The organism is Polaromonas sp. P1_E1_2 (genome assembly GCF_056406035.1).
This window is the reverse complement of record NZ_JBFUAZ010000003.1, coordinates 1-43160: the sequence shown is the minus strand read 5'-3', so window position 1 is coordinate 43160 and position 43160 is coordinate 1. Positions and strand designations below refer to the sequence as shown.

Genomic DNA, 43160 nt, shown 5'->3' with positions numbered 1-43160 from the left:
CGCGCAACCACCGCGCCAGGTCCGTCACGACCCGCAGGCCGATGGGCGACACCGCCGTGAAATGTATACAGGCATGAATGGCACTGGGGTAGTGGCGGTGCGTCACCTCTACCCCGGCAGAGTCCATGCGCCGGGCGAGGGCGTGGCCCTCGTCGCGCAGCGGGTCGTGGCCCATGGTGGCGACCCATGTGGCGGGAAGGTTCGCCAGGCCCCCTGAGTCCAGCAAAGCAAAGTCAGGATGCTTGTCCGCATCGGTCTGCTTGCCGAGATAGCTGGCCATAAACCACTGCATCACGCCCATGCTGAGAAATTTGCCTTCGTTCTCCGGGTAGGAGGCGCTGGGCTGGCTGGGGTGCTGTGCCACCGGATAGATCAGGCCGAGCGCGCGAACGGCTTTTGCGTTCACGCGCCGTGATGCCACCAGTGCCAGCTGCGCGCCGGCGCTGTCGCCGGCCACCGCGATACGGTTTGCGTCGCCGCCCAACGCAGAGGCATTTGCGAGTACCCAGCGCAAGGCGGCCTCGACGTCGTCCGGTGCGGCGGGGAAGGGGTGCTCCGGCGCCAGCCGGTAGTCCACCGCCACGACCAGCATGCCGCTGTGGTGGCACAGCGTGCGGCAAACCTTGTCGTGGGTCTCCAGATCGCCGATCACAAAACCACCGCCATGCGCATACAGCAGCACGGGCCAGGGGCCTGCAGCTTCGGGCCGGTATACACGAAGGCGCAGCGGACCGCTGGGGCCGGGGAAGCTGGTGTCGTTCACTTCCCCGATGGCTGGGGCCGGCAAGCCCAAGGTGCCGGCCAGCTCGCGGTAAACCTGCCGCGCGATGGCGGGGGGCAGGCTTTCCAGGGGCGGGTTGCCCTGCGCGGCCGCCTGCGCCAGAAAGCCGGCCAAGGCGGGGTCCAGCGGAGCCGTCTCGAGCACGGTGGGGATGGTAGATATGGTCATTGCAGTCCTTGGCAGTTCACAGTTGCAGTACAAGGGTCAGCGCGGAACCGGCTTTGCCGGGCCGCAGGCGCCTAGGGGGTGTCACCGAATTAGTTTTCCATCGCGCGCCCGCATGCCGATCTCGACATGGTCCGAAGCGTGGTGCCGCTCCCGACCGAACGAGAGCCTGAAGCCGCCCAGGTCCAGTGCTCCAAGGCTTTCAATCGCCTCGCCGAGGCGCTGGCTGTCGGTGCGCGGGCCGGCACGGCGCAAGGCTTCCGTGCAGACACGCAGGTTCAGGTAGGACTCCAGGCCTTCGAAGGTCATAGCCTCGGGGCCGATGAAATCGTCTGCATCGCGCTCGAGCTCACGCACGATGGGCAGGCGGGCCACCTCGGGATTCGGCACCACGCTGGTGTAGCCCACCAGCCGGTTGCGAAACAGCCGTGTCAGCTGCGTCAGCCCCGCCGTCGACAAAGTGGCGATGGTGGACGGCACACTGTCATAGGCTGCGGCCGGAAGCCGCCCCAGCGCATCCAGCACCTCGTTGCCCAGGTTGAGTACCAGGGCCTGCGGCGCGGCCTTGGCCACGTCGCGGAATGCCGCTTCGATGGACGACAGCCGCGCGTCGGCGGTGATGCGTGTGACCTGCCGGCCGTCGCGTTGCAAGGCTGCCACCAGCGCCTCGGTGCGCGCCGGTTCGGAACCGTCGGCCAGCACCGCCACCCGGGTGACGCCGATGGATGCCAGCTGGCGCGCCAGTGCATCGGCCTCTCGCGCATCATCCGGCCGCAGGCTGAAAACATGGCGGACATCGGGAGAACGCAAAGCCGACGCGCCCGACATCGGGCCGACCAGCGGCACGCGAAGTTCACGCGTGGCCTGGGCGGCCTCAAGGCAGGCCCGTTCACCGAGGCAATTGGCGATGAGCACTGCCTTGTGCTGGCCCACCAGGATGCGCAGGTTGGCCGCCACGCGCCGTGGGTCGCCGCCGTCATCCAGCGTCACCAGCTCGATGCGGCGCCCGGCGATTCCGCCTGACACGTTGACGCGCTCCACATGCGCGCGGGCGCCGGCCAGCACACGGTTGGCGACCGGAAAGCCCGCGCCGGTGAGCGGCAGAGACTGGCCGACGACCAGGGCGTCGGGCGCGGCATGGCTTGCCGCGGCCGCGCCCAGCAGCATCGCCGTGGCAAGAAGCCTGCGCGTGCGGCGGGTCAGTGTGTCGCCACGCCGGCTCATACCGGCACTCGTACATTGACCGGCGTGGGCAGGGCCACTGCCGGCCGCAGCAGGAAGTAGCCAAGCGCGGGCAGCAGGACCAGCGCCCCCACCATGTTCCAGACAAACATGAAGGCCAGCAAAATGCCCATGTCGGCCTGGAACTTGATCGGTGAAAAAGCCCAGGTGCCGATGGCCAGCGCCAGCGTGATGCCGGTGAGCAGAACCACGCGGCCGGTGAACTGCAGCGCATGGTGGTAGGCCTCGGACAGGCTGGCACCTTCGCGCATGCGGGCCAGCGTGATGCTGAGCACATAGAGGGCATAGTCCACGCCGATGCCCACGCCAAGCGCAATCACCGGCAGCGTGGCGACCTTGACCCCCATGCCCAGGCCCACCATCAGAGCCTCGCACAGGATCGAGGTCAACACCAGCGGCAGCACCGCCACCACCACTGCGCGCCAGGAGCGGAAGGTGATCCAGCACAAAATCACCACCGCTGCATACACCCACAGCAGCATCTCGCGCATGGCCTTGCCCACCACGATATTGGTCGCCGCATCAATGCCGGCGCTGCCCGCGGCCAGCTTGAAGGTGACGTCCTGCGTGTTGTTGACCGCAGCGAAGCGGTCCACATCTGCCACCACGCGTGCCAGGGTTTCGGCTTTGTGGTCCTTCAGGTAGACGTACAGCGCGAGGAAAGAGCAGCTCTGGTTGAAAAGCTCGCGGGGTGCGCGCGTCTGCACGCCGCCCAAAGCGCCTTCGTTGGGGAGCAGCTCAAACCACTTGAAGTTGCCTTCGTTGTAGCCCACCATGGCCAGCTTGGACAGCGCGGCCATCGAGTTGGTGGATTCCACACCCGGCACTTGCTCAAGCTGCCAGGCCAGGGCGTCCACCTTGGCCAGCGTGCCATAGGCCGTGCATTTATCCGCGGGCGTGGTCACCATCACGGTCAGGATGTCGGCACTCGCTGCGTAGTGGGCAATCTGGTAGGCGTTGTCCTGGTTGTAGCGTGAACTGGGCCGTAGTTCGGATGCGCCGGGGTCGAGGTCGCCGATTTTCAAATGCAGGCTGATGGCATAGCCGCCTGCGGCCATGAGCGCCGCAACGACCACTGCTGCCGTGGCCCAGCGCTTTTGCGTGAAGTGATCCAGCAAGGCCCACAGCCATGAACGTTGTGCCCCTTGCGATGCTTCCTGGCGCAGGCTGCGTGCCGCCGCCGTGGGGGCCACGCCCACGTAAGACAACAGGATGGGCAGCAGCACGAGGTTGGTGAAGATGAGAACCGCCACGCCGATGCTGGCAATCAGGGCCAGGTCCTGGATAACCTTGATCTGGATGATGACCAGCACTGCGAAGCCCACGGCATCGCAGAGCAGCGCGGTCAGGCCCGCGACGAACAGGCGCCGAAAGGTGTAGCGCGCTGCGACCACCCGGTGTGTGCCGCGGCCGATGTCCTGCATGATGCCGTTCATCTTTTGCGCGCCGTGGCTCATGCCGATGGCGAACACCAGGAAGGGCACCAGAACTGAATAAGGGTCGAGCTCATAACCCAGCAATGCCAGCAGGCCGAACTGCCAGACTACCGCCACCACCGAACACGCCACCACAAGCGCTGTGCTGCGGGCGCAGCGGGTGTAGGCAAACAGCACCGCGGTGGTGATGGCGAGAGCCAGCAGGAAGAACAGCAGCACCTGATGCAGGCCCTCGATCAGATCACCAGCCACCTTGGCGAAGCCGGTCACACGAATCTGCAGCGCATCGTTGCCGTGCTTGGCGCGCAGGACTTCGATCTGGCGTGACAAATCGCCATAGTCCAGCGCCTTACCGGTTTCCGGATTACGGTCCAGCAAGGGAACAAACACGATGCTGGACTTGAAGTCGCCCGCCACCAGCTGGCCGATTTCGCCCGAGCGCTCGACGTTGGCGCGCAGCCCGGCAAGGCTGGCGGGTGAGCCGTCGTAGGCATCAGGGATCACTGGCCCGCCGTCCAGGCCTTCCTCGGTCACGGCCACCCAGCGGGTGTTGGAGGTCCACAGCGACTTCATGAAGGGCCGGTCCACACCGGGCAGCAGAAAGATTTCGTCGTTGATCTTCTGCAGCGCATCGAGGTAGGCCTTGTCGAAGATCGTGCCCTGCCGGGCCTCCACCACCAGCCGCAAGGCATTGGCCTGGCCGCCGAGGTCGGCCTTGTGGGCCAGGTAGTTGACGATGTAGGGGTGGCCCGTCGGGATGGTTTTTTCAAAACTGGCGTTGAGCTGCAGCTTGGTGGCCTGCCAGCCCAGCACGAGGGTCAGCAGCAGGCACACCGCCATGACCCAGAGCCGGTGATTGAAAAAAGCGCGCTCAAGCAGCGTGCCCGAACGCGTGTCAAAGTCTTCAAGCCGTGCGACGACGGGCTGGAGATCGGAAGAGGAGGAATCGGCGTGCATAAAGTTTCGCCATTGGCGGCGCATGTCTCTTCGTTGTTTTCAATTTGCCGGCAGTGCGGGCAAGTGCCGCATGCCACGCAGGCTTGCCAGCACCAGGCTGCCGTCGGCCGCCAGGGCAACGCCGGAAACCGGGACCGGCTCGCGTGCCGGGATGCGCCGCAGGCCGGGCCCGCCTGCGGTGCCCATCAGGGCGTCACCCGCCTGGCTCATCAGAACAAAACCGCCGTCCGGCAAAGCCATGCCGGCTCCCACCGCCATGGGCACGCCGGTGTCGAGCTTGTCCCAGTGCACGCCCTCGTCTGTCGAGCGGTAGGCCGAGCCGCGCAGGCCGTAGGCCACCAGCGCGCCGCCTCGGGTGCGCAGCAGGCCGAAAAAGCTGCCCTTGTACGGTGACTGCAACGCGGTAAAGCTGGCCCCGCCGTCACTTGAGCGCAGCAGCAAGCCCTGCTCACCGGCGATCACCAGCGTGCGGCCGTGGGCGCGCACGCCGTACAGATGAAGGGCTTTCGGGTTGGGCAGCCGTAGTCCCCATGCGGCCCACGTCTTGCCGCCGTCTTCGGTGGCAAACATCAGGCTGTAAGCACCGACGGCAAAGCCGCGCCGGGCATCCACGAATTCCAGGTCAAAGAACGGTTTGTCCGCACCTTCTTCCACCAGGCGCTCCGCCTGTGCCATGGCCTGGCTGTCGCCGCTGCGCTGCGCTACCTGCTTCACCAGCTCGGCCGCCTGCATGCCGTCAAGCTGTTTTTCCCAGGTGGCTCCGCCGTCAACGCTGCGCAAAATCACGCCCAGATGTCCTGCGGCCCAGCCGGTGCGTTCATCGGCGAAACACACGGCCGTCAAGGTGGCTTGCACAGGCACCTGCGCCTGTCGCCAGGTGGCGCCATGGTCATCCGACAGCAACACCGTGCCACGCTCTCCCACCGCCACGAGCCGGGTGCCGGCCCGTGTCACGGCCAATGTGGCCGCGCCTGACGCCTTGGGCGTGACCAGCGCCGGCTGTGACAATACGGCGGGCCCGTTGGCAGCCCATGCGGGGAGTGCAGCGGAGGCCACCCAGCCGAGCAGCCCCATCAGGGCTGTCCGCCGCGCAACGCGAGGCTGGGCACTTCCGGTCATCAGCGAGCGCCTTCGCTGGCGAGCGATTCAGCGCTGAAGAAGGAGCGCGGGATCGGCGGCTGCACTTCATACTGTTTGGGCAGCTCGTTGGAGGCCATGTTCAGGTAGTAGGCGCCGGTCTGCATGTCATAGCCGCCCCACAGCACGACGTTGGTCACGGCGGGGACGTCCGGTGCCGTCAGCATCAGTGCGTAGTTGGTGCGCCAGAGCTGACCTTTGGCGTCCCAGCCGTCGAACAGTGCGATCTGCCAGGAGTCTTCGTCGATGTAGTACTTGCGTTTGGGCACCACATGGCGCTTGCCGGCAGCCAGTGTGGCCTCGACTTCCCACACGCGGTGCAACTCCCAGCGCACCTGGGTCGGGTTCAGCGTGTTGGGCGTCACCAGGTCTTCGATCTTGGCGGAAGCTGCGCGGTTGTTGTTATAGGGGATGTAGATTTCCTTCTTGCCCAGCAGCTTGAATTCGTGTTTGTCGATCGGGCCAAACAGCGTGAAGGCCTCGTCGAACAGACCGATGCCGGAGGTCACCGAGTCGGGTGTGTCATACGCCACGGAAGGCGCTTTGCGCACGCGGCGCTGGCCCACCAGGTACTGCCACAGGCCGCGCGGCGCGGCATCCGAAACACCGTCGAGCGCCAGGATGGCTTCGCCCGCTTTGGAGCCCGGTGCGTTGACCACCAGCTTGCCGTACTGGTAGTAGCCGTCGAACTTTTCGGCGCTCCCGTCCTTGTCGTAGAAGGCCTGGCGTATGGTTTGCGTGCCGCCGGAGGCCATGGTGCGCTTGCCATCGGACGTCACCACCCACACGCGCATCGGCATGGAAAAGTTGCCGCCGCGCCAGGCTGTGCGCTGGTTCCACATGGCTTCATAGCCGTCTTTGGGAATCGGAAATGGTGTACCGCCAAAAGCACCTTCCATGCCGTAGCCGCCTTCAATGGTCTTGGCCCGGGTGGCGTTCCTGAAGGTGTTGTCGTACACCGACTGCGGCGCCGCCGCGGTGCGGTGCGTGGGGTAGACGTCGATGCGGAAGTCGGGGTACTTCTTCATCAGCGCCTGCACGCCGTCGGTCAGCTTGTCGGCGTGCTGCGCCATGTTTTTGGCGTTGATCGACAGGATGGGTTTTTCGTTGGGATACAGGTCGGGCCGGGCATCGCCGTTCTTGTAGCCCGGGGTGGCCTTGGCGAGGCCCCCTTCCCACGGCGGAATGGTGCCTTCCTTGTTGCCGGCTTTTTCGGCGCCCATCGGGGTCAGCGAGGATCTGAGTTTGGCGGCCTCTTCGGCGGTGACGGCGGCCTGGGCGGACATGGCGCCGGCCAGCAGGGCGGCCACGAGCAATGAGTGTTTTGCGGTCTGCATCATGATGGTTGTCTCTGTAATGTTTTTCAGAAAGTGCGGGAAGCGGTGAAGGAAACGAAGTTGCGGTCTTTCAGGGTCTGTCCGTAGGACAGCATGCGGGTGGGGGTGCTGGGGTCCGTGACGGTCAGGGTGTTTTCCTTGCCGACGAAGGCGGTGTAGTTCAAGGCGAAATTCCAGACGTTCTGGTATTTGCCCTTGATGCCTATGCTCACGTCGCCCGCCTTGCTGGCCCCGCCGGCAAAGTTGATAACGGCTGCGGAACGGCCGCCGAAGTTGTAGCCCAGACCCAGCGGGAATGACAGGTCCAGGCCGGGCAAAACCTGGAAGTACTGCGGCTCAAAGATCATGCGGAACGCCGCGGCGTTCCGCGTTGCGTTGGGATCCAGCCCGCCAAAGCCGACGGCGCTGGGGTTTTTGGTCACGCTCATGAGCCGGTTCCAGGCCAGTTCGGCCACCAGGGCGCCGCCGTCCCACAGGCTGGACTTGTTGAGCACGTAAATGCCCGACAGATTCAGGTGCGCCGTCTTGCCGGTTGCATAGCACGGGTTGGAGGGAGAGCCGTCGCAGTTGGCCGGTGGCATGAAGGGTGCACCGCCCAGCACGGCGGGGTCGCTGGCCAGTGGCGCGTCGGTGCGCACCGAGCCCTCCAGTGCCCAGTTGAGCTGTCCTATCGATGACGTGACGCTGGCACCAAAAGTCTTGATGCCCTTGGCATAGACGTTGTGCACATTGCCGTTGATCAGGTCAAACACCGGAACAGCCGGGGTCTTGTCGTTGTAGCGTGCCGCGTACACGCCGAACTCATAGTTGCCTCCGGCCGGCGCCCAACGCAACTGGGCACCGAACTGGCCGCTGTCGCCCGGCTTCTGGTCGCGGCTGGTGTCGGTGGGCAGCACCGGCCCGCCGAGGTAGACCCGGCCGCCGCCTATGTAGTCCTGGTTGGAGAAATAACTGCCGACGCCGGGGATTTTGCTGGGCCGCCACTTGAGCTGGTAGTAGCCGCCCAGTGTCACGCCCTCGGCCACCTGCAGCGTGCCGGAGATCTGCTCCACCGGCAGCAGCACTTCCTTGAACTGCCAGTTCGGCACCGAGACGATTTTGGCGATGTCCACCGGGCCCTGCGCGTTGGCGATGCCGTTCTGGCCGAAGAACACACTCTCCCCGTACTGCAGCGCGTGCTTGCCGACGCGTATCGAGGCCGGCATGCTGCCGATGGATCCCTTGCCCCAGACAAAGGCGTCGAGGAATTCGTCACCGCGGCCGTGCTGGTCCCGCGTTGCCGGGACGAACTGGTTGGCGGCCTGGCCGGCGAAGTTGCTGACGCCTGCCGTGCCGTCATTGGCATTGGCGCGCAGGTACTGCGAGTCGTACCAGGCGGAGTGGCTGATGCGCAGGCCCCAGTTGCTGCGGCTGTAGTCAAATTCGGTCAACAGGTCGGCGCGGTTGGAGATCAGGCCCTTCTTGAAGTTGAGGTCGCCATCGTTTTCATTGGTCACACCGCCATCGCCGCGGGCGGCCGGCGAGGTGAGCAGTGCGGACGGGTCCTTCAGCCGCCAGGCCAGGCTGTACTTGGGTGTGAAGTCCAGCCGGATTTTGGTGTCGGGGTCGCCGTTGTCCAGTTCCAGGGCGTGAGCCGGCAGTGCGCAAGCCAGGCCGCAGGCCAAGGCCAGCGTGGCTGGCCTGAAGGGTGTGAATACCTTGTTCATCGAATGTCTCCTCGTTATGTCGTCGTTGTTACGTGAATGGGGGATGGGTGCCCTCGCACCCGCGGCGTGTCAGCGTTAGATATAGTTAGATATAGGTGGAGGCCAGGCCGCCGTCGACAGGAATGTTGGCGCCGCTGACCCAGCGCGCGGCGTCGCCGCACAGCCATGCGATGACGGGTGCGATTTCGTCGGCAAAGCCGGGGCGCAGCATGCGGTGGGCATCGGCCTGAACGCGCTCCTGGCCCAGCATCGCCACGAAGTCGCCCAGGATGGGCGTGAACACCGGGCCGGGCGCCACGCAGTTCATGCGCACACCTTTGCCCAGGAACCACTCCTGCGACTGCGTGGCGTTCCAGACGATCAAGGCTTCCTTGAAGTACTGGTAGCAGGTGGCTTGCGGCACAGGGTGGCTGCGCAGCCAGGCGGCACCGGCCTCGAAACCCTTCGCTGCCGCCAGCTCTTTGTGCAGGGCCAGCCGCTGCGGCCATTCGGCGCCCAGGATGGACGCCACGTTGACGATGCTGCCGCCGCGCGGCATGCGCGCCAGCACCTTTTCCGTCAGATGCCGCAGGCCCAGGTAATTCACGCGGGCCACCAGCTCGCCGTCTGCCGTGCCGGGTACGCCGGCGATGTTGCACAGCGCGTCAACCTGCGCCGGCAACTGGGCCACGGCGGCATCGATGGCCGCGGCGGTGCCGAGGTCGGCCTTGATGAAGCCGTCCAGCGTCAGGCTGGGATCGTTGCGGTCCATGCCGATGACCGTGGCGCCCTGAAAGCGCGCCAGCCTGGCCACCTCGGCGCCTATGCCGGACGAGGTGCCGGTGATGACAATGGTTTTGCCTTGCAGGCTCATAAAGCCTCCCGGGTGTGCGGATTCATGAAGGTCTCCTTGATGTGGTGAGCCAAAAAAATCGAAAAAGCTGAAGCGGTCCGTTCAGAACGGGAACATGGGCGCGGTGTCCTTGACGGTCATCCATTGCCATTGCGTGTATTCCTCCCAGTCGGACGGGCCGCCCACGCTGGTGCCGTTGCCCGCGATGCCAGGGCCGCCGAAGGGGTTGACGCAGTCGTCGTTGACGGTCTGGTCGTTGATGTGAACCATGCCGGCCTTGAGCTGCTGCCCCACCGCCATGGCGCGGCCCACCGAGCGCGAAATCACGGCGCAGGCCAGGCTGCCGGTGTTGTTGTTGGCCAGCGCGACCGCTTCCTCGTCGTTGCCGAAAGTGACGATGTTGGCCACCGGGCCGAAGGTCTCTTCATCGAACACGCGCATGCCGGGCTTGACGCCGGACAGCACCGTCGGCTTGTAGAACAGGCCGTCGTAGCTTCCGCCGGCTTCCAGCTTGGCGCCGGCCTTGATGCTGTCCTGCACGATGGCATGCACGCGATCACGCTGGCGCGCATCGATCAGCGGCCCGAGCGCGACCTGGCCGGTGGCACCGTCGCCGACCGGCAGGTGCGTGGCCTTGGCGACCAGGCGCTGCAGCAGCGGGGCCGCGATGCTCTGGTGAACGAGGATGCGGTTGGCGGCCATGCAGATCTGGCCCTGGTGCAGGTAGGCGGCCCAGGCGGCGTTGCTCGCGGCAATGTCCAGGTCGGCATCGTCCAGGATGATCAGCGAGTTCGCGCCGCCGAGTTCCAGCGACACCTTCTTGAGGTGCTTGCCCGCGAGCTCGCCGATGCGCCTGCCCACCGCGGGCGAGCCGGTGAAGGCGATCATCGGCACCAGCGGGTCGGTGACCAAGGCTTCGCCGGCTTCGGCGTCGCCGGGCAACACATGCAGCAAATCCTTGGGCAGGCCCGCCTCCGCAAAAATGCGTGCGATCATGAGGCCTCCGGTCACCGGCGTGCGGGTGTCGGGCTTGATCACCACCGCATTGCCCGCGGCCAGCGCCGGCGCCACCGCGCGCAGCGTCAGGATCAGTGGAAAGTTGAAGGGCGAGATGACACCCACCACGCCGTGCGGCACGCGGCGGGCGATGCTGGTGCGCCCCGGCACGCTGGGCAGCACATGGCCCTGGGGCTGCAGCGGCATGGCGGCGGCCAGGTGGCAGATGGTGATGGCTTCGCGTATCTCATGCTGCCCCTTGGGCAATATGCCGCCGGTCTCCCGCGTGGCATACAGCGCGAGTTCGTCGAAGTGCTGCTGGAACAGCGCGCCGGCGCGGCGGAAGACGTCGGCCCTCTCGCGCGGGGGCAGGGCGGCCCAGGGCTTTTGTGCATTGGCCGCCGCCCGCGTGGCCGCGGCCACATCCGCCGCGTTGGCGATGCCCACCGTGCACATCACATTGCCGGTCGCGGGCTCGACAACGTCGCGCTTCCCGCCGCCCAGCGGCGCTTGCGCCAGCGCGGAGAAATCCAGAAATGCCATCGCGTCGGATACACCCATTTGCTTTTGTCCTTACGGTTGTTTGATCAGCTCGCCACATCGGCGCGTCGTGCTTCTGTATCGCAATGCATGTACCAGCGCCGCGTGCCAGGGCCCGCTTGCTGCGCTGCACCCAAAGCTTTTTCACTGGGAGAACGGGGACATACCCTAGGTATGTTTGCTGCGGTGCAGCACATGGAAACCACCCATGTTTTCTTCATCAAATAGTTATAAAGTTGAATCAAATTTCACCAATTGATCAAATCAAATCAATCAAATCGAGGAGCAAAGCCATGCGCGCATCCGATCGCATTTCCCTGGCCGAGGTGGCTCGGGCCACCGGGGTCGCGCTGGGCAGCTTCGACAGCGCGTCGGTGGCCAAGGCCATGGGCGGGTTTGCCAGCACGCACATCGGCGGCGACACGCACCCGACGATCGCGGACATCAGCGAATGCCTGTTCTTCTCACCGGGTGACGGGCGCATCTGGCTGCAGGACCAGCGCATGGTGTTGCTGCACACCGAGGCACTCGGTTCCATGCGCCGCGAAATGATCGACAGCCTGGGCATCGAAAAAGCCCGCGGCCTGTTCACCCGCGCCGGTTATGTCAGCGGCGCCCGTGATGCCCAGCTGGTGCGCAAGCACTGGCCCGACGCCGACCCGCCGGCTGCCGCCATGGCCGGCACGCGCCTGCATGCGCTCGAGGGCGTGGTGAAGGTCGAACTGGTCAGCGTGACCTACGACCCGGACACCAGCGGCTATGAAGGCGAATTCATCTGGCACAACTCCAGCGAGGACGATGAACACATTGCCGCCTACGGCATAGGTGGCTCCCCGGCCTGCTGGATGCAGGTGGGCTACGCCACGGGCTACGTCAGCACGCTGTTCGGCCGCCTCATCGTTTTCCGGGAAACCATGTGCCGGTCCATGGGCCAGGCGCAATGCCGGGTGGTCGGCAAGTCCGCCGACAAATGGGACAACATTGAAGAGGACATGCGCTACCTGAATGCCCGGGAGTTTGTCGACACCGCGGCCTACGCGCGCAGCGAATCGGTCCCGGCCGACCTTGCGACCAGCGACGTGCCGGCCGGCGACGCGATGGTGGGCGCCTCATCCGCCTTCAACGCGGCCTGCCATCAATTGAGCCGGGTGGCGCGCACGACCGCCACCGTGCTGTTCACGGGCGAGTCGGGCGTGGGCAAAGAAAAGTTTGCCAGCATGCTGCACAGGATCAGCCCGCGCAAAGACCAGCCGTTTATCGCGGTGAACTGCGCGGCCATCCCGGAAACCCTGATCGAGTCCGAGTTGTTCGGCGTGGAGCGCGGCGCCTACACCGGGGCCAGCCATTCGCGGCCAGGCCGCTTTGAGCGGGCCAGCGGCGGTACCCTGTTCCTGGACGAAATCGGCATGCTGAGTTTTGTGGCCCAGGGCAAGCTGCTGCGCGCCCTGCAGGAGGGCGAGGTCGAGCGTGTGGGCGGCACGCGCGGCATTGCGGTTGACGTGCGTGTGGTGGCCGCCACCAATGAGGACTTGCGCCAGGCCGTGCGCGAAGGCCGGTTCCGCGAAGACCTGTTTTTCCGGCTCAATGTGTTTCCCATTCACCTGCCGCCGCTGCGCGAGCGACGCGACGACATTCCCCTGCTGATGAACCACTTCCTCAACCACTACCGGCGCAAGCACGGCTGCAACACCGGCGGCTTCACGCAGGCCTCGGTGCGCACGCTGCTGAACTACGACTTTCCCGGCAACATCCGCGAACTGCAAAACCTGATCGAGCGCGCCGTGATCATGGCCGATGCCGACGGCTTGATCGACGTGCACCACCTGTTCACCGGCGGCGAGACCTTGAGCACCGAGGTCATGACCTTGCGGATGCAGGGCAGCTCAGGCACCTTGAACTTCGACGGGGCGCCGGCTGGTGCGCATTCCATGCCGGCTGGCACCGCCGCTTCGCAGCAGTCCCTGGAGCAAACCGAGCGCGACATGCTGGAACGCGCCATCTCCGCCTGCCAGGGGAATCTCTCGGCAGCGGCGCGGCGGCTCAACACCACGCGGGCGAAGCTGGCTTACCGCGCCAGAAAACACAGCCTGATTTGAACCGCGCGCGGCGCCGTGGATCAAGCTGCCGGCGCCAGCGCCCCCAGGTAGGCCCTGACCTTCTCGTCGCGCGCCAGCGTGTCGAAGTCAGGCGCTTCGCTGACCGCACCTTTTTGTACAAAGATGAAACGCTCGCAGCATTGCCGCAGGATGTCGACGTGGTAGGGCTCGTTGGGATGCAGGCATAAAAACACCAGGCGGCCGTTGGCCCTGAGTTTGGCGAAGAAGTCCAGCATGAAGCCGATGTAGCCATCCTGCGTGTTGAACTGCGGTTCGTCGAACAGGTGCACCAGCGGCGAATCGCTCTGCGCATGCGCCAGCATGAAGTCGGGTTTGGTCTTTTGAAATGACCGCACCTGGTATGACTGGTGGTAGTGGATCGCCAGCCGGTCGCGTTCGCGTGTGCGCACCTGGTGGATGTCCTGGCCGTTGACCAGCACGCGGCCCGCGCTCGGCAGGTTGCTACCGGTGATCAGTTCGAACAGCGTGGTCTTCCCGGAACCGTTGGGGCCCATGACACCAACCACGCAGGGCTTGTGCACCTCGAAATCGGCGTTCAGTGAAAAGGTGGTCGTCTTGCGGAAGACGCCACGCTGGTATTGCTTGGCGACGTTCTCGACGCGTAACAGTGGATGGCTCATGCTGGCTCAGACTCCCAAAAGCTGCCGGCACAAGGCGGCGTCGTTGCGCAGATCGGCCGCAGGGCCCTCGTGGACGATCACGCCCTGGTTCATCACATAGGCGCGGTCGGCCACCTGTAGTGCGCTCTGCACGTTTTGCTCGACCACCAGCACCGCGATGCCTTCGGCCTTGAGCCGGCTGATGGTTTTCATCACGTCCTGCACCACCTTGGGCGCCAGGCCCTGGCTGGGTTCGTCGAACAGCACCAGGCCGGGCGAGCCCAGCAGCGCGCGCGAGATTGCGACCATCTGCATTTCGCCGCCCGAGAGGTTTTCGCACTCGCGGTGCATCAGGTATTCGAGCGCGCTGAAGATTTCAAAACATTCCTTCTCCTGCCAGGGGCGAAAGCGCGTGGTCTTGCGGGCGATAGCCAGGTTGCGCGCTACCGTCAGCGTCGGGAAGATGCGGCGGTCGTCCGGCACCCAGCCCATGCCGGCCTTGGCGATCTCGTGCGTGGGCATACGGGTGATGTCGCACGCGTCGAAGGCAATGCTGCCCTTGCGTGGCGGCGTGAGGCCGAGCACGGAGCGAAGCAGCGTGGTCTTGCCCGCGCCGTTGGGGCCCAGCAGTGCCACCACTTCGCCGGCGCCGACTTTCAGCGATATGTCGAACAGCACCTGCGTTTCGCCGTAGTAGGTGTCTATGCGGTTCACCGCCAGCATGTCGGCCTGCGGCGACACGGTTTTGATGACGGACTTCAGGACCGCGCTCATGCCAGCGCCCCCAGGTTGGACCGCCGCACCCATTCGTTTTCACGCAACTGGTCAGGCGTGCCATGGCTGATGACCTGGCCCCAGTGGATGACGGAGATCTGGTCGGCGAGCTTGAAGAGGAAATTCATGTCGTGTTCGATGATCACAATCGTGAGCTGGCGCTTGAGTTCTTTCACCAGCTCCATCAGGCGCGCCGTGCCTTCGGCACCCAGGCCGGCGGTGGGTTCGTCGAGGAAGAGCATGCGTGGCTCGGCTGCGAGTGCTACACCGATCTCCAGCGCGCGGCGCTCGCCGTAAGACAGGCTGCTGGCCAGCACGTGCTCCTTGCCCTTGAGGCCGACGCGCTCGAGGATGGCCGCGGCCAGTTGCTGGGCCGTGCTGTCGGCGCCCAGATCGCGCCAGGGGTTGAAGCCCTGCCTGCGCACATGCGGCGTGGCCACCAGCACGTTGTCGAGCGCGGTGTAGCTGTCGAACAAATTCATGATCTGGAAGGAACGCGACACGCCCTTGCGGGCAATCTCCCGCGGCGAGAGGCCGGTGATGTCCTCGCCGGCAAAGGTCACACGGCCGCGGTCGGGCTTGTAGCGGCCCGTCAGCACATTGAAGCAGGTGGTTTTGCCCGCGCCGTTGGGGCCCATGATGCCGTTGAGCTCACCTTCCCTGAAGCTGAGCGTGATGTCTTGCAGCACCACCTGGGCACCAAAGCGTTTGGACAGGCCGCTGGCCTCGAAGAGCTTCACAGTGCACCTCCGGCGGGGGTTGTCACGGGTTTGGCCACCACAGTGCGCCGCGGCCGTGCCTTCCAGGCTTGCCACGCGCCGGCAATGCCTTCGGGCTTGAACAGCACCATCGCCATGAAGACGAGGCCATACCAGAGCAGCCAGGTCTCGGTGTAGGCGCCCAGCAGGTCACGCGCCAGAATAAAGAAAGTGGCGCCGATGATGGGGCCCCAAAAACTTACGAGGCCGCCGCCTATCAGCACCATCATCACGACGAATCCCGAGTTGTGCAGGCTCATGACGTTGGGGTAGGCCGACTGCTGCGCCATGGCGAACAGCGCACCGGCCAGGCCCGCCACCGCGGTGGAGATCGTGAAGGCCAGCCACTTGTAAAGCCACACGTTGTAGCCCACAAAGGCGGCGCGGGTCTCGTTCTGCTTGATGGCACTGAAGATGCGACCCAATGGCGAATGGATCAGCCGCCACAGCACCAGCAGCACCAACCCGAACAGCACGAGGCAAAAGAAGAAGAGGGCGTTGTTGCCGGAGAGATTGAAAGACACAAAACCAAAATCGGCCGGCAGGCGCTTGATGTTCAGCAGCCCGTCTTCACCGCCCGTGACGGTATGCCATTTGTTGGCGATGAACCAGAACACCTGGCCGAATGCGATGGTGAGCAAGGCGTAATAAATGCCGCGCCTGTGTGAGATGAACAGCGCCACCAGCGCGCCGAGCGCCGCTGTGACCAGCACCGCGCCGGCCAGGTCGAACCACAGGTTGGGCCAGACCTTGAGTTGCAGCAGGCCGAAGGCGTAGGCGCCCGCGCCAAAGAATGCACCGTGCCCGAAGGAGGGCAGGCCGGTGAAACCCAGGAGCAGGTTGTAGCCCATCGCAAACAACACCCAGATCATGATTTCCAGGGCCAGGTATTGGTACAGCCCGACGCGGCCCACCCACAGCGGCGTGGACAGCAGCACCAGCAATGTGGCGAGCATCGGCAGAGGGATCAGCGGCGCGCGGCCGGAAGCGAGTTGCATGGGGACCTTGTCTCTTCGGTTTTTCTGGGTGAATGAGTGGAGCTAGAAAAACAAGTGCTGAAAATGGGCTGGACACAACAGAATATACGTTCTATTATTTAAATAAGCAAGAATATCTATTCTAATTTGATGCGACGCAGGCCCGGCCCGTCCATCGCATTCCCGAGGCGGCAACGACATATGGACTCTGCAACGACTTACGAAGAACTCAAGGCGCTGATTGGCCGGATTTACCCGGACATGTCCAAGCAGCTGCAGCGCATCGCGCGCTTCGCGCTCGAGCAGCCCAACGACCTGGCGCTGGGCACGGTGGCGACGGTGGCCGAGGCCACCGAGGTGCAGCCTTCGGCCATGATCCGCTTCGCCAACGCGCTGGGCTATGGCGGCTTCTCCGAAATGCAGCAGGTGTTCCGCGGCCACCTGCTGGAGCGTTCCGACAGCTACCGCGAACGCATAGACCAGATGCGGCGCAAGCAGCTCAACGGCGAGCGCGCACCGGCCGGTGTACTGCACCAGTTGGTGGGCGAATCGGTGGCCGAACTCGGCCACCTCGAGGAAAGCATCGCCCAGGCCGACCTGAAAGCGGCTGTCAAGCTCATGGCCTCGGCGCCGCGCATCCATGTGCTGGCCCAGCGCCGCGCTTTTCCGGTGGCGGGCTACCTCGCTTATGCGTTGAGCCAGCTCGAACTGCGCACCCACCTGCTCGACGGAACGGGCGGCATGCTGCGCGAAAGCCTGCGCTCCGTTGCGCCCGGCGATGTGTTGATCGCCGCCAGCTTTCGCAACTATTCGCCCGAAGTCATCGCGGCTGCAGCAGAGGCCGCCAAACTGGGAGCGCTGGTAATTGCCATTACCGACGGTCCCCTCTCGCCGCTCAAGGCGCATGCCAAGGTTTGCCTGGAGCTGGCCGACGATTCCTCCAAGCCGTTCCGCTCGCTGGTCGCACCGCTGTGTCTGGCACAGGCGCTGGTGGTCAGCACCGGTCATCAACTGGCTGAGCAGAGCGCAGCGAAAGCCAAAACCAGGAACAGCAAGACCGCAGCCAAGCCAACTCGCAAGGGGGCCGTATGAGCCGCCCGCTGGATCTGATCTGTGTCGGCCGCGCCGCGGTGGATCTGTATGGCGAGCAAATCGGGGGCCGTCTTGAAGACATGCAGAGCTTCACCAAATATTTGGGTGGCTCGCCGGCCAACACCGCGGTGGGCGTGGCGCGCCTGGGTCTGAAGCCCGCCATGCTGACCCGTGTGGGTGACGAGCACAATGGCCGTTTTGTGCGCGAAACCCTGGCGGCCGAAGGCGTGGACGTGAGCCATGTCGCCACCGATCCCAAGCGCCTGACGGCACTGGTGTTTCTGGGAATCCAGGACCGCGACACTTTTCCGCTGGTGTTCTACCGCGACAACTGCGCCGACATGGCGATCAGTCCAGACGACTTCGATGCGGCCTTCATTGCTTCGGCCAAGGCGCTCCTGATTTCGGGCACGCACCTGTCGCAGCCGCTCACCTATGAAAGCTGCAAGCGCGCCATGATGATGGCCAAAGCCGCGGGCACGCGCGTGGTGCTCGATATCGATTATCGACCCGTGCTATGGGGCCTGACCAGCCCGGGCATGGGCGAGCAGCGCTTTGTACCTTCCGGCGAGGTCAGCGCGCATCTGCAAACCGTCGTCGGTCACTGCGATCTGGTGGTCGGTACTGAAGAAGAAGTTCACATCGCCGGGGGCAGCACCGACACGCTCGCAGCCCTGCGCCGCTTGCGCGAGTTGACGCAGGCCACGCTGGTGGTCAAACGCGGGCCCATGGGCTGCGTGGTGTTCGACGGTGCGATTCCCGATTCACTGGAAAAAGGTTTGCAAGGCCCCGGCTTTCCGGTGGACGTCTACAACGTATTGGGCGCCGGCGATGCGTTCATGTCGGGGTTTCTGCGCGGCTGGATCCCGGGGGAGCCGCTCACACGCTGCTGCGCCTATGCCAACGCCTGCGGCGCGCTGGTGGTGTCGCGCCATGGCTGCGCGCCGGCCATGGCGAGCTGGGAAGAGTTGCAGTTTTTCTTGATGCATGGCTCGGCCACTCGGCGCCTGCGCGAAGACGCGCAGCTCGAACACCTGCACCGTGTCAGCACGCGCACACGCCGCTGGGAAGAACTGGTCATCCTGGCGTTCGACCACCGCATGCAGCTGGAAGAGGTAGCGGCACGCCATGGCGCGCCTAGCGAACGCATCCCCCTTTTCAAATCCCTGATCGCCGAAGGTGCGCGGCTTGGAGCCGGCCAGCGCAGTGGCGTCGGCGTGATCGTTGACGGACGCTTTGGTGAAGAGGTGCTTCCAACGGTGACCGGCAAAGGCTGGTGGGTCGCAAGGCCGGTCGAGCTGCCGGGTTCACGACCGCTGCAGTTCGAAGCCGGCGCCGGCCTGGGTGCGGTCATGCGAACCTGGCCCGGCGAGCACGTCGCCAAATGCCTGGTGTATTACCACCCGCATGACAAGCCGGCCTTGCGCGACAGCCAGCTGGCCAAATTGGCCGACCTGCAGCGAGCCAGCGTGGACAGCTTTCACGAGTTCCTCATCGAGGTGATCCCACCCAAGGACATGCCCGCGGATGGCGACACCGTACCGATGGCGCTCGAACAAATCTACCAGGCTGGCATCTTCCCCGACTGGTGGAAGCTGCCGCCAGCCGTTAGTGCGGCTGCCTGGGAAAAGATCGCGGCCGTGGTGGCGCAGCACGACCCGCATTGCCGCGGTGTGCTGGTGCTGGGCCTGGAGGCCAGCGAGGAAAAACTGGATCAGAGCTTTCGAATCGCAGCGCCGCACGCCATCTGCCGCGGCTTTGCCGTGGGGCGCTCGATCTTTGCCGATGCCGCAACTGGCTGGTTCTCAGGCGCCATGGACGACGCGGCGGTGGTCAAGGCCATTGCCGAGCGCTATGCGCGGCTGATCTCGCTGTGGGACCAGGCGAGGGCGGGCGCAGGGGCCACTGTTTCAGTAGCCGCCACTGAGGCCGTGAACTAAGCCGCCAAACGCAACAGACAGAACAGACAAGCCACAACGGGAAAGAAAACGGAGACAAACATGACAATACCCAAAATCGGATTCATCGGCATCGGCATGATGGGCCACGGCATGGCCAGGAATCTGCTGGCCAAGGGCTTCGCCCTCACCTTCAAGGTCAACCGCAACAGGGACAACCTGGCCGACCTGATTGCCGCCGGCGCGAAAGAGGCCAGGACCAACGCCGAATGCGCGCAGGCCAGCGATATCGTGTTCATCTGCGTCACGGGCTCGCCCCAGGTCGAAGAGATTGTCTACGGCAAGGACGGCTTGCTGGACGGCGGCCGCAAAGGCCTGATCGTGGTCGACACCTCCACCGCCGAGCCCGCTTCCAGCACCCGCATCCGCAACGACCTCGCGGCCAAAGGCATCAAGCTGGTCGATGCGCCGCTGGCGCGCACGCCCAAGGAAGCCGAGGAAGGCAGGCTCAACACCATGGTCGGCGCCGAGCCTGAGGACTTCAAGGCGCTGGAGCCGGTGCTCAAGGCCTTTTGCGAAAACATCTTCCACGTCGGCCCGCCCGGCCACGGCCACGTGCTCAAGCTGGTCAACAACATGATGGCCATGAGCTTTGCGGCCTCGATTGCCGAGGCCTTTGCGGTGGCGGCCAAAAGCGGACTGGACCTCAACCGCCTCTATGACGTGATCTCGGCCGGGGGCGTGAACTGCGGCATCTTTCAGATGATGGCAACGAAAACGCTCAAGGAAGGCGATGTCACCGGCTTCAAGTTCGGCATCGCCAATGCGCAAAAAGATTTGCGCTACTACACCCATCTGGCCGAGATGCTGCCCGTCACCAGCTTCATGGGTGAGGCCACGCACCAAAGCCTGATCCAGGCCAGCAACGCTGGTTACGGCGACAAGCTGATCGCCTCCCTTTTCGAAGCACAGGAAAAACTCAACGACGTCAAGATCGTTCCCCGTTAAGCCAACCCGTTTGACCCATTTACACGCAGGAGACAAAACCATGAGCGACATCAAGAACAACCACGCAACACCTGAATCCCAATCCGACAGCAAGGCCACCTCGCGCCGCGCGCTGCTCAAGCACTCAAGCCTGGCGCTGGTGGGGGCGGGCCTGTACGGCGCGGCGCCCTTCATGGGGCCGTGGAAGCACAACCACGCCTGGGCGCAGACCGGCCAGAAGAAACCGCTGACCATTGGCCTGACCATGGACGCTTCGGGCCTGTATGCAGCCTCGGGCGCCGAAGAGCGCCTGGGCGCCATGATGGCGATCAAGGAATTTAACGACAAGGGCGGTGTGCTGGGCCGGCGCATTGAGGCCATCCATATTGACACGGAAACGACACCGGCCACCGGCTCGCGCGTGGCCGAACGCATGATCACGCGCAATGAGGCCTCCTTTCTGATCGGTGCAGTGCACTCAGGCGTCTCCAATGCCATCTCGCAGGTTGCGCAGAAATACGGCACGGTATTTTTTAACACCAACTCCAGCAGCCCGACCGAGGCCGGCAAGGACTGCCACCGCACCAAGTTCGTCTGGGACGGCAACGGCACCAACTTTTCCAACGCGATCGTCAAGAACGCCATCAAGGCCAGCGGCAAGAACTGGGTGCTGCTGACCAACGACTATGTGTGGGGCCACACCACCTCCAAGGCGACACGCGCGATCGTGGAAGCCAACGGCGGGCGCATCGTTGAGGAGCTGCTGGTGCCGCAAAACACCCGCGACTTCTCGTCCTACCTGCTCAAGCTGCAACAGCTCAAGCCCAATGTGGTGGCCACGGCGGTGGGCGGTGACGACATCAAGGCGCTGCGCCAGCAAGTTGTGCAGCTCAAGATGAACCAGTCCATGGCGTGGATCAACAACCAGCAGGACTGGCCCGATGTCTACGGTCTGGGCCCCGAGGCCATCTTCGGCGTCTTCGGCACCACGTGGTACTGGCGCCTGGGCCTGCCGGGCGTCAAAGAGTTTGTGGCGGCATACCAGAAGCAGTTCCCTGGCATGGCGATTCGCGTGCCGGGCAATGTGTATCACAACGGTTATATGGCCACGCGCGAGCTGCTGCGCTGTGTGGAAGAGGCCGGCACCACCAACAACATTGCCGTGATCAAAAAGCTCGAAGGCCGCAAGATGAGCGCGGCCGACCGCCTGCAGCACTACGACGCGTGGATGGATCCCGTCACCCACCAGTGCCAGCAGACGATTTACATGGCGACCTACAACGACCAGCCCGCCGAGAAAGACGACATCTTCAAGATCCTCACACAGGCCGATCCCAAGGATGTGGCGGACAAGGATGCCGGCGGCGCCTGCAAGCTTGAGAGCTACGACGCGACCCCCAGCTACGAAGTCTGACTGGCCCTCCATCTTCAAAGACCGACATGGATTTTCTGCTCCAGCTTATTCCGCACCTCGTCAACGGCATCTCGCTGGGCCTGTTGTTCGCACTCATCGCGTTGGGCTTCATGCTCATCGTGGGGGTGATGGAAACCATCAACCTGGCGCACGGCTCGCTGTTTGCGCTGGGCATGTACTTCGCGCTTTTCCTGATCGCACCGCAGCTGGGCATGTTCCCGAACCTGCAGGCCTGGTACATGAGTTTGCCGCTGGGAACGCGTTACCTGGCGGCACTCATTCTTGCGCCCATCCTGGTGGGTATTTTCGGCTTGTTGCTGGAGCTGTGCATGCGGCGCACTTATGGCCGTGACCCGCTCTATGGCCTGCTGCTGACCTTCGGTGCGGCGCTGGTCATTGAGGAAACCATACGCCTGGTGTGGGGCTCCTCGGAAAAGCAGTTGATGCTGCCTGAAGTCATCTCTGGCGCTTTCCTGATGGGTGACCTGGTCTATTCGAAGTATCGCTTCTTCGCCAGTGGATTCGCCATCCTGATGATCATGCTGCTCTGGGTGTTTTTGCAGAAGACGCCTTACGGCGCGATCATCAAGGCCGGCGCGCACGACAGTGAAATGGTGCGCGCCCTGGGCATCAACCTTTCTCGCCTGCGCCTTTTCGTATTTGGTCTGGGCGTGGCGTTGGCCGCCATCGCCGGCGTGGTCATGGCGCCGATCTGGGGTATCCGCCCGCATGTGGGCGTAGACGCAGTGGTGCCGGCATTCCTGATCATTGTGCTGGGCGGCGTCGGTTCGCTCTGGGGTGCAGTGATCGCCGGGCTGATGGTCGGCATGGTTGTTGGGCTCACGGGTTCGTATGCGTCCGAATGGTCGTTGATGTCCATGTACCTCTTGTTCATTGCCGTCGTGACATTCCGCTCACGTGGATTGTTTGGCAAGAAGAGCGTCCTGGACGCTTGAAGTCGGCACACCCCCGTCTCGGCTCACTTTGTGTAGCCGGATCCCCCCTTGCAGGGGGCAACACTAGCGGCCCGGCAAAGCCGGTTCCGCGGTGTTCTGGTAAAGAGTTTTTTGACGACTATGAAAGTTGAGTAATGAAACCGCTTGAAAACAAAGTCGCGCTCGTCACGGGCGCGGCGGGCACCATGGGCCTGGCCGTCGTCAAGGTGTTGCTGGAGGACGGCTGCAAGGTCGCGATGGTGGATGTCAGCCATGAACGCAACCGTGCGCTCGCACATGAGTTGGGCTCGCGTGTCCTGCCGTTCTCGTTTGACATCAGCGATGCGGCCGCCGTGAGCGACGGTCATGCGCTCATCGTCAAGGCCTTCGGGCCAGTCGACATCCTGATCAACAACGCGGGCATCCTGTCCAACAACAAGATCGAGGCCACCGAAGCGGGTGAATGGCGGCGCGTGATGGGCGCCAACCTCGACGGCGCTTTTTACCTTGCGCAGCAGGTGGTGCCGGCAATGAAGGTGCGGCGCTTCGGCCGCATCATCAACACCAGCTCCCTGGCGGCCAAGACAGGTGGATTGACAGCAGGCACGGCCTATTCGGTGTCCAAGGGCGCGATGAGTTCGCTGACCTTTTCACTGGCGCGCGAACTCGCGCCCTTTGGCGTCACGGCCAATGCCGTCGCGCCCGCTTACGTCAAAACGCCCATGATCACCGAACAGCTCAATGAAGAGCAGCGCCAGAAGCTGCTCAAGGACATCCCGGTCGGCCGCTTCTGCGAGCCCGAGGAGTTCGCTCACGTGGTGCGCTTCCTGGCCTCGCCGCTGTCGGGTTTTATCACGGGCGAGATCATCGACCTGAACGGCGGGCTATTGATGGACTGAGGGAAAGCCCTTTCGTCGCTAGCCGGCTTTGCGCCCACAATTTCGCCATCCATGAGCATCACACCCCGGATTGATTTCAGTACCGCGCTTTCAGGCCTTTTTGACCTGCGCGGCAAAACCGCTTACGTGCCCGGTGGCTATGGTGGTATTGGCGAGGCCGTTGCCTGGGGCCTGGCGATGGCCGGCGCACGGGTGGCAGTTTCGGGGCGCGACGAAGCCAAGGCCGAGGCCGTTGCCTCCGCGCTGCGTGCGGCAGGGCACGAGGCCATGGGTCTGGCCATGGACGCGCATTCGGTGCCGCAGATGCAGGCTTCCGTTGATGCGGTTGCGGCGCAATGGGGAGCCCTCGACATCTTGATGAACTGCGTCGGCATGCAGCGTGAGCAGGCCTTGCTGGAGGTGACGGAAGAAGCCTTTGACGAGGTGTTGCAGGTCAACCTCAAGGCCGCCATGTTTCTTGCGCAGGCTGCGGCTAAAAAACAGATTGAAGGCGGCAGGGGCGGCGCTCAGGTGCATCTGCTGTCGGTGCGCGCGCAGCTCGGTTTGCGCGGCCGGGGTTATTCGGCCTACAGCAGCAGCAAGGGCGGCCTGGTCATGCTGATTCGCCAGCATGCGAGTGAACTGGCGCCGTACGGCATCACTGTCAACGGCATCGCACCTACGGTGGTGCAGACGGAGATGGCGCGCCACTGGCTCGAAAATCCTGAGACGCGCAAGCAGGTGTTGGAACGCATTCCGCTGGGTCGCGTGGCCGACCCGCAGGACGTGGCGGGTGCGGCCGTTTTTTTTGCGGCGCCCGCATCCCGCTTTGTGACCGGGCAGGTGCTTTACCTCGACGGCGGCATCACTGCCTCGCAGTAGGTACTAGCGTTTACCTGCCAAGGCTGCAACGGCATGCTGCACGCCGCCGCCGATGGGAATGCCCTGCACCTGCATGGCCGCTTCCAGGCCGGCCAGGCAACCCAGGATCATGGCCGGGTTCATGTCACCCAGGTGGCCGATGCGAAAGGTTCTTCCCGCCAGCGGGCCCAAACCGCCTGCAATCGCCACCTGAAACCGTTCGCGCGCAACAGTGCGCAAGGCTTCGGGATCAATGCCCGCAGTGACAGACACCGTCGTGACGGAGACCGAGCGCGCCGCAGGCTCGCGCACAAAAAGGCCCAGAGCACCGCCTTCACTCCAGGCATCGACAGCGGCGTGCACCGCACTGGCGATCAGCTGGTGGCGGGCGATGACCTCTTCGACGCCCTCATGAAAGATCAGCCCCAGTGCAGCCTCCAGGCCGAACAGCAGGCTTTGCGGCGGCGTGCCGCAGAACTTGCGGTAGCTGAGCGGGCTTTGCCGCCGCGCCCAGTCCCAGTAAAAGCGCGGCGAGGGATTGGCAGCGGCTACCTTCATCGCTGCGGCATCCGCAGCCACAAAGGCCAGACCGGGCGGCACCATCAAGCCTTTTTGCGAGGCGCCCAGCACGACGTTGGCGCCCAGCGCATCCATGGCAAAGGGCGACGCGCCCAGCGACGCGACCACATCTACCACCAGTAGCGCGGGGTGGGCCGTGGCTTCCAGCACCCGCCGGACTTTGCCCGGGTCACTGGTCATGCCGCTCGCAGTGTCGGTATGAACCACAAACACCGCCACGATGGCATGCGCAGTGTCGGCGCGCAGCGCGGCTTCTATGGCCGGCACGTCAATCGGGTAACCCTCGCGCCAGGGCGTGCGGATGACTGCTGCGCCCATGGCCTCGGCCTGTATGGCCCAGGATTCGGAGAAGTGCCCCGTCCCGGCGATCAGCACCTGCTGCCCGGGCGCCAGCAGGTTGGCGATCACGGCCTCCCAGGCGCCGTGGCCGTTGCAGGCATACAGGAAGACGTCGGCCGCGGTGGTTTGCAGCAGCGCCTTGAGCCCGGTCTCGCAGGCCTGGATCACACGATCAAGCCGCGGGTCGGCCAGGTCCATGGGCTGGCGCCGCATCGCATCCATGACCTCGTCAGGTACCCGCGTGGGGCCAGGTGAATGGAGGAAGCGATGGCCGGGGATGCGTTTATGAGGCGTCATGCTGAAAAATTATGCGCCTGCCGGCTTGCGATTGACCAGCACAATGCCCGCCGCGACCATGGCCAGCGCCACCAGCAGACCGGTGGTGATACTTTCTTTCAGCCACAGCGCGCCGAACAGCAGCGCGAACAGCGGCGTGAAAAACACGAACACCGAAATCTTGGTTGCCGGGTAGCGCCCCAGCATCCACATCCAGGCCAGGTAGCTGGCGAATGCGCCTATGACGGTCTGCAGCAGCAGGGAAGTAATGGCAAACGGGCTGAAATGCCACGACCATTGCTCGCCCAGGTAGAGCGACAGGGCCGGAAACACTGCGGCGCTAACGGCCAATTGGTAGAACAGGAGTTTTTCAGCGGAGATGCTGACCAGTTTGGTGGCACGTATCACCACCGTGGTCAGGCCCCACAGCATGCCGGCGGCCAGTGCCAGCAGATCGCCCCGCGCCGTCGACGCATGATCACCGGTGAAACCTTCACGCAGCGCGAACACCACGGAGGCGAAGGCGCACAACAGGCCCAGCCATTGCACGCCGCGCAGGCGTTCGGACTTCACCCACAGCGGTACCAGCAGGGCGACCCAGAAAGGCGAGGTGTACAGAAACACCGTGAGGCGGGAAGCGCTGGTGTATTGCAAGCCTACATAAATGCAGGCGAACTCTGCGCCGAACAGCGCGCCCGCCAGCAGGCCGGCCTTCAGCGAATCGTCGCGGCTGAAGAGCGGGACCTTGCGCCACAGGCACCAGAGCCAGAGCAACGCCGTGGCGCCAACCAGCCGCAGCGAGGCCTGGAACATCGGCGGTATTTCGCTGATCGTGGCCTTGATCAAGACCTGCTGCAGGCCCCAGAACAGGCAGCATCCCAGCAAGAGGGACATGGCGAGGAGATCGAGATTGGCTTTGCGGGCTGTCTTCATGCCTTGATGGTAGCCCGACCCCTGGCAGCTCGCTGGCCGGGGTAACAAGGAATACCATTGCATTAAATCCCTGGACAAGGTGCTGCCGTGGACCATAAATGGCTGGAAGACTTCATCGCGCTGGCACGTGAGCGCAGCTTTTCGCGTGCGGCGGAGCTTCGCCATGTGACGCAGCCGCAATTTTCGCGCCGTATCCGCGCTCTGGAGCTGTGGGTGGGCGCCGACCTGATCAATCGCGCGGTGATGCCTCTGGCCCTGACGGCCGCCGGTGAAGAGCTGCTGCCGGTGGCGCGCCGCGCGGCGGCGAGCCTTAACGATGCGCGCTCCCGCATCCGCCATGCACGGGGCGGGCTGGACTGGGTCACGTTGGCAACAGGCCGCACGCTCTCACGCAGCGCCGTGCCTGACTGGCTCGCGCGCGCCAAGCGCGGAGCCGGGGAGTTTCGCTTGCGCATTCTCACAGGCTCCATCCATGAAGGCGCCACCGCCCTGGAGCAGGGGGCTGCTGACTTCCTGCTGTCGTTCACGCATCCGCGGCTGCCGCTGTTGCTGGACGAACAGACGTTCGAAGGACTCGCGCTGGGCACCGACGAACTCGTGGCCGTCAGCGCACCGCGCGCCGATGGCCAGCCGCAGCACGCCTTGCCCGGCACGGCCCGCAAGCCGGTGCCGGTGCTGGGTTATGCGCCCACGCTCGCGCTGGGCCAGATCCTTCAGGACGGGCTCAGCCGCAGTGCGCGCGAGCTGCATCTGCATACCGTGACCGAGTCTGACTTCGCCGAGTCGCTGCATGAGCAGGCCTTGCAGGGCGTGGGCCTGGCCTGGCTGCCGCGCGGACTGGTCGAAGGTGACCTGCGCAGCGGAAGGCTGGTGGAGGCCGACGGCAAGGGCCTGACGGTCCGGTTTGAGATTCGCCTGTACCGGCCGCGCAGCCCGCGCAATGAATTGGTGCAGCGCATCTGGTCCGCCAGCACGCCGGCTGCTTCCTGAATCCAGGTCGCATGCGCCCATGCGTGATACGCATGGGCCGCGCAGGGGCGGCTCCTAGACTGGCGCCATCAACAAGGAGCGCGCCATGCCAGGAATGTTTACCCTCAATCGCCGCGGCGTGAGCCGCACACTTTGCCTTGCCGCCGCAGGGCTGTTGGGTTTGCCGGCTGCCTGGGGCCAGGCCTGGCCTGCCGGCAAGCCCATTTCGCTGGTGGTGGGCTACCCTGCCGGCGGAAGCGTGGACCTGGTGGCGCGCATCATCGCCGAACCGCTGGCCAAGCGCCTGGGCACACCCGTGGTGATCGAGAATATCGGCGGCGCCGGTGGAACCATAGGCGCCCAAAAAGTGGTCAGTGCCGCGCCCGACGGCTATACGCTGCTGCTGGGTTCGGGCAGCGAAATCTCGATTGCCAAACTGTTCAACGCTGCGGTCAAGTACAACGGTGAAACCGACTTGAGCCCGGTCGGGCTGATAGGCGTCACGCCCATGGTCTTTGTGACCAACACCAAGACCGGCGTCAAAACCATGGAGGAAGCGATTGCCAAATCCAAACGCGAACGCAACCAGCTGAGCTTTGCCTCTTCGGGCATAGGCACGCCGCTGCATGTGTCGGGAGAGCTGATCAACCTGATGGCTGGCACCACCTTCCGCCATGTGCCGTATCGCGGCGCAGGACAGCAGCTGCAGGACTTGCTGGGCGGCAATATCGAGTTCAGTGTCTCTGTGCTTTCCTCCGCGCTGCCACACATCGAGTCCGGCAAGATGATCCCCTTGGGCGTCACCACGCCGACGCGTTCGCGGGCTGCACCACAAATCCCTGCACTCGGCGAGAACCCCAAGCTCAAGGGTTACGACATGAACGTCTGGTTCGGCCTCTTCGGGCCCGCCAAGCTGCCGGCGCCCATGGTGGCGCGCCTGAACAGGGAGCTCAACGAAATCCTGCGCGAAGAAGCCGTTTGGCAAAAGCTCCAGAAAGCCGGCATCTCCAATGACGGCGGCACGCCACAGGCGCTCACGGCCTTTATCCGGGCTGAAACCCAGCGCGTGCGCAACGTGGTCAACAAGGCAGTGGCGACCGGCGCTACCTCGTAAGTCGTCAGCGGGAATTCACCCAAACCCATGCGGTGCCGTTGAAGCTGAAGACGCGGGGGCCGGGCCGGGACAACGGCGGCAGGCCCACAGAAGACCCTGGCTCGCCATGATCTGTATTTGTTAATCGCGAAGCGTGCTGGCCAGGCCCCTCCGGAGCACTGGCGGGGCTCTGCACGCCGAGCAATATTTTTAGCCCGACACGGAGGGAATTGTCATGCACTTATCTGTCATATCAATGTTGCGCGGGCTCGCCTGCGGTCTGCTATTGCCGCTTGCTGTTTCGGCTTCGGCGCTGGCCCAGGAAGTGAAGAAACCTAACGTGGTGCTCATCGCCACCGGCGGCACGATTGCCGGCGTCGGAGCATCGAGCACCAACATCGGCGCCTATCAGGCCGCTGTGGTTGCTGTCGACAAGATCATGGCCGCCGTGCCGGAAATCCAGACTATTGCCAACGTCAAGGGCGAGCAGATCTTTCAGGTCGGCTCACACAACCTCACCAACGACCGCCTGCTCCAACTGGCCCGGCGGGTGTCTGAACTCCTTCGGTCGGACGAGGTTGATGGCATCGTGATCACCCACGGCACCGATACCCTGGAAGAGACCTCGTACTTTCTCAACCTCACCGTCAAAAGCAGCAAGCCGGTCGTGATGCTCGGGTCAATGCGGCCCGGCACGGCACTCAGCGCAGATGGGCCGCTTAACCTCTACAACGCGGTGGCGGTCGCCGGGAGTAAAGAAGCGGTGGGAAAAGGGACTTTGGTGGTCATGAATGACGAGATTCACAGCGCCCGGGATGTCACTAAAACCAATGCGACCCGGGTTGACACCTTTAAATCTCCCTACGGTCCCCTCGGTCTCGTGATCGAAGGTCAGGCCAGGTTCTACCGTGCGTTGATTCGCCCGCATACGGTGCAGAGTGAGTTCGACATTGACAAGATACAGACTCTGCCGCAGGTCGACATTGCTTATGGCTATCAGAACATGAACCGTGCGGCATACGACGCGCTGGTCGCATCCGGGGCCAAGGGCATCATTCATGCGGGTGTCGGCGCGGGAAGCGTTCCTGAGTACATAGCTGGCCCGCTTAACGAGATTCGCGCCAAGGGGGTGTTTGTCGTTCGGGCAACCCGTACCGGCAGCGGTGTGGTGATTCGGAACAATTCGGTGAAGGATGACGTCAATGACTGGCTCGTTGTTGACGACCAGAATCCCCAGAAGGCCCGAATTCTTCTGGCCTTGGCCTTGACGAAAACAAGGGACACCAAAGAGTTGCAGAAAATCTTCTGGCGGTACTGACACATGAAACGATCAGGAAGCGATCAAGCGAAGTCTGGCGAAGTGATCAGGAAAGCCCATGCGGTGCAGCTTCAGCCGCCAGGGTTGTCATTCTGGGCGGCCTCCTCCACAGGGGTGGCGCATGTGCAGGAGCGCACTTCAACCGAAGCCGGCCCGGAAGTGCTGGTGTCGGCGCTGGTGCATGGCAACGAATATTCGGGCGCCTGGGCGCTGGACGCGTTTCTTCTCAGCGGGCTGCAACCGCGGCGGGGGCGCATCACGGCCGTGTTCTGCAACACCGAGGCCTTCATGCGGTTTGACACTCGCAAGCCCGACGCCTCCCGTTTTGTTGACGAGGATTTCAACCGCGTATGGTCCCCTGAGCTGCTGGACGGCCCCAGGCGCAGCGCCGAGCTGCTGCGCGCCCGCGAAATCAGGCCGTTTGTTGACCGCGCCACCCATCTGCTGGACCTGCATTCCATGCATGAACCCGGTGGCGCTTTGCTGGTGACGGGCATGCTGCCGCGCAATATTGCTTTTGCACAAAGCCTGGCTACGACGGGCCAGGTGGTCGTCGATGCCGGCCACGCCGACGGGGTCCGCATGCGGGACTACGGGCCGTTTGGCGACGAAAACGGCGACCGCATTGCCCTGCTGCTGGAGGCCGGCCAGCACTGGGAACTGGCGTCGCTGCAGGCGGCGCGCAACGTGCTCATGCGGTTTCTGGTGGGCTCCGGGGTGATTGACCGCGGCGATGTGCCGCCTGGCTGGTTGCTGCCCGATGCGCCGCCGCCGCCGCCCGTGACGGTGACACACCGCGTGGTTGCGCGGTCAATGGACTTTGCGTTTGTGCAGGACTTTTGCGGCGGCGAAACCATACGTCACGCCGGCACGCCGATTGCGCATGATGCGGGCGAACCGGTGGTGACACCCTACGACGACTGTGTGCTGGTCATGCCGTCGGTGCGGCAGTTGCGGCCCGGTGTGACGACCGTGCGGCTGGGCAGGCTGGGCTGAACACGGCTTGCGCAGGTGCGGTTTACAGCGGATGCTCGGTATAAAACTTGCCGCCGTGAAACAGCAGCGGCGCGGCCCCCGCGCGGTGGGTGCAGCGCTCCACTTCGCCCACGAAGATCACATGGTCCCCTTCTTCGTACCGGCTGCGGTTGAAGCACTCGAAAGTGGCGGCTGCGCCTGTCAGCAACGGTGCGCCGCCGACGCCCTCCGTAAACAGCACGCCTTTCCAGCGGTCTTCGCGCCGGCTGGCAAAGCGCTCGGCCAGCTCTTTCTGGTCAGCCGCGAGGATGTTGATGACGTAGTGTGATCCGGTGCTGAGCGCGGCCATCGATCCGGCCGCCTGCGCCAGGCTCCAGAGCACCAGCGGCGGCTGCAGCGATACCGAGTTGAAGGAGTTGGCGGTCAGCCCGACCAAGGCGCCTTGCGGCGTCCGTGCGGTGACGATGGTGACCCCGGTGGCAAACATGGCCAGCGAAGCCCGGAACTCCCGCTGGGAGAAGCTGGGGCTGCTCGCTTTGCGGGGGATGGCAGGGGTCAGCATAGAAGGGTAATTTAACCGAAGCGGTACAGGCGTACCCGCGTCAGGGTTTAGGCCGCGTCTTGCGAGGGACTGGCGGCCCGGCAGTTAAACTGGGTGCCATGCCATTTTTTCGTTCTGCCGCCTGTTTTTTTGCTATCTATTTAATAGCTGCTGGCGCTCGTGCAGATTCACCTTGCGCCGATTACTCTTCCAAACTCCCGAATGTGAAGCGTGAGCTGTGTGAGGCGGCGCAACTGCAGGCTTCGGGGACGCGTTCGGTTGACGGCCGGGTGCTCTGGGTGCGTGACGTCAAGCCCGAGCAGCCCGGCTTGCGTGTGCTGGTCGTCGGTGCGATTCACGGCGACGAGTTGTCCTCAGGGGCCGTGGCGCTGCACTGGATCAGGCTGGCTTCCCAGCCGCCGCTGGACTCGCCCCAGGCGATCCACTGGCGATTCGTTCCTGTCCTCAATCCGGACGGCGTGCTTTCCAGGCCGCCTCGCCGTACCAACGCACATGGTGTGGATTTGAACCGCAACTTTCCCACCCCCAATTGGGAGCGCGACGCGAAGGTTTACTGGGAAAAGCGCACCGGCAAGGACCCGCGCCGCTGGCCTGGGCCCAAGCCGCTGTCCGAGCCCGAGTCGCGGTTTTTGCATGAGCAGATGCAAAGCTTCAAACCCAACCTTATCGTCAGCATTCATGCGCCTTACGGCGTGCTCGACTTTGACGGCCCCTCGGTGCCGCCCTCCAGGCTGGGGCGCCTGTACCTTGACCAGGTGGGCATCTTCCCCGGCTCACTGGGCAACTATGGGGGTGTGCACAAGGGCGTACCGGTGGTCACCATCGAATTGCCCAATTCGACCCGCACGCCGCTGGACGCCGAGATGCGCCAGATGTGGCTGGACCTGCTGCGCTGGATGAGTGAGCGGGCCGTGGGGCAGGGCGCGGAACACGCGCCGCGCGTGCCTTAGAACCCATTTAGGCCGCGAACAGCTTCCTAGCGCAGCATGCTCGACATGGCCGACAGGCTGTTGACCATGCGCACCGCGGCTTCCACGGTGGGTGCGTCAAAGCCGACTTCGTTACCGTCCAGCCGCCGCAGGGCCGGCCATTGGCAAAACAGGTCGGCCAGGGCCGGCGACTGGGTCTGGATGCGCACGGCGATGGGGCCTGGCAGCACATAGGGGCGGGCTGAACCGTGCTGCACCAGCGCAGCGGCCACGCCGGCGCGGATGGCGCCGCAGGCCTGGGCCGGGGAAAGGCTGATGCCGCTGGTCTGGCCGGTGGCCCGCTTGGTTTGCACAAAGGTGGCGTGCGGAAACAGCGGACGGTGTTCTTCGATGAACACATCGTCGCCGCTGGCCATCACCACCGGTACGCCGTACTCGCCGGCCAGCGCGCCGTAAATTCCGGCTTCGCCCAGTTCAAGGCCGTTGAAGTACACGCGTGCAAAGGCAAAGCTGTTGATGGTGTGCGCCAGAATGCCGCGGCCTTGCGCGCGCGAGTGGTAGCCGATCATGCAGACCGCGTTCACGCCGTCGTCGACGCCGGCCATCATGCTCAGGTAGCGCGGCTTGCCCATGACGGCCTGGGCGCGTGCGTCCAGCAGGTCGGGCGGCATGTTGCGAAAACTTCCGTGTGAATCGTTGACCAGCACCTCGGTGGCGCCTGCATCGAAGGCGCCGGCGATGGCGGCGTTGGCCTCGTGCGTCATCAGCAGGCGGGCGCGTTCGTACTCGGGGTTGCCGGCGCGCACCTGTTCGTGGTGAAAAACGCCGGCAACGCCTTCGATGTCGGTGGAAATCAGGACTTTCATGGGGAATCCGGTGAAGATGGAAAGGAGGATGAGGAGGGCCAGCCGGGCAGCAAGTCGTGCAGCGCGTTGCGATGATGGCCGTCGCGGCCGGTGACGGCGCGGGCCTGCCACAGGGCGTGGATGATGGCTTGCTCGGTGCTGTCGGCAACGGCCTGGAACAGCGGGTCAATCAGGCCGTCATGCAGCATCGCCACGGCCGGCATGGGCCTGGCAGTTTGCTGCGGCACGGTGTAGGCGGTGGAAAACGCCAGCGCGATATCGCCGCTGCCGTGGCCGAATACCGAGCCGGTGCGGGCCAGGCCGGCGCCGGCGCGCAATGCCAGCCGGCGCAGCTGGCGTGCGTCAAGGGGGGCGTCGGTAGCGATCAGCAGGATGATGGAGCCTTTTTCCGGCTCTGCCGCGTGCATGCGATGTGCCGCCAGCCTGGAACCCAGAGCCTGGCCTGCCAGGACCAGTTGCGGCAGCTGGCCGTAGTTGGCCAGCACCAATGCGCCTACGGTGTGCTCGCTGTCCCCAGGTGTCGCCACGCGGCGCGAAGCCGTGCCTATGCCGCCCTTGAGACCGAAGCTCGACATGCCGCGACCGGCGCCGACCGAACCTTCCTCCACCTCCACACCTGCCTGTTCGCAGGCCTGCAGGTAGTGCTGCCCGGTGACAGCCATGCGCTGGATGTCGTTGAGAAAGCCGTCGTTGCATTCAAACACCAGCGGGTTGACCGTGGGCAGGCCGCGCCCCGTTTCGGGGTTGGCCGCAACGCACTGTTGGATCTGCGCTGTGGCCACGGCGGCAGCCGAAAAGGTGTTGGTGAGCGCAATCGGCGTCTCCAGCACGCCGAGTTCCTCGACCTGCATCAGGCCTACGCTCTTGCCGAAACCATTGAGCACGACAGCCGCGGCCGGGACCCGGTCTCGGAACAGGTCACCGGCATGGGGGCGCACCACCGTCACGCCCGTTTGCAGCTCGTTCGAGTCCAGCGTGCAGTGGCCCACGGTCACACCGGCGACGTCGGTAACGGCGTTGCGCTGCCCGTGCGGCAGGCTGCCGATGTGGGGCAGCAGATGGCGGGGTGTCACGACGCGGCCTTGCCCCGGCTACTGGCGGTCAAGCTTGGGGTCCAGCGCATCGCGCAGGCCGTCACCCAGCAGGTTAAAGGCCAGCACGGTCAGGAAAATGGCCAGGCTGGGAAACAGCGCGATGTGCGGCGCGTTCAGCATGTCAGCGCGCGCCTCGTTGAGCATGGCGCCCCATTCCGGGGTGGGCGGCTGTGCGCCCAGGCCCAGGAAAGACAGGCTGGCCGCCGTGATGATGGAGGTGCCTATGCGCATGGTGAGGTACACCACTACCGAAGACACCGTGCCCGGCAGCAGATGGCGCAGCATGATGACCGAGTCGGGAGCGCCTATGGAGCGCACCGCCTCGATGTAGGTCTGGTGTTTGAGCGAAAGCACATTGCCGCGCACCAGGCGCGCAAACGCCGGCACGCTGAACACAGCCACGGCCATGATCACGTTGACCATGCCGTTGCCCAGGATCGCGACGATCCCGATGGCCAGCAAAATGCCGGGAAAGGCAAACAGCACGTCGGACATGCGCATCACGATGCGGTCCCACCAGCCTTCGTAATAGCCCGCCAGCAGGCCCAGCAGCGTGCCGATCACGGCGCCTACGGCCACCGAGACCAGGCCCGCTGCCAGGGAGATGCGCGAGCCCATCAGGATGCGGCTGAAGATGTCGCGCCCCAGCGCATCCACGCCGAACCAGTGCTTGGCTGATGGCGGCGTGTTCAGCGCGTCGTAGTCAAAGAAGTTCTCCGCATCAAAAGGTGTCAGCCATGGTGCGAACACGGCCACCAGCACCAGCAGCAGCACGAAGCCGCTGGCCACCAGGGCCACGCGCTGGTTCTTGAATTTCCGCCAGAACTCGGAGGCAGGCGTGCGTACGGCAAGGGCCGTCAAGGGCACGCCGGTTTCTGCGCCGGGCTGCTCCATGGCGGGATGCGCGCTTTCCGCAGGCAACGGCTCACCTGCGATGGCAGCGTGTGGGTGTTCGGGGGTAGTCACTTGAAGCGGATGGTCGGGTTGATGATGGCGTAGAGCATGTCCACCACCAGGTTGATCAGGATGAATTCGAGCGAGAACAGCAGCACCAGCGCCTGGATTACGGGGTAGTCCCGCATCTCCACCGCGTCCACCAGCAGCCGGCCCATGCCGGGCCAGTTGAAGACGACCTCGACGACGATGGAGCCGCCCAGCAGGAAGCCGAACTGCAGGCCCATCATGGTGACCACCGGGATCAGTGCGTTGCGCAGCGCGTGTTTCACCACCACCACGGTTTCGGACAAGCCCTTGGCGCGCGCCGTGCGCACGTAGTCTTCCTTGAGGATGTCGATGAAGGAGCTGCGCGTGAAACGCGCCATCACGGCTGCCACGCCCGCGCCCAGCGTGAGGGACGGCAGGATGTAGTGCCGCCACGAATCGGCCCCGACGGTGGGCAGCCAGCCCAGCTGCACCGAAAAGAGTTGCATGAGCAGCATGCCCAGTGCGAACGAGGGAAACGAGATGCCCGAGACTGCCAGCGACATGCCCAGCCGGTCGGGCCAGCGGTTGCGCCACACCGCCGACACCATGCCCAGCACCAGCCCCAGCAGCACCGACCAGCCCATGGCTGCGATGGTGAGCCAGAAGGTGGGCGCGAAGCGCTCCGAGATCTCAGTCGCCACGGGCCGTTTGGTGCGGATGGACAGGCCGAAGTCGCCCTGCAGCGCATGGCTGAAAAAGCGCACGAACTGCTGCGGCATCGGCAGGTCCAGCCCCAGGTCGCGGCGCACCAGCTCCACGGTTTCGGGGCCGGCGTCGGGCCCGGCGGCCAGGCGTGCCGGGTCGCCGGGCAGCAGGTGCACAAACAGGAACACCAGCACGGCCACGATCAGCAGCGTCGGCAGCAGGCCCAGCAGGCGCTTGAGAAGGTAGTAGGTCATGCGGGAGCGGGTTTCTTCAGATTGCTGTTGCTGCTGCCGGGATTACTTCAGTTCCACGTCGTCGAAGTTGAAGCTGCCGTCCGGGATGACGTAGAAGCCTGCCAGATTGCGCGCACGCACCGACAGCAATTTCTCGGTCACCAGGAATGCCCAGGGGGCGTCTTTCCAGATGCGCTGCTGGGCGTCGGTGTACAGCTTGGCCTTCTCGGCACCGCTGGTGGTGACCAGCGCCTTGGCGATGTCGGCGTCTACTTCAGCGTTCTTGTAGTAGGCGGTGTTGAACATCTTGGGCGGCAGGGACTCGGAAGCCAGCAGCGGGCGCAGGGCCCAGTCGGCTTCGCCGGTGGATGACGACCAGCCCACGTAGTACATGCGCACCGGCGCCGTGGCAGGGTCCTGTGCGCTTTCCACGCGCTCCACGCGCTGGCCGGCTTCCAGCGCCTGCACCTGCACCTTGACGCCGACCTGGGCCAGTTGCTGCTGCACGAACTGGATCACCTTCTGAGCGGTGGTGTAGTTGTAGGCCGACCACAGAGTGCTTTCAAAACCGTTGGGGTAGCCGGCTTCCTTCAGCAGCTCGCGCGCCTTGGCCGGGTTGTAAGGCCAGGGGCCCAGCTTGGCGGCGTATTCCACGCCGTGCGGCACCACGCCTTCGGCAGGAATCGCGTAGCCCGAGAACACCACCTTGACCAGCGCCTCCTTGTTGATGGCGTAGTTGATGGCTTCACGCACCTTCGGGTTGTCGAAAGGCTTTTGCAGCGTGTTCATCGAGAGGTAGCGGTGGATGATGGACGGCGCGCTCGTCACTTCCAGGCTCGGCTTCTTCGACAGGCTGTCCACCGTCTCGGGCGGCATCGGGAAGGCGAAATGCGCCTCGTTGGTCTGCATCATGGCCGCACGCGTGTTGTTGTCGACCACCGGGCGCCAGGTGATGCTGTCCACCTTGGGGTAGCCCTTCTTCCAGTAGCCTTCCCACTTGGCAACTTTCAGGTAGTCGGTGGCCTTCCATTCGACGAACTTGAAGGGGCCCGTGCCTACGGGGTTCTGCGCGATGCCCTTGCTGCCGTACTTGGCCAGTGCCGCGGGCGAAATGATCACGCCGGAAGGGTGGGCCAGCGTGTTGATGAAGGGCGAGAACGGCTCCCTGAGCGTAAAGCGCACGGTGGTGGCGTCCACGGCCTCGATCTTGGCGATGTTCTTGTAGAGGTTGTAGCGCTTGAGCTTGTTGTCGGGGTTGGTCACGCGTTCGAAAGTGACTTTCACGGCTTCGGCATTGAAAGGCGTGCCGTCATGAAACTTGATGCCGGACTTGAGCTTGAAGGTGTAGACCAGCCCGTCCTTGCTCACCGTGTGGCTGTCGGCCAGCACCGGCACCATCTTCATCTCCTTGTCGAAACCATACAGACCCTGATAGAAGGATTTGGCTACGGCCTGCGACAGCGTGTCGTTGGAGTCATACGGATCGGTGCTTGTGAAATTGGACTGGACGGCCACGACCACATCTTTGGCGGCATGGGCCGGCGCGGTGGTGAGACCTGCCAGGCCGATCAGGCCAACCAGCGCGGCTGTGAGGGTGGAAAGACGATTCTTCATGAAAAAACTCCTTGAGGCGAAACGAGAGGCAAACACGGGAGACGGAAAGACAATGCGAAAGGCGAGTGGTGGTCAATAAGGGCCTCCTACCGAATGCCGTGCCACGAAATGCCCCGGCGCCACCTGGTGCAGCGGCGCCACTTGCGGCGCGTCGCCCACAGCGCGTATGGGGCTGGGAATCTCGTCGGCCATGAGTTCGCGCATCCCGCCGCGGCTGGCCGGGTCGGCAACCGGCACGGCCGCCAGCAGGCGACGCGTGTAGGCGTGCTGAGGGTTTTCGAACACGGCGCGGCGCGGGCCGATTTCCACGATCTGGCCCAGGTACATCACGGCCACGCGGTGGCTGATGCGCTCGACCACCGCCATGTCGTGCGAGATAAACAGGAAGGCGACGCCGAATTCCTGCTGCAGGTCCAGCATCAGGTTGATGATCTGCGCGCGGATCGACACGTCCAGCGCCGACACCGCCTCGTCGGCGATCACCACCTTGGGGTTGAGCGCCAGCGCCCGCGCAATCGCCACGCGCTGGCGTTGCCCGCCGGAGAATTCGTGCGGGTAGCGATGGGCCGCTTCGGCTGGCAAGCCCACCTTGCCCAATAGCCAGCGCACGCGTTCCTGCGCCTCCTGGGGCGAGGCGAGCTTGTGGATCAGCATGGGCTCCATGACCGAATAGCCGACCGTCAGCCGCGGGTCAAGCGAGGCAAACGGGTCCTGGAACACAAACTGGATGTCGCGGCGCAAGGCCTGCAGGGCCCGGCCCTTGAGCGCCGAGATGTCGCGCCCCGCGACCTCGACCTGACCGCTGTTGAATTCCAGCAGCCGGGCCAGCGAGCGGCCCGTGGTGGATTTTCCGCAACCTGATTCGCCCACCAGCGACAGCGTTTCACCGGCCTTGAGCTCGAAGCTGAGCTGCTCCACCGCATACACCTGCCGGCGCACGCGCCCGAGCAGGCCGCTCGCCAGCGGAAAGCGTGTGACCAGGTCCTGCACCTTGAGGACAGGCGGCAGGTCGTGGCGCACGGTGCTTGCGGCGCTGAAAGCCTGGCCGCCTTCGTCATCTTTGCCCTGCGGCGCGCCCGGCACCGCAAAGCGCGCTGGCAGGTCCTGCCCGTGCATGGCACCCAGCCGGGGCACCGCTGCCAGCAGGGCCTGGGTGTAGGGTTGTTGCGGCCTCACAAAGAGGCTGGCGCAGTCACCTTCTTCGACCTTGTCGCCGCGGTACATCACGAGCACGCGGTCGGCAATTTCGGCCACCACGCCCATGTCGTGGGTGATGAAGATCACCGCCATGGCCAGTTCGCGCTGCAGCTGCTGGATCAGCGCGAGAATCTGCGCCTGGATGGTCACGTCCAGTGCCGTGGTGGGTTCGTCGGCGATCAGCAGCGTGGGCTTGCAGGCCAGCGCCATCGCAATCACCACGCGCTGGCGCATTCCCCCCGACAGCTGGTGCGGATGGCGGCCCAGCACGTTTTTGGCTTCCGGGATGCGGACCAGGTTGAGCATGCGCAGCGCTTCGGCAAGCGCCGCCTTGCGTGAAAGCCCCTGGTGCAGGCGTATCGATTCGGCGATCTGCTCGCCCACCGTGAACACCGGGTTGAGCGAGGTCATGGGCTCCTGGAACACCATGGCCAGGTCGGCGCCGCGCAGGCTGCGCATCTGCGATTGCGAGGCCTGCGCCAGGTCAAGGCGCTCGCCGTTGCGGCGCGTCAGCCACATGCTGCCGCTGCCCAGGCGGCCACCGCCTTGCTCCACCAGGCGCATGAGGGCCAGCGATGACACCGATTTTCCGGAGCCTGATTCGCCCACGATGGCGAGCGTTTCCCCGGCGTCGACGTGAAAGCTGAGGCGCCGCACCGCATGCACGGTGCGCTGCTCGCTGGCAAAGCTCACGCTGAGGTCGTTGACTTCAATCACGCGCTGGCGGCCGGCAGTGGGCGTGCCCTGTGCGCCGGGCGCCGTACTGGCGCGCGTCATGTCATCCAGTAGTCCGGGCAAAGCGGTCATGCGGCGCTTTCGTCGGCTTCGCCTGCGTAAATGGCGCTCACCGGCGCCTCACCCACGCGGGCCCAGCCACGGTACATGCCTTCGGTGTTGAAGGGAAGGCTCAGGTTGCCCTGTGCATCGACGGCAATCAGGCCGCCCCGCCCGCCGATGGCCGGCAGCACGTTCATGACCACTTCCCGGGCGGCCGCATCCAGCGGCATGCCGGCATAGGCCATGCGCGCGCAGATGTCATAGGCCGCTGCGGTGCGAATGAACATTTCGCCCGAGCCGGTGCAGGAAATGGCGGCCGTGCGGTTGTCCGCATAGGTGCCGGCGCCTATCAGGGGTGAGTCGCCGACCCGGCCGGCGCGCTTGTTTGTCATGCCGCCGGTGGAGGTGGCGGCTGCCAGGTTGCCCTGCGCATCCAGGGCAACGGCGCCCACGGTGCCGAATTTTCGGCCTTCGTCCAGGGGCGCAGCGCCGGCTGCGGGCGAGCGGAACACCAGCGCCGCGCCATCGTGATCCAGCACCGCCGTGTCGGCGGCGAGCGCGCGCCGCAATTGCTCGCGGCGTGCATCGGTCGAAAAATAATCGGGCGAGACCATCTCCAGCCCCTGCGCTTCGGCAAAGGCTTCGGCGCCGGCCGCAACCAGCAGCACATGTTCGCTGCGCTCCATCACGGCACGCGCTGCGCGCACCGGTCGGCGTACACGGCTCACGCAGGCCACCGCACCGGCGCGCAAAGTGGCGCCGTCCATCACCGCCGCGTCCAGCTCATGGGTCCCGTCGTGGGTGAAGACAGCGCCGTGCCCGGCATTGAAGAGCGGGCAGTCTTCAAGCAGGTCGACCGCCAGGCTGACCGCGTCCAGCGCGCTGCCGCCGCCGGCCAGCAGTTGCTGCGCGGGCCGCAGGATGCCCCGCAGGGCAGCGTGATACGCCGCGTTTTGTTCTGCGCTGATATGGCTGCGGCTCATGGTGCCGGCGCCGCCGTGGATGGCGATAAGGGGAAGGGGCTTGGGCCGTGTCACTTGGATGCCTTTGGCAGTTTCGGTTGGGCGCGGGGTTTGCGTGGGGCAGGTGCTGCGGCATCGGTATCGGGACGCAGCCGGTCGGCGTGGTTGCCGTGCAGCCAGGGCAGCACCGACTCGGCCAGCTGGGTTGCGGCTTTGAGCGAGCCTTTAGCGCGGTGAGCGACCGCGCTGCACAAGGCCTCTATCAGTGCCAGGACGGTGGCTTCGGAGTTGGCGAAGTACTGGCTTTCGGTATGGGCGTAGAGCGCGACGGTGGCCAGCGGCGCCAGCGGCGACGTCACGCGGTCGGTCAGCGCCAGCACCGGCACGCCAGCGTCGCGCGCGCGGCGCGCCAGCAAAATGGTGTCGCCGAAATAGCGCGGGTAGGCAATGGCGATCAGCAGGTCTTCGGGCTTGAGGCGTGCCAGCACGCGCGCGCCGTAGGACGAGCTTTCCATGCTGGCCAGGAGCTGGACGTTGTCGCAGTAAGGGTCCAGCGAGCGCTGCAGCAGCCCGCCCAGCCAGCTGCTGCTGCCAAAGCCGGCAATGTAAATGCGCCGTGCCTTCAGGATCGCCGCCACGGCCTGCTCACAGCTCTGGGCATCCAGCGACTGCCGTGTCAGGTCGATGTTGCGCTGGCTTTGCACCAGGGCGGATGCAAACACGTCTGCCACCGTGGCGGGGTGCTCAAGGTTGTTGCGCAGCTTTTCAACCGGCGCCAGCGTGGCTTCAAACCCCAGCACCAGCGCGGCGCGGAACTGCGGGTAGCCGTCAAATTCCAGCGCCCGGGCGAACCGGTTGGCGGTGGCCACCGAAACCCCGAGCGTGGCGGCCAGCTCGTCGATGGGCATGGTAGCTGCTTGCAAAGGGTGAGCCAGCACATAGTCGGCCATTTGCCGGTGCGAGCGCGTCAGCGTTGGCAATAAACGCCCAATACGCTGCGCCATTGAAGGGTTGCCAGGGAATGTCGCCATCAGGATTGGGAGTGGAACTGGATGTATATAAATTTACAAAACAATTCATGATAACGAAATTTTTGATCATTTCAAATCAAATTCAGGCACCGTGATGCGCGGTGGGGTGAGTGCTGGCCGTGACCGGGGGCAGGTTTCAGGCCTCACTGCCGGAAGGCAGATGCACTTCAGTGCATCGTTGTTTAAATGAATATAGCCTGCAATGCCGGTGGATTGTGCGCTGACAGCTATTAAAACAATAGCAAATGGAGTTGCCGCCTGATACGTCGGCCGGGATGTAGATACGTCGGCGATTCGGCAAGCAGCGATTTGCCCCGGTGAGGCATGGCCGCCATGAGGCCGTTTGGGCTTGCCCTAGGACTTGAGCTTCTTGTAGGCGTGGCCCATTTCAGGGCCCTTGCTGGTGTCTTTCAACCCCCGCCGCAGATCGCGCCCGGCTTGTTCGACTTCGGCACTGGATTGCCCGCCCGTCATGTCAACGGACTGGTCGCGCTCATGAGGCAGTTCCAGGCTGGCTTCGACAGAGGTGTCTTTGGACGAACCCGCCCGCTCAGGACGTGAGCTCTGGACGCGCGGAGTTTTCGCCGGCATGCCCTTGCCCGAGACGGGTTGCTCCAGGTTGTTTTGCCGTGCGGCAGCGGATTTGGAAGATGTCATGGCACCTACTGTCGGCCCCGCCCCCCGGCAGGGCTGTCAGCCCGAAAAGGCAGCGTTTGTAGGAAACGGCCACCTTGCCTGCGCGAAGCCCGCGCGGCTCAAGCGGCCAGGAACGTCGCGGCTTGTGCCGTGGCGGCGGCATCGGCTTTGACGGCGTCGGGTGGCCCGCCTTTGCCCCACAGTTCGCCGCCGTAGTTCATGGCCATGAACTGCGCGCAGAGCCTGATTGAGTCCACCATGGGCTGCGCTTTGGCGCGGTCGCCGCTGGTGGTGATCAGCCACAAGGTTTTTTTCGCCATCTCTTCCTTGAACGGCAGGCCGGGCACGCGCATCCAGGCGCTCCAGTGGTCGAGGTAAATCTTCAGCGGCGCCGGAATGCTGTACCAGTACACCGGGGCCACAAACACAATGTCGGTGGCGTCCATCGTGGCGTCCAGCAGCATCTTCATGTCGCCTTCCGGCATGGCGTACTGGCCCGTGGTGTGGCGCTGATCGACAAACAGCGGCATCCGCATGCGGGACAGGTGATGCCAGGCCTGGGGCGTGCCGGCCGGCAGTGCGGCGGCGGCTTGCTGCGCCAGCCACTCGGTGTTGCCCAATGCGCCGGGCTCGCGTGTGGAGGTGGCGAGGAAAAGAAATCGGGGGTTCGGATTCATGGCGGCCATGGTACTGGCTGCCGCAGGCCTTTGCTTGTGCAGGGTTTGGGTA

General features: G+C 64.5%; 38 protein-coding genes. 13 read left to right on the top strand and 25 right to left on the bottom strand.

Annotated features, from left to right (window positions below; translation table 11 throughout):
• The 8 genes from AC1D1P_RS00540 to AC1D1P_RS00505 all read right to left on the bottom strand — a co-directional run.
• On the bottom strand, positions 1-949 hold a 949-nt coding region (locus tag AC1D1P_RS00540; RefSeq protein ID WP_477671782.1), incomplete at its 3' end, for an alpha/beta hydrolase.
• Positions 950-1030: 81 nt separating this feature from the next.
• Positions 1031-2170, bottom strand: a complete 1140-nt coding sequence (locus AC1D1P_RS00535) for an ABC transporter substrate-binding protein (protein WP_477670364.1) — start codon at positions 2168-2170, stop codon at positions 1031-1033.
• The gene (locus AC1D1P_RS00530) at positions 2167-4581 is read right to left on the bottom strand and encodes an efflux RND transporter permease subunit (RefSeq protein WP_477670363.1); all 2415 of its coding nucleotides are present in this window, start codon (positions 4579-4581) and stop codon (positions 2167-2169) included. Before AC1D1P_RS00530 ends, AC1D1P_RS00535 begins: the two co-directional genes overlap by 4 nt.
• A 39-nt stretch (positions 4582-4620) precedes the next feature.
• Complete coding sequence (locus AC1D1P_RS00525) at positions 4621-5700, bottom strand: WD40/YVTN/BNR-like repeat-containing protein (RefSeq protein ID WP_477671781.1); 1080 nt, start codon at positions 5698-5700, stop codon at positions 4621-4623.
• Positions 5700-7058, bottom strand: coding sequence for a DUF1329 domain-containing protein (locus AC1D1P_RS00520; protein WP_477671780.1), 1359 nt, complete (start codon positions 7056-7058; stop codon positions 5700-5702). Before AC1D1P_RS00520 ends, AC1D1P_RS00525 begins: the two co-directional genes overlap by 1 nt.
• A gap of 23 nt (positions 7059-7081) precedes the next feature.
• Positions 7082-8761, bottom strand: a complete 1680-nt coding sequence (locus tag AC1D1P_RS00515; RefSeq protein ID WP_477670360.1) for a DUF1302 domain-containing protein — start codon at positions 8759-8761, stop codon at positions 7082-7084.
• A gap of 85 nt (positions 8762-8846) precedes the next feature.
• Positions 8847-9614: a coniferyl-alcohol dehydrogenase gene (locus AC1D1P_RS00510; RefSeq protein ID WP_477670359.1), complete on the bottom strand. Its 768-nt coding sequence runs from the start codon at positions 9612-9614 to the stop codon at positions 8847-8849.
• A gap of 81 nt (positions 9615-9695) precedes the next feature.
• Positions 9696-11150 carry a benzaldehyde dehydrogenase gene (locus AC1D1P_RS00505; RefSeq protein ID WP_477671779.1) on the bottom strand — a complete coding sequence of 485 codons (1455 nt, stop codon included), beginning with the start codon at positions 11148-11150 and terminating at the stop codon, positions 9696-9698.
• A gap of 272 nt (positions 11151-11422) precedes the next feature.
• On the opposite strand from AC1D1P_RS00505, the gene AC1D1P_RS00500 reads away from it, so the two are divergent.
• On the top strand, positions 11423-13225 hold the full coding sequence (locus AC1D1P_RS00500) for a sigma 54-interacting transcriptional regulator (protein WP_477671778.1): 1803 nt from the start codon (positions 11423-11425) through the stop codon (positions 13223-13225).
• 20 nt (positions 13226-13245) lie between these two features.
• On the opposite strand, the gene AC1D1P_RS00495 is transcribed toward AC1D1P_RS00500, so the two are convergent.
• From AC1D1P_RS00495 to AC1D1P_RS00480, 4 genes are read right to left on the bottom strand one after another with little or no spacing between them, the layout of a single operon-like run.
• Positions 13246-13866, bottom strand: coding sequence for an ATP-binding cassette domain-containing protein (locus tag AC1D1P_RS00495; RefSeq protein ID WP_477671777.1), 621 nt, complete (start codon positions 13864-13866; stop codon positions 13246-13248).
• A gap of 6 nt (positions 13867-13872) precedes the next feature.
• Positions 13873-14619 (bottom strand): ABC transporter ATP-binding protein, encoded by a 747-nt coding sequence (locus AC1D1P_RS00490; protein ID WP_477670355.1) that lies wholly within the window; start codon positions 14617-14619, stop codon positions 13873-13875.
• Positions 14616-15359, bottom strand: coding sequence for an ABC transporter ATP-binding protein (locus tag AC1D1P_RS00485; protein ID WP_477670354.1), 744 nt, complete (start codon positions 15357-15359; stop codon positions 14616-14618). The genes AC1D1P_RS00490 and AC1D1P_RS00485 overlap by 4 nt, the downstream gene beginning before the upstream one ends.
• Positions 15356-16375, bottom strand: coding sequence for a branched-chain amino acid ABC transporter permease (locus AC1D1P_RS00480; protein WP_477670353.1), 1020 nt, complete (start codon positions 16373-16375; stop codon positions 15356-15358). Before AC1D1P_RS00480 ends, AC1D1P_RS00485 begins: the two co-directional genes overlap by 4 nt.
• 180 nt (positions 16376-16555) lie before the next feature.
• On the opposite strand from AC1D1P_RS00480, the gene AC1D1P_RS00475 reads away from it, so the two are divergent.
• The 7 genes from AC1D1P_RS00475 (at position 16556) to AC1D1P_RS00445 (ending at position 24440) form a co-directional block, all read left to right on the top strand.
• Positions 16556-17446 (top strand): MurR/RpiR family transcriptional regulator, encoded by an 891-nt coding sequence (locus AC1D1P_RS00475; protein WP_477670352.1) that lies wholly within the window; start codon positions 16556-16558, stop codon positions 17444-17446.
• Positions 17443-19386 carry a bifunctional 5-dehydro-2-deoxygluconokinase/5-dehydro-2-deoxyphosphogluconate aldolase gene (locus AC1D1P_RS00470; RefSeq protein WP_477671776.1) on the top strand — a complete coding sequence of 648 codons (1944 nt, stop codon included), beginning with the start codon at positions 17443-17445 and terminating at the stop codon, positions 19384-19386. The genes AC1D1P_RS00475 and AC1D1P_RS00470 overlap by 4 nt, the downstream gene beginning before the upstream one ends.
• 60 nt (positions 19387-19446) lie before the next feature.
• Entirely contained in the window at positions 19447-20352 is a 906-nt protein-coding gene (locus AC1D1P_RS00465) for an NAD(P)-dependent oxidoreductase (RefSeq protein WP_477670350.1), read from the top strand.
• 40 nt (positions 20353-20392) lie between these two features.
• A complete protein-coding gene (locus tag AC1D1P_RS00460) occupies positions 20393-21745 on the top strand; it encodes an ABC transporter substrate-binding protein (protein WP_457281808.1) in 1353 nt (450 codons plus the stop codon).
• A gap of 26 nt (positions 21746-21771) precedes the next feature.
• The gene (locus AC1D1P_RS00455; protein WP_477670349.1) at positions 21772-22701 is read left to right on the top strand and encodes a branched-chain amino acid ABC transporter permease; all 930 of its coding nucleotides are present in this window, start codon (positions 21772-21774) and stop codon (positions 22699-22701) included.
• Positions 22702-22835: 134 nt separating this feature from the next.
• Positions 22836-23579, top strand: a complete 744-nt coding sequence (locus AC1D1P_RS00450) for an SDR family NAD(P)-dependent oxidoreductase (RefSeq protein WP_477670348.1) — start codon at positions 22836-22838, stop codon at positions 23577-23579.
• A gap of 51 nt (positions 23580-23630) precedes the next feature.
• The gene (locus AC1D1P_RS00445) at positions 23631-24440 is read left to right on the top strand and encodes an SDR family NAD(P)-dependent oxidoreductase (protein WP_477670347.1); all 810 of its coding nucleotides are present in this window, start codon (positions 23631-23633) and stop codon (positions 24438-24440) included.
• A gap of 3 nt (positions 24441-24443) precedes the next feature.
• Here the strand turns inward: AC1D1P_RS00445 and AC1D1P_RS00440 are convergent, their stop codons facing one another.
• The gene (locus AC1D1P_RS00440) at positions 24444-25634 is read right to left on the bottom strand and encodes a pyridoxal-phosphate-dependent aminotransferase family protein (RefSeq protein WP_477671775.1); all 1191 of its coding nucleotides are present in this window, start codon (positions 25632-25634) and stop codon (positions 24444-24446) included.
• Between the two features lie 9 nt (positions 25635-25643).
• Entirely contained in the window at positions 25644-26546 is a 903-nt protein-coding gene (locus AC1D1P_RS00435) for a DMT family transporter (RefSeq protein ID WP_477671774.1), read from the bottom strand.
• 87 nt (positions 26547-26633) lie between these two features.
• On the opposite strand from AC1D1P_RS00435, the gene AC1D1P_RS00430 reads away from it, so the two are divergent.
• The 4 genes from AC1D1P_RS00430 (at position 26634) to AC1D1P_RS00415 (ending at position 30922) form a co-directional block, all read left to right on the top strand.
• Positions 26634-27536, top strand: coding sequence for a LysR substrate-binding domain-containing protein (locus tag AC1D1P_RS00430; protein WP_477671773.1), 903 nt, complete (start codon positions 26634-26636; stop codon positions 27534-27536).
• Positions 27537-27621: 85 nt separating this feature from the next.
• A complete protein-coding gene (locus AC1D1P_RS00425) occupies positions 27622-28629 on the top strand; it encodes a Bug family tripartite tricarboxylate transporter substrate binding protein (protein ID WP_477670343.1) in 1008 nt (335 codons plus the stop codon).
• A 214-nt stretch (positions 28630-28843) separates the two neighbouring features.
• Positions 28844-29926: an asparaginase gene (locus AC1D1P_RS00420; RefSeq protein WP_457281800.1), complete on the top strand. Its 1083-nt coding sequence runs from the start codon at positions 28844-28846 to the stop codon at positions 29924-29926.
• 3 nt (positions 29927-29929) lie between these two features.
• Positions 29930-30922 (top strand): M14 family metallopeptidase, encoded by a 993-nt coding sequence (locus AC1D1P_RS00415; RefSeq protein WP_477670342.1) that lies wholly within the window; start codon positions 29930-29932, stop codon positions 30920-30922.
• Between the two features lie 22 nt (positions 30923-30944).
• Here AC1D1P_RS00415 and AC1D1P_RS00410 read toward each other — a convergent pair whose 3' ends face one another.
• On the bottom strand, positions 30945-31463 hold the full coding sequence (locus AC1D1P_RS00410; protein ID WP_477670341.1) for a flavin reductase family protein: 519 nt from the start codon (positions 31461-31463) through the stop codon (positions 30945-30947).
• 203 nt (positions 31464-31666) lie between these two features.
• Between AC1D1P_RS00410 and AC1D1P_RS00405 the strand changes: the two genes are divergently transcribed.
• A complete protein-coding gene (locus AC1D1P_RS00405; protein WP_477670340.1) occupies positions 31667-32413 on the top strand; it encodes a M14 family zinc carboxypeptidase in 747 nt (248 codons plus the stop codon).
• Positions 32414-32439: 26 nt separating this feature from the next.
• Here AC1D1P_RS00405 and AC1D1P_RS00400 read toward each other — a convergent pair whose 3' ends face one another.
• From AC1D1P_RS00400 to AC1D1P_RS00355, 10 genes are all read right to left on the bottom strand, one after another.
• The gene (locus tag AC1D1P_RS00400) at positions 32440-33258 is read right to left on the bottom strand and encodes a M55 family metallopeptidase (RefSeq protein ID WP_477670339.1); all 819 of its coding nucleotides are present in this window, start codon (positions 33256-33258) and stop codon (positions 32440-32442) included.
• Entirely contained in the window at positions 33255-34331 is a 1077-nt protein-coding gene (locus AC1D1P_RS00395) for a DmpA family aminopeptidase (RefSeq protein WP_477671772.1), read from the bottom strand. The genes AC1D1P_RS00400 and AC1D1P_RS00395 overlap by 4 nt, the downstream gene beginning before the upstream one ends.
• An 18-nt stretch (positions 34332-34349) precedes the next feature.
• The gene (gene gsiD, locus AC1D1P_RS00390) at positions 34350-35246 is read right to left on the bottom strand and encodes a glutathione ABC transporter permease GsiD (protein ID WP_477670742.1); all 897 of its coding nucleotides are present in this window, start codon (positions 35244-35246) and stop codon (positions 34350-34352) included.
• 68 nt (positions 35247-35314) lie between these two features.
• Entirely contained in the window at positions 35315-36235 is a 921-nt protein-coding gene (gene gsiC / locus AC1D1P_RS00385; protein ID WP_477670337.1) for a glutathione ABC transporter permease GsiC, read from the bottom strand.
• 42 nt (positions 36236-36277) lie between these two features.
• A complete protein-coding gene (gene gsiB / locus AC1D1P_RS00380; protein WP_477670336.1) occupies positions 36278-37828 on the bottom strand; it encodes a glutathione ABC transporter substrate-binding protein GsiB in 1551 nt (516 codons plus the stop codon).
• Between the two features lie 72 nt (positions 37829-37900).
• Positions 37901-39802 (bottom strand): dipeptide ABC transporter ATP-binding protein, encoded by a 1902-nt coding sequence (locus AC1D1P_RS00375; RefSeq protein WP_477670741.1) that lies wholly within the window; start codon positions 39800-39802, stop codon positions 37901-37903.
• 26 nt (positions 39803-39828) lie between these two features.
• Positions 39829-40839, bottom strand: a complete 1011-nt coding sequence (locus tag AC1D1P_RS00370; protein ID WP_477670335.1) for an isoaspartyl peptidase/L-asparaginase family protein — start codon at positions 40837-40839, stop codon at positions 39829-39831.
• Positions 40836-41795 (bottom strand): MurR/RpiR family transcriptional regulator, encoded by a 960-nt coding sequence (locus tag AC1D1P_RS00365; protein ID WP_477670334.1) that lies wholly within the window; start codon positions 41793-41795, stop codon positions 40836-40838. Before AC1D1P_RS00365 ends, AC1D1P_RS00370 begins: the two co-directional genes overlap by 4 nt.
• 354 nt (positions 41796-42149) lie before the next feature.
• On the bottom strand, positions 42150-42452 hold the full coding sequence (locus tag AC1D1P_RS00360; protein ID WP_477670333.1) for a hypothetical protein: 303 nt from the start codon (positions 42450-42452) through the stop codon (positions 42150-42152).
• Between the two features lie 98 nt (positions 42453-42550).
• The gene (locus AC1D1P_RS00355) at positions 42551-43117 is read right to left on the bottom strand and encodes a flavodoxin family protein (protein ID WP_477670332.1); all 567 of its coding nucleotides are present in this window, start codon (positions 43115-43117) and stop codon (positions 42551-42553) included.
• Positions 43118-43160: the final 43 nt, after the last annotated feature.

Coding starts and splice junctions, on each gene's coding strand:
- AC1D1P_RS00535 (WP_477670364.1), bottom strand. CDS start 2,170: ATGAGCCGGCGTGGCGACACACTGACCCGCCGCACGCGCAGGCTTCTT.
- AC1D1P_RS00530 (WP_477670363.1), bottom strand. CDS start 4,581: ATGCACGCCGATTCCTCCTCTTCCGATCTCCAGCCCGTCGTCGCACGG.
- AC1D1P_RS00525 (WP_477671781.1), bottom strand. CDS start 5,700: ATGACCGGAAGTGCCCAGCCTCGCGTTGCGCGGCGGACAGCCCTGATG.
- AC1D1P_RS00520 (WP_477671780.1), bottom strand. CDS start 7,058: ATGATGCAGACCGCAAAACACTCATTGCTCGTGGCCGCCCTGCTGGCC.
- AC1D1P_RS00515 (WP_477670360.1), bottom strand. CDS start 8,761: ATGAACAAGGTATTCACACCCTTCAGGCCAGCCACGCTGGCCTTGGCC.
- AC1D1P_RS00510 (WP_477670359.1), bottom strand. CDS start 9,614: ATGAGCCTGCAAGGCAAAACCATTGTCATCACCGGCACCTCGTCCGGC.
- AC1D1P_RS00505 (WP_477671779.1), bottom strand. CDS start 11,150: ATGGGTGTATCCGACGCGATGGCATTTCTGGATTTCTCCGCGCTGGCG.
- AC1D1P_RS00500 (WP_477671778.1), top strand. CDS start 11,423: ATGCGCGCATCCGATCGCATTTCCCTGGCCGAGGTGGCTCGGGCCACC.
- AC1D1P_RS00495 (WP_477671777.1), bottom strand. CDS start 13,866: ATGAGCCATCCACTGTTACGCGTCGAGAACGTCGCCAAGCAATACCAG.
- AC1D1P_RS00490 (WP_477670355.1), bottom strand. CDS start 14,619: ATGAGCGCGGTCCTGAAGTCCGTCATCAAAACCGTGTCGCCGCAGGCC.
- AC1D1P_RS00480 (WP_477670353.1), bottom strand. CDS start 16,375: ATGCAACTCGCTTCCGGCCGCGCGCCGCTGATCCCTCTGCCGATGCTC.
- AC1D1P_RS00475 (WP_477670352.1), top strand. CDS start 16,556: ATGGACTCTGCAACGACTTACGAAGAACTCAAGGCGCTGATTGGCCGG.
- AC1D1P_RS00470 (WP_477671776.1), top strand. CDS start 17,443: ATGAGCCGCCCGCTGGATCTGATCTGTGTCGGCCGCGCCGCGGTGGAT.
- AC1D1P_RS00465 (WP_477670350.1), top strand. CDS start 19,447: ATGACAATACCCAAAATCGGATTCATCGGCATCGGCATGATGGGCCAC.
- AC1D1P_RS00460 (WP_457281808.1), top strand. CDS start 20,393: ATGAGCGACATCAAGAACAACCACGCAACACCTGAATCCCAATCCGAC.
- AC1D1P_RS00455 (WP_477670349.1), top strand. CDS start 21,772: ATGGATTTTCTGCTCCAGCTTATTCCGCACCTCGTCAACGGCATCTCG.
- AC1D1P_RS00450 (WP_477670348.1), top strand. CDS start 22,836: ATGAAACCGCTTGAAAACAAAGTCGCGCTCGTCACGGGCGCGGCGGGC.
- AC1D1P_RS00445 (WP_477670347.1), top strand. CDS start 23,631: ATGAGCATCACACCCCGGATTGATTTCAGTACCGCGCTTTCAGGCCTT.
- AC1D1P_RS00440 (WP_477671775.1), bottom strand. CDS start 25,634: ATGACGCCTCATAAACGCATCCCCGGCCATCGCTTCCTCCATTCACCT.
- AC1D1P_RS00435 (WP_477671774.1), bottom strand. CDS start 26,546: ATGAAGACAGCCCGCAAAGCCAATCTCGATCTCCTCGCCATGTCCCTC.
- AC1D1P_RS00425 (WP_477670343.1), top strand. CDS start 27,622: ATGCCAGGAATGTTTACCCTCAATCGCCGCGGCGTGAGCCGCACACTT.
- AC1D1P_RS00420 (WP_457281800.1), top strand. CDS start 28,844: ATGCACTTATCTGTCATATCAATGTTGCGCGGGCTCGCCTGCGGTCTG.
- AC1D1P_RS00415 (WP_477670342.1), top strand. CDS start 29,930: ATGAAACGATCAGGAAGCGATCAAGCGAAGTCTGGCGAAGTGATCAGG.
- AC1D1P_RS00410 (WP_477670341.1), bottom strand. CDS start 31,463: ATGCTGACCCCTGCCATCCCCCGCAAAGCGAGCAGCCCCAGCTTCTCC.
- AC1D1P_RS00400 (WP_477670339.1), bottom strand. CDS start 33,258: ATGAAAGTCCTGATTTCCACCGACATCGAAGGCGTTGCCGGCGTTTTT.
- gsiD (WP_477670742.1), bottom strand. CDS start 35,246: ATGGAGCAGCCCGGCGCAGAAACCGGCGTGCCCTTGACGGCCCTTGCC.
- gsiC (WP_477670337.1), bottom strand. CDS start 36,235: ATGACCTACTACCTTCTCAAGCGCCTGCTGGGCCTGCTGCCGACGCTG.
- gsiB (WP_477670336.1), bottom strand. CDS start 37,828: ATGAAGAATCGTCTTTCCACCCTCACAGCCGCGCTGGTTGGCCTGATC.
- AC1D1P_RS00375 (WP_477670741.1), bottom strand. CDS start 39,802: ATGACGCGCGCCAGTACGGCGCCCGGCGCACAGGGCACGCCCACTGCC.
- AC1D1P_RS00365 (WP_477670334.1), bottom strand. CDS start 41,795: ATGGCGACATTCCCTGGCAACCCTTCAATGGCGCAGCGTATTGGGCGT.
- AC1D1P_RS00360 (WP_477670333.1), bottom strand. CDS start 42,452: ATGACATCTTCCAAATCCGCTGCCGCACGGCAAAACAACCTGGAGCAA.
- AC1D1P_RS00355 (WP_477670332.1), bottom strand. CDS start 43,117: ATGGCCGCCATGAATCCGAACCCCCGATTTCTTTTCCTCGCCACCTCC.